Here is a 56,738-nt window from a genome sequence, read left to right on the forward strand (position 1 = left end):
ACGCGCTGGCAGAGGAACTCGGGAGGACCGGCGACGTGCAGGGTGCGCAAGGCGCCGGCGGCCTCCCGCTCCGCCTCGGTGATCCGCAGCAGGGCGTCGAGGTGCGGGGCGGCCTTGTGGGCGAGCTCGTCGCCGACGGCCGTGGGGGTGACCCCGCGGGCCCTGCGGTGGAACAGGGGTCGTCCCAGCTGCCGTTCGAGGGTGCGGATCTGTGAGGTGACGGCGGGCTGCGACAGCCCGAGGAGCGCGGCGGCCCGGGTGAACGAGCCCGCCCGGTGCACGGCGACGAAGGTGCGCAGCAGGGCCAGGTCCATGAAGGCCCCTCTCGGTGGGGGCCTTCAACTATAAATATGCCGATAGGGCCCTGTCGTTACCGTGATTGGACTCTGACGCTGAGTCAACTAGCCTGGAGCGCGTGGTTCTTCGCGCGCAGAACCCGGGGCGGTCCGAGCCACTAGGGGGGAGGCTCGGACCGCTCTCGTTCCGGCTGCTCAGGCGTCGCCGCCGGCCGCGTCGAGGGCCCGTAGCACGTCCGCGACCAGGTCGTCGGTGTCCTCGGCCCCGGCCGAGAAGCGGATGAAGCCCTCTGGGACGGGATCGCCGCCCCACCGTCCGCGCCGCTCCGCGGTGGACCGCACGCCGCCGAAACTGGTGGCGTCCTCGACCAGGTGCAGGGCCGCCATGAAGCGTTCGGCGTGCCCGCGGTCCGCCAGTGTGAAGGAGACGACGGACCCGAAGCCCCGCATCTGCCGGGCGGCCGTCTTGTGCGAGGGGTCCGCGGGCAGCCCCGGGTAGCGCACCCCGCTGACGTCCGTACGGTCGGCCAGTGCTTCGGCGACGGCCAGCGCGTTGGCCCACTGGCGCTGGGCGCGCAGCTGGATGGTGGCCAGGGAGCGGTGGGCGAGCCAGGCCTCCATCGGACCCGGGATCGCCCCGATGATCTTCCGCCAGCGCCGGACGGCGGCGGCGAGCTCGGGGTCGCGGCAGACGACGTAGCCGAGCAGGAGGTCACCGTGGCCGGTGAGGCCCTTGGTGCCGCTGGCGACGGAGAAGTCCGCGCCGAGTTCCAGGGGCCTCTGACCGAGCGGGGTGGCGAGGGTGTTGTCGACGGCGACCAGGGTGCCTCCGGCGTGGGCGGCCTCGACCAGGCGCCGGATGTCGCACACGTCGAGTCCGGGGTTCGAGGGGGTCTCGATCCACAGCAGCCGGGCCCCGCCCAGGACGGCGAGCTGTGCGTCGTCACCGGTCGCAGCGGTGCGGACGTGGATCCCATAGGCCTCCAGCTGTTCGCGGACCAGGGGAAGGGCCTGGTAGCCATCGTCGGGCAGGACGACGGTGTCGCCGGTGCGGGACTGGGAGAGGAGGACGGCGGAGACCGCGGCCATGCCGGAGGCGAAGACGACGGTCTCCACGCCGTCCCGGCCGGGCGCTTCGAGTTCCCCGATGGCCCGCTCCAGCAGGCTCCAGGTGGGGTTGGTGTCGCGGCCGTAGGTGTACGGGCCCGCCACGTCGCCGGGGAGGTGGAAGTGGGCGGCGAAGACGGGTCCGGGCAGGGGTGGTTCGTTCTTGACGGGTTCGGGCAGTCCGGCGCGCACGGCCAGGGTGCCGTCGCCGATGCCGTCCGCCCGCGAGGTCCCGGCCGCAGGGCCGGCCCCGCCCGCTGCGGGTTCCGCCGCGGTTGCTGCTGCCTCGTCGGGATGGTCGTTCACGCGATGTGCTCCTTCACTGCCTCGAACTGCCGGGCCGGGTGGCGCGGTGGCCGGGGACCGCTCAGTCCTTGTCGGGCAGGACCATGTTCACGGCCCAGGAGACGACGGAGATGATCAGGCCGCCGAGCAGGGCGGTCCAGAAGCCGTCCACGTGGAAGCTGAGGTCGAGCTGCTTGGCCAGCCACGAGGTCAGCATGAGCATCAGGGCGTTCACGACCAGGGTGAACAGCCCGAGGGTGAGGACGAACAGCGGCAGCGAGAGGAGCTTCACCACCGGCTTGACGATCAGGTTCACCAGGCCGAAGACCAAGGCGACCAGGATCAGTGTGAGGGTCCTGCGGCCCAGTGAGCTGTGGTCGTCCAGCGTGATGCCGGCGAGCAGCCAGATGGCGACGGCCAGGGCTGCCGCGTTCGCGAGCGTCTTGACTACGAAATTCGTCATGTGTCTGATCGTGGCAGAGAAGATCCCGGTGGGACATCGGCAGTTCTGCGGATGCCGGGGAACGCGAGAGAGCAAGGGGCACAACGACGATGAAGGCCTTCCGGCTGGACGAGCTTGAGGCGGAGCGGCTCGCGAACGACGGCGCCTATCTGCAGTTCCTGCGCGAACGGAACATGTCGGTCGGGCTGTACGCGCTCGACGCCGGCCAGAGCGACCCGCAGCAGCCGCACCGGCAGGACGAGGTGTACTTCGTGGTGAGCGGCCGGGCCTCGATCACGGTCGGGGACGAGACGACGACGGTGGCGCGCGGCAGCGTCGTCTACGTCCCCGCCGGGGTGGTGCACAAGTTCCACCACATCACCGAAGACCTGCGGGTCCTCGTGGTGTTCTCGCCGCCGGAGGCGTAGCGGAGGACCGCGTCCCAGGGTCGGATCCACCGATTCCCCTAGGGGGCGGATCAGGGGAGTCCGGGGGCTCTCGGGCCCCCGGACGCTTGTACCGGCTCCTAGCATCGAGAGCAGGAAGTCACGGCTCAGGAAGAGGTTGAGGACATGGACGGGATCCGAGAGACGTTTGCAGGCATGCCCTGGTGGGTCAAGTGGGTCGCGATCCCGCTCCTGGTGCTCTTCGTCTTCGGCGGAGTCATCACCAGCATCCTCGGTGCACTGATCTCGTTCGTCTTCAAGCTGCTGCTCTTCGTCGCGCTCGTCGGCGGTCTGGTCTTCGTCGTCAAGAAGTTCACCGGCAGCGGTTCGAAGTCCTCCTCCCGCGACTGGTAGGCGTCAATCCCGGTGGTAGCCCGGGCGGGGGAACGTGGGGCGGCATACCGCCCAAGTCGTGGGAATCTGCAGATAGAGTGGCAATCTGTGCCGTCCCCTGGGCGCCGGACGCCGGTCGCACCGCCCTGACATGCGGTTTTCTCCAGTGTCGACCGAGTGCCACCCCCAGGAGCCGCGGCTTGTGCGGGGGCGGCCCCCGCCGGGCGGGCCCTCCCCAGGCCCGCCGCCACGCCTGGGGGTGAGCTTTGTCTTCGGTTCACAATGCCGGTGTGCCGACGCTGATCGGTTCGGTGCAGCGCGCGTTGAGGCTGCTCGAGGCAGCGGGCTCCCACAGCGAGGGGGCCCCGGCGAAACAACTGGCGCGCGAGGCCGGCCTGCCGCTCCCCACCGCGTACCACCTGCTGCGCACCCTCACTCACGAGGGATATCTGCGGCGCGAGGGCGGAGTGTTCCTGCTTGGCGCCGCCGCCGGGCGGCTGGCGGGTGGCGGGCTGCAGCAGAAACGTCGCAGCATGATCCTCGACTCCCTCGCGCACTTCCGCGACGCGGTCGGGGCCCCCGTGTACTTCGCGGTGTTCCGCGCGGGTGAGATCGAGCTCGTCGGCGTCTCGGACACTCCGGCCAACCCCGCGGTGGAGGAGTGGGCCGATTTTCGCGCGACCGGCCACGCACACGCCATCGGGCAGTGTCTGCTGGCCCAGCTCGACGAGAAGACCCGCAGGGACTTCTACGACCGGCACCCGGTCGAGGCGGTCACCCAGTACACCGTCCGGGACCAACGTGCCCTGGAAACCCGTATCGCCGCACTGGGACGCATGGAGCCGGTTACGGAGCGTCAGGAGTACGCCCTGGGCACGGTCTGTGCAGCCATCCCCATTACTGTGGGCGATACCGCCGCAACCATGGCTATTTCCCTCCCTTTGTACCAGGAGGAACGATTGCTTTGTGTAGTGGATCGGCTACGGAGTGAAGTAGGCGCGCTGCTGAGCACCCTCTCGTTCTCTATCAGTATCTGAAAACTCACTCCTTGTGATCCGCAAGCGCTTCCACCACCCTTGTCAAGAGGGCCCTGGGGGATCATTCCTGGCCACTTCCACTACAGCGGGGTAGTCCATGCGCGAGTCGGTACAGGCAGAGGTCATGATGAGCTTCCTCGTTTCCGAGGAGCTCTCGTTCCGGATCCCGGTGGAACTCCGGTACGACACCCGTGACCCCTACGCAGTGCGGCTGACCTTCCACCTTCCCGGAGACGCGCCCGTGACCTGGGCGTTCGGCCGCGAACTCCTTCTCGACGGCATCAACAAGCCGTGTGGCGACGGTGATGTGCACATCGCGCCCACCGACCCCGACGAGCTGTCCGACGTCCACATCAGGCTCCAGGTCGGCTCCGACCGGGCGCTGTTCCGTGCCGGCGCGGCGCCTCTCGTCGCTTTCCTCGACCGCACCGACCGGCTTGTTCCGCTCGGTCAGGAGCGCAATCTCGGCGACTTCGACGAGAACCTCGACGAGGCTCTGGACCGGATCCTGGCCGAGGCGCGGCAGAACGAGCAGAACGCGGGCTGAGCGGATCGGCGGAGCCGAGTCGCCCCGGGCCCCCGAGCCACCCGGGTCGCTCAGCGCTTGCGCCGCCGCCCCCGGCCTCCGCGGACCGGCCCCGAGGCCTCCGCCGCGGCCGGGGAGCCCGGCCGGTCGGCCGAAACCACCAGCGCGGCAAGCGCCGTGGTCACCGGCACCGAGGCCACCAGGCCGATCGACCCGACGAGGGTCCGTACGATCTCCTCCGCCACCAGCTCGCTGTTGGCCACCGAACCCATGCTGCTGTTCGCGATCGAGAACAGCAGCAGCAAGGGAAGCGCAGCGCCCGCGTAGGCCAGGACCAGGGTGTTGACCACCGAGGCGATGTGGTCACGGCCGATGCGGATGGCCGCGCGGTACAGGGCGCGGGGTCCCATCGTCGAGTCGGCCTGATGGAGCTCCCAGACCGCCGACGTCTGCGTGACCGTCACGTCGTCGAGTACGCCGAGCGATCCGATGATCACGCCTGCAAGCAGCAGACCGCTCATGTCGATGTCCGGGTAGAGCCCGTGGATCAGACCGGTGTTGTCATCGGTGTTGCCGCTGAGGAAGGCCCAGTCGACGAACACCGTTCCGAGCAGGCCGATCAGCAGCAGCGAGACGAGCGTGCCCAGGACGGCGACCGATGTACGGGCGCTCAGGCCGTGGCACATGTAGAGCGCGATGAGCATGATGGCGCTCGCGCCGACGACCGCGACGACCAGAGGGTTCGAGCCCTGCAGGATCGCCGGGAGGATGAAGAGGGTCAGCACGCCGAAACTGACGACCAGCGCGATCAGCGCGAACAGGCCGCGCATCCGGCCGACGACGACCACCGCCACCGCGAAGATGCCGGCCAGCACCGCCAGGGGCAGCTTGCGGTTCACGTCGACCACGGAGTACTGCAGGTCCCGCGGCGCGTCCGGTGCGTACGCGACGACCACCTCCTGGCCGTTCTCCAACTGCCGCGGCGCGCCCGGCTGGACGATCTCGAAGAAGGTGCGGCCCTTGTCGGATCCGGTGGCGACCTCGATCGTGGCCTTCTTGCACTCGCCGGTCTGCGCGGCCCGAGCCTCGCGGCCCTCGGGGGCGGTGGGGTTGCTCGTGGGCGGTACCTGCGAGGCGTTCACCGATTTGCAGTCGACCTGTTCGAGCGCGACCACCCGGCCCTGCTGGGTCTGCCGGTCGAAGCCCACTCCCGAGCGCTCGTGGGCGGGGGCGCCACCCGGCCAGAGCACCACCAGGCCGACGAAGACGGCGGCGGCGAAGGGGATCAGTACCGCTGCGATGACCTTGCGCAGGTGCTTCGAGACGGGCGCCGCCGGCCCGTGGCCGTGGGAGTGGCCGTGGGAATGCCCCTGGGGAGGGACCTGGGCGGGACCGTGGTCATGCCTGTGGCCCGTGTGTGCGTGGTCGGAGTGGTCCGTGGGCTGGGTGGGCGTGTTGGGGGGCTGCGGCATGGACGTCACCGGCCGATCATCGCAAGAGTTGAGGGGGCCCACTGTTCAGCACGCCACAGATGACGCTAGCGTGGGGGCACCTTTGCACAACGCGGGAGCTCGGAGCACCGGGCTGAGAGGGCGCTGATCACCGTACGCAGCATATGTGCGTACGGGAAGAGGCTGCGTCGACCGCCGAACCTGTTACCGGGTAATGCCGGCGTAGGGAGATCAGGTCTCATGACCATTCAGGACGCACGCACGCCTGCCGTCAGCCAGGACGCCGACGGCCAGACCGAGCGCCAGCCGGGCTGGCACAAGGGCTATGTGGCGGGCTCCCGCCCCGACATCCGGGTGCCGGTCCGCCAGGTCCACCTCACCAACGGCAAGGACGTGACGCTCTACGACACGTCCGGGCCGTACACCGACCCGCAGATCGAGACCGACGTGCGGCGCGGACTGGCGCCGCTGCGCGAGAACTGGATCATCGGCCGCGGCGACACCGAGGAGTACGCCGGCCGCCCCGTGCGTCCCGAGGACGACGGCATCAAGCACACCTCGCCGCGTGGTGGCCTCAAGAACCTCGACGCGGTCTTCCCGGGCCGCCCGCGCCAGCCCCGTCGTGGCCGCGACGGCGCAGCCGTCACGCAGCTCGCGTACGCCCGCCGCGGTGAGATCACTCCCGAGATGGAGTACGTCGCGATCCGCGAGAACGTCGCGCCCGAGGTCGTGCGCGAGGAGATCGCCGCAGGTCGCGCCGTGCTTCCTGCGAACGTGAACCACCCGGAGATCGAGCCGATGATCATCGGCAAGCGGTTCCTGGTGAAGGTCAACGCCAACATCGGCAACTCCGCCGTCACCTCCTCCATCGAGGAGGAGGTCGACAAGATGACCTGGGCGACCAAGTGGGGCGCCGACACGGTCATGGACCTCTCGACGGGCCGCAACATCCACACCACCCGCGAGTGGGTGCTGCGCAACTCGCCCGTGCCGATCGGCACCGTGCCGCTCTACCAGGCGCTGGAGAAGGTCGACGGCCGCGCCGAGGACCTGACCTGGGAGATCTACAAGGACACGGTCATCGAGCAGGCCGAGCAGGGCGTGGACTACATGACGGTCCACGCCGGCGTGCTGCTCCCGTACGTGCCCCTGACCGCCCGGCGCAAGACCGGCATCGTCTCGCGCGGCGGCTCGATCATGGCCGCCTGGTGCCTGGCGCACCACAAGGAGAACTTCCTCTACACGAACTTCGAGGAACTCTGCGAGATCCTCGCGACGTACGACGTCACGTACTCGCTGGGTGACGGTCTGCGTCCCGGCTCGATCGCGGACGCCAACGACGCCGCGCAGTTCGCCGAGCTGAAGACCCTGGGTGAGCTGAACACGATCGCCAAGCGCCACAACGTCCAGACCATGATCGAGGGCCCGGGGCACGTCCCGATGCACAAGATCAAGGAGAACATCGACCTCCAGCAGGAGATCTGCGAGGAGGCGCCGTTCTACACGCTCGGCCCGCTGACCACGGACGTCGCTCCCGCGTACGACCACATCACCTCGGGCATCGGCGCCGCGATGATCGCCTGGTGGGGCACCGCGATGCTCTGCTACGTCACGCCGAAGGAGCACCTGGGCCTGCCCAACCGCGACGACGTGAAGACCGGTGTCATCACCTACAAGATCGCCGCGCACGCGGCGGACCTGGCCAAGGGCCACCCGGGCGCCCAGGAGTGGGACGACGCCCTGTCGGACGCGCGGTTCGAGTTCCGCTGGGAGGACCAGTTCAACCTGGCCCTCGACCCGGACACGGCCCGCGAGTTCCACGACGAGACGCTCCCGGCCGAACCGGCCAAGACCGCGCACTTCTGCTCCATGTGCGGTCCGAAGTTCTGCTCGATGAAGATCTCCCAGGACATCCGCCGTGAGCACGGCGGTGACCTGAAGGCCGATGAGATCGAGGCGGGCATGGCGGCGAAGTCGGCCGAGTTCGCGGCGAGCGGCAACCGGGTGTACCTGCCCTTGGCGGACTGACCCGACCGCTGAGGCGGCCGCCGCTCCGGGGGGAGGGAGGGGACTCCCAGGAGCGGCGGCCCGCGCGGAGCGCTTGCGCTGGAGCACACTCCAGCTCCTACAGTGCGGGCGCATGACCATGAGATATCGCAGTCTGGGCCGGACCGGCATAGAGGTCAGTGCGCACTGCCTCGGCACGATGATGTTCGGAGCGGTGGGGAACCCGGGCCACCAGGAGTGCGCACGGATCATCCACGCCGCGCTCGACCAGGGGATCAACTTCGTCGACACGGCGGACATGTACTCCGCCGGGGAGTCCGAGGAGATCGTCGGCAAGGCGCTCAAGGGCCGGCGCGACGATGTCGTGCTCGCCACCAAGGTCCACTTCCAGATGGGGAAGGGACGCAACCGCAGCGGCAACTCGCGGCGGTGGATCGTGCGGGCGGTGGAGGACAGCCTGCGGCGCCTGGGCACCGAATGGATCGACCTCTACCAGGTACACCGGCCTGACCACTCGACGGACGTCGAGGAGACCCTCTCGGTCCTCGGCGACCTGGTGCGGGCCGGCAAGATCCGCGCCTTCGGCTGCTCCACCTTCCCCGCCGAGGAGATCGTCGAGGCCCAGCACGTCGCAGAGCGGCGGGCCCTCCCGCGGTTCAGGACCGAGCAGCCCCCGTACTCGATCCTCGCCCGGGGGATCGAGGCCTCCGTGCTGCCCGTCGCCCGGCGGCACGGGATGGGCGTGCTGACCTGGAGCCCGCTCGCATCCGGCTTCCTGAGCGGCAGGTACAGGCTCGGCGGGCCCGTCGACCTGACCTCGGGGCGGGCGGCGCTGACACCGGCGCGCTTCGACCCGGCGGTCCCGGGAAACACCGCCAAGCTGGAGGCCGTGGAACAACTCGTCGGCCTCGCCCACGAAATCGGCTGCACCCTGCCCGAACTGGCGGTCGCCTTCCCGCTCGCGCACCCCGCGGTCACCTCGGTGATCATCGGCCCCCGGACCCTTGACCAGCTCAACTCACTGGTCAAGGGAGCGGGCCTGGTCCTCGACGACGCGGCGCTCGACCGGATCGACGAGATCGTTCCGCCGGGGACCAACCTCTACCACCCGGATGGCGTGTGGCGCCCGCCGGCACTGACCGACACCGCGCAGCGGCGCCGGGCGCCGGGGGACCGTGCCGCAGGGGACGACGTGGGGCTCTAGGTGTGTTGTCCCGGTCAGCCCCGCACCTTCGTCCGGCGCGATGTTTCACGTGAAACAGGGACGGACGGCGCGCTGCGGGCCTCGGCGAAGCCGCGATTGGTCTCCGTCTGACGGCGGATGGCGTCGGGCAGGTCGGGCAGCGCCAGCAGCCGGTCACAGGCGCGCAGCGAGGCCTCCATGTCACCGACCCAGTAGGCGGTGATGGAGTGCTCGAACAGCAGCCCCCACTGGTAGACCCAGGGTTGGATGAACAGCAGGTCCGGCGGTGCGGGCCGGTCCAGCACGGCCGTGGTGATCGCGTGCGCAGCGTGATGGCGACCCAGCATCCTCAGCCTGGAGGCCAGCTCGTAGCAGGCCTCCAGGCGGGTGGGCCGTGACTCCCAGGCGCGTGAGAGGGCGTCCATGGCGGTCGGCCAGTCACCCGCCTCTGCGTTCAGAACACCGACCTGGAGCAGGGCGTAGTAGACCTCCTCGGCCCAGCCGCCCATGGCCGCGCACTGCTCGTAGAGCCTGATCGCCTCCGCGGTATCGCCCATGTCGCGCATGGTCTGGGCGAGGTAGAAGACCGTCCGGGTGTTGGCGGGGTCCTGCTTGAGCGCGGCGCCGAGCAGACGGGCATCGCGTTCGAATTTGTCGTGCCGGGAGCCTCCGTCGGCGTGGTCCTCGATGAACAGCGCGTCGAGGTTCTGCTGGAAACCGGGCCGCTGGTCGTACTCGCCGGGCTGGTCGCAGGTCAGGTACTCGTGCGTGACGCCCTCGTACCGCCAGGGGAGATCTCCACGCACCAGACGCTTGATGCGGTACTCCGTCGCGCCCTCGTGGCGCAGCATGTACGACTGCGCCGTGAGCGGGGGCAGCGGCCCGCCGCGGCGCAGGACGAGGTCGGCGTCGAGGAGGAGCAGATAGTCGGCCTTGCCGCGGGCGTGCGCGATGTTGAGGCTGCGGTTGTGGCCGAAGTCGACCCAGGGTTCCTCGTGGAGCTCTCCGGGGATCCCGTCCAGGGTGCTTCGGATGAGTTCCTGGGTGCCGTCGGTGGAACCGGTGTCGGAGATGACCCAGGTGTCGATGAGGTCCCGTACCGAGGTGAGGCAGCGCTCGATGACGGCGGATTCGTTCTTCACGATCATGCAGAGGCAAATGGTCGGCTTCACGGCCGCTGACCCTAGGGACGGCGCCGTCCGCGGCGCGGACGGCACGCCGGGTGCGGCCCCGGGTGGCCCTCGTGGGCACCGCCAAGTGGCTGCGTCTGCTGGTCCGATCCGCTGAAAGGCGGGCGAGCCGAGGCCGCACCGGGGGGCACGCATCTTCAGGATGGCCCGCGGAGTCCGGTCGTTCGTCCGGACTTCGGGTGATCATTCGATCCGGTGTACGCGAGGAGCGGTACATGAGTTCTGAGGACAGGGTCCGATCCATCCTGGGGCCCCTGCCCCGACGGGCCGGCTGGCTGGCCGGAGGCACCTTCGCCTCCGTGGCGCTGGTACTGGCGGGCATCGCCGCCCCGGCCGCGGCCGGGGCTCCGCAGCCCACGGGGTCCGTGGCGGCCGGCGGTGGCGACCACTGCGGTCCGCGCGCCAAGAAGGCGATGGACCCCGCGGCGATGGGACAGCCTTCGGGCGGTGGCGACAAGTGCAATGTCGGTCCGACGGGGCCGCGTGGGCCCAAGGGACCGACCGGGCCCAGGGGTGCGACCGGCTCCACCGGACCGACGGGCCCCACGGGTCCCACGGGTCCTGGGGGCGGGAGCGGTCTGACGGGTGCGACCGGTGCCACCGGGCCGACCGGCGCCACGGGTGCCCCGGGCGCCAGTGGGCAGTGCTTCGACGTGGACGCGGTCCGCCCCGCCGCCTCTCGTGAGGTCAAGGCGGTGCTCTCCGACGGCATCACCTACGCGGGCATCCGCGACTTCGCGGCGAACGTGCCCACCCCCTGGCGCTGGTACGACCTGACGGACACCGGGGATACCTACCCGGATGACGCCTGTGCCGTGTCGGTCACGGCCCAGGGGGTCAACGTCCACGTCGAGGTCCTGACCACCGGTGGCGACATCTACGAGACGCCGTGCACCATCGTCCCGGGCACTCCCGACGCCCTCAACTGCACGGAGGTCTGGACGCCGGCGAACCCTCAGCCCGCTCAAGGAGCCAACGGCCTGGCCCGGTTCGCACACGGGTCGCCGACCACGGAGGACCTGAACCTCCGCCCCCAGGAAAACAAGTAGCTCCGGTACGCGGCGCCGTCACGGCGTGCCGGCCTCCGGGCCGCCGAAATCCGGGCCGGTGAAGTCCGGCGGTGTGTAACCGGGGCGGGGTCCCTGTGAAGTGGACCCCGGACTGGTGAAGTCGGGCCGGGTGTATCCCAGGTTGGGGATACGCCCGGCCTTCGGCGTACCGGGGGCCGGATACACCGGCCCCGTACTCGGATCGGCCAGCGCGTCCCGCAGGAACGGCAGGATGCCCCGCTCCAGCAGGGCGAGCCGCCAGGCCTCGCGGGCCCGCGCGACCTCGTCGGACATCGCCTCGTCGTCGTCCTGCGCCACCACCTCGGTCGCGCTGTTGCGGACCGCCGTCACCAGCAGGCCGATCACCGCGAAGACCAGGGACACCACGGTCAGGGCCCCGAACAGCCAACCGGCCGTCAGCATCGTTTCGGCGAAGGCCGGTTCGGGCTCGACGGCCTTCAGGACGTACCCCACCAGCAGGAAGATCAGCATCGCGGTGCCGGCCAGGACCGGCGCGAGCACCGCGATCACGGCGCCTGCGCCCGCGCCGTCCTCGCCCTCGGCCTGCCCCCCGGTCCCGTCCCCGGCCGATCCCGGCACGGCCAGGGCCTCCCCGCGCCGCTCCCCGCGGAGTTTGACGTAGTGGTCGTACTCGGCCGCGGCGGCGGCCGTCAGCAGCGCGGTGGCCCCGATGGCCATCGTGCGCAGTTGTTCGGCGTTCAGACGCTCGCCGAGGGCGGCGAGCTCGGGCCGTTCGTGCGCGGTGCGCAGCGCCTCGTCGAGGAGCCGATCGAACTCCGGTCGGTCTTCGGTCAGCAGGTGCGGAGCGCTGTTCATGTGCATCCCCCGATGCTCCGTGGGGACCGGTTGGCCCGCGTAGACCCGGGCGCCGGCACAAAACGGAGGAGAGCCTGCTATGGATAGGGCGATGGTAGAGCGCCCATGCCACGGGGTGACAGGGGCTTTCCCGAAATTACCCCCGTTCTGATAACCCTCAGTCGTTCAACGGGAGTTGCACGACCAGCAGTTTGCCCGCCATCGTGACCCCGCCGTCCATCGCGATGGCGAGCCCGTCCGCGTACACGTGCGGGCCGTTCACGGCCTCCGGGCCGTGCGATTCGTCGCCGTCCTCGGTGCCCACCTCGCCCAGCAGGTAGGGGATGGGACTGTGCCCGTGCACGACGCGGCCGCCGCCGTAGGTGTCGAGGAGTTCGCGTACGGCCTGGGGGCCGGTCTCCTCGTCACGGAAGGCGAACCGCTTCGTGAACTTGCGGAACAGGTCCCACGTGATGTCGGCGTCGTTGCGGTTGAGCAACTCGTGGATGGTGTCGTTGACGTCCTCGATGGAGTCGCCGTAATCGAGGTACGCGGTGGTGTCGGAGTGCAGCAGCAGGTGCCCGTCCACCAGCACGGCCGCGTCCAGCCGCGACATCCACTGCAGGTGGACGTCCTCCAGGCGCTCCATGTCGGTGCGCTGGCCGCCGTTGAGCAGCCAGGCTGCCTGGAAGGTGGCGGTGCCGGCGCCCGAGGCGACGGGGGTGTCGCCGAACCGCTTGGCGCCGATGAGGAGCAGCTCGTGGTTGCCCATGAGGGCCTTGCAGTAGCCGCCGGCGGCCGCTGCCTCGGCGGACAGCCGCATCACGAGGTCGATCACGCCGATGCCGTCGGGACCGCGGTCGGTGAAGTCGCCGAGGAACCAGATGCGGGCGTTGCCGGCCGACCAGCGGTGGTCGGCGTCGATGAGGCCCTGGGCCTGGAGTTCGGTGACGAGCTCGTCCAGGTAGCCGTGGACGTCGCCGACGACGTACAGCGGTCCCGGGCCCGTGGCTGGGGCTTCCTGGGGGACGTACTGGACCTGGACGGTGTCACCGGGTCCACCGCGGCTGATGACCGGGAGGTCGCGGTGGGTGGGGGTGTAGCCGTCGTCGAGGCCGTCCTCGTCGGCCGGTCCGCCCGCGGCGGGTGCCTGGCCCACGGGCGGCTGCGCGGGAACGGACGTGCCCTCCCCGTAGTACGCCGGGTACCCGCCGTACACCGGGGCCTCGTCGGGTTGCCCACCGGGCACGCCGTACGGGGCGGGCTCGGTGACCGGGACCCGGAAGTCCCGCAGCGTCTCCGTCCGCATCACGGGTCCCTGACCGGCCCCCTGAGTCATCGACCCCTCCACCACCGTCGCGCTGCCGTACACCTGCGGACCCTCCTGGCCTCCTGAACGGAGGGTCCGTGATGTCGTGCGCCCATCATAGGAATGCGGCTCGCGCTCTGTGACGCACCAGGGGTGGTGAATCCGGGGCGGAACCAATAGTTCCTGCCGCTTTCGCCTGAAATGGGTGTTGCTGAAATCCTCGGCGGAGCTGTCGGCGCCGCCGTATCCGGGGTGTGACGGTCAGTCCTTGGCCGGTGAGCGGGGCGGACTGATCGTCGTACGGGTCTGCCTGCGCTGCGAGGACGTACGGATGATCAGCTCGGTCGGGACCACCTGTTCGACCGGTCGGCCGGTGTCGACTCCCTCGATGGCGTCGATGAGCAACTGCACGACGGCGGTGCCGATGCGGCGCGGTTTGAGGGACAGGGTGGTGATGGGCGGTTCGGTGTTGGCGTACACGGTGGACTCGCTGCAGCACACGAGCAGCAGGTCCTCGGGGACCCGCAGGCCGTAGCGCCGGGCGGCGGCGAGCAGGTCGGTCCCGTTGGGGTCGAAGAGCCCGTACACGGCGTCGGGGCGGTCGGGCCGGGCGAGCAGCCGGTCCGCGGCCACGGCGCCCGCGCACGGGTCGTGGGCGGGGTACGACTCGTAGACGGGGTCCTGGCCGACGCGCTGGCACCAGTTGAGGTAGGCGGTGGTGGAGAGCCGGGTGTAGGTGTCGGTGGTGGTGCCGGTCAGCAGCCCGATCCGGCGGGCGCCGGCGGCGGCGAGGTGGTCCAGCAGGTTGAGTACGGCGGCCTCGTGGTCGTTGTCGACCCAGGCGGTGACCGGGAGGGAGCCCGCCGGACGGCCGTCGGAGACGACGGGGAGGCCCTGGCGGACCAGTTCGCTGACGACGGGATCGTGGTCGGAGGGGTCGATGACGACGGTGCCGTCGAGGGCCACGTTGGACCACACGTCGTGTCGGGAGGTGGCGGGGAGGATGACGAGGGCGTAGCCGCGGGCGAGCGCGGCCGAGGTGGCGGCCCTGGCCATCTCGGCGAAGTACGCGAATTCGGTGAAGGTGAAAGGTTCATCCCCGTACGTCGTCACGGTCAGGCCGATGAGGCCCGACTTGCCGGTACGGAGGGTGCGGGCCGCGGCTGAGGGGCGGTAGCCCAGCCGGTCGGCGACTTCGCGAACGTGGCGGCGCGTGGCGTCCGGCAGCCGCCCCTTGCCATTGAGCGCGTCGGAGACGGTCGTGATCGAGACGCCCGCCGCGGCGGCCACGTCCCTGATGCCTGCCCGGCCCTGTCGGCCGGCGGCCCGCCGGGTGGTCTCGGTCCGGCTCACCTGATGCTTCCCTGCTGCTGTCATGGCGAGCCGATAGTAGGGCTCGGCGGGGTGGGTGGTCCGGGTGCATATGCACGCGTTGACAGGCACGATTCTGCACGGTTCGCCACCCCCAATGACCTTGGAAATGAAGGAAATTGGCACCGCAGAGTGAGTAGGCCGTTTGTCGTCGGGTCCGGGCATGCCAAACCGGTGCGGTCTGGGGGCGGTTTCAACTCACCTGTACGAGGGATGCGCGCCACGGCGCGGGCCACCGGCGTGCGCATATATGCGTGCGCTCCCCCGCAATCCCGGCGCTGCCATTTTCGGGAGGGCGGAATCCTCATAAGGTGAGCAGTATTGAGTCGACGGCGACGTCGTACGGGACGGTCGAGGAGGACCTGCGGTGAGCGAGAAGAGCCCGAAGCTGCGCGCCGAGCTGGACGGCATTCCCACCTACAAGCCGGGGAAGCCCGCCGCCGCGGGCGGGCCCGTCGCGTACAAGCTGTCCTCGAACGAGAACCCCTACCCGCCCCTGTCCGGGGTGCTGGAGTCGGCCGTCGCGGCGGCCGGCCAGTTCAACCGTTACCCGGACATGGCCTGCACGGGCCTGGTGAACGAGCTCGCCGAGCGGTTCGGCGTGCCGGTCGAGCACATCGCCACAGGCACGGGCTCCGTGGGTGTGGCCCAGTCGCTGATCCAGTCGACGGCCGGTCCGGGCGACGAGGTCATCTACGCATGGCGTTCCTTCGAGGCCTACCCGATCATCACGCAGATCTCGGGTGCGAAGTCCGTGCAGGTCCCGCTGACCGACGGGGACGTGCACGACCTCGACGCGATGTTCGACGCGATCACCGAGCGGACCCGGCTGATCTTCGTCTGCAACCCCAACAACCCCACCGGCACCGCGGTGCGCCGCGCCGAGCTGGAGCGGTTCCTGGACCGCGTGCCCTCGGACATCCTGGTGGTGCTGGACGAGGCGTACCGCGAGTTCGTCCGCGACGTCGAGGTGCCGGACGGCATCGAGCTCTACCGCAGCCGCCCGAACGTCTGCGTGCTGCGTACGTTCTCCAAGGCGTACGGACTGGCCGGCCTGCGCGTGGGCTTCGCGGTGGCGCACGAGCCGGTGGCGGCGGCGCTGCGCAAGACGGCGGTGCCCTTCGGCGTCAGCCAGCTCGCCCAGGACGCGGCGGTCGCCTCGCTGCGGGCCGAGGACGAGCTGATGGGCCGGGTCGGGGCGCTGGTGGGTGAGCGTGCACGGGTCTACGAGGCGCTGCTCGGGCAGGGCTGGACCGTGGTGCCGCAGACGCAGGCGAACTTCGTGTGGATGAGGCTGGGGGAGCGGACGGTCGAGTTCGCGGCGGCCTGCGAGAAGGCCGGTGTGGTGGTCCGGCCCTTCGCGGGTGAGGGCCTGCGGGTCACGATCGGCGAGCCCGAGGCGAACGACCTCTTCCTGCACACGGCGGAGGCCTTCTTCAAGGAGATGTAGCCCCGGGGGCTGCACGGGTCCTCGGGAGCTACGCGAGTTCCACGCGGATCGGGTCACCGTCGCGGACGGTGGACAACAGGCGGGGGTCGCCGTCGAACGAGCCGAGCACGTTGCACGGGCTCGCCAGGCGGCTCTCGCCTCCGCGCGAGATGGGCGTGGGGCCGTAGGGCAGCGCGAGCGCGTCGCCCTCGGTCCAGAACGCGACGGTGCCGGGGTCGACGACCTGACGGGCGTCGTGTTCCAGCGCCGCGCAGACGCCGGTGTCGAAGTACACCTCTTCGCCCCAGGTGTGGGCGGAGGCGGAGATCGGGAGGGCCTCGGCCAGCGCTTTGCTGGTCGGGGTCTCGTCAAGGGTTGCCGTGAGCTGGCCCGCGGGCCAGGAGATCCGAATCCTCATGAACGACATTCAACAATCTGTTGAATGTATTGACTAGGGGGACCCCGGCTGAAAGGCGTCGGGAGCGGTACGACATAATGCTTGTGAATGTGAACGCGTTCACAAGCGTGTCCTGCTTTGTCAGCTATTGGGTAGGGCATGCCAGGCAAACTGCGGCAGTGACCACGGCGCACCGAAGGAGACGACGACGTGGACGTAGCTTTGGCGCCAGAGACGTTGGCGCGCTGGCAGTTCGGCATCACCACCGTCTACCACTTCCTGTTCGTCCCGCTGACGATCTCGCTCGCCGCACTCACGGCAGGTCTTCAGACCGCCTGGGTGCGTTCGGGGAAAGAGAAGTACCTCAGGGCCACCAAGTTCTGGGGCAAGCTTTTCTTGATCAATATCGCGATGGGTGTCGTCACGGGCATCGTGCAGGAGTTCCAGTTCGGCATGAACTGGTCCGACTACTCGCGTTTCGTCGGTGACGTCTTCGGGGCCCCGCTGGCCTTCGAGGCGCTGATCGCCTTCTTCTTCGAGTCGACCTTCATCGGCCTGTGGATCTTCGGCTGGGACAAGCTGCCGAAGAAGATCCACCTGGCCTGCATCTGGATGGTCTCGATCGGCACCATCCTCTCCGCGTACTTCATCCTCGCGGCGAATTCCTGGATGCAGCACCCGGTCGGCTACCGGATCAACGGGGAGCGGGGCCGCGCCGAGCTCACCGACTTCTGGCTGGTGCTCACCCAGAACACGGCCCTGACCCAGTTCTTCCACACCATCACGGCGGCCTTCCTGGTCGGCGGCGCCTTCATGGTCGGCATCTCGGCCTTCCACCTGGCACGCAAGAAGCACATCCCCGTGATGCGGACGTCGCTGCGGCTCGGCCTGGTCACCCTGATCATCGCCGGCATGGGCACCGCCATCAGCGGTGACCTGCTCGGCAAGGTCATGTTCAAGCAGCAGCCGATGAAGATGGCCGCCGCCGAGGCGCTCTGGGACGGCGAGGCTCCCGCGCCCTTCTCGGTCTTCGCCTACGGAGACGTCGAAAAGGGCCACAACAAGGTCGCGATAGAGATCCCGGGTCTGTTGTCCTTCCTGGCCAACGACGACTTCACCTCTTTCGTCCCCGGCATCAACGACGTCAACAAGGCGGAACAGGAGAAGTTCGGGCCCGGCGACTACCGGCCCAACATCCCCGTCGCCTACTGGGGCTTCCGCTGGATGATCGGCTTCGGCATGGCCTCGCTCGGCGTCGGAGTGCTGGGGCTCTGGCTCACCCGCAAGAAGTTCATGCTGCCTCCGGGCCTGCGGACCGGCGAGGACGAGGTCCCGCACCTCGTCCTCTTCAAGAAGGCGCTCAGTCCCCGGTTCGCCACGTGGTACTGGATCGTCGCCCTGTGGACCATGGGCTTCCCGCTGATCGCCAACTCCTGGGGCTGGATCTTCACGGAGATGGGCCGCCAGCCCTGGGTGGTCTACGGCGTCCTGCGCACCCGTGACGCGGTCTCGCCCCACGTCTCCCAGGGCGAGGTGCTCACCTCGATGATCGGCTTCACTCTCCTGTACGCCGTGCTCGCGGTGATCGAGGTCAGGCTGCTGGTGAAGTACGTGAAGCTCGGGCCGCCCGAGCTCACCGAGGCCGACCTGAACCCGCCCACCAAGATCGGCGGGGACGACAAGAACCCCGACCGGCCGATGGCCTTCTCGTACTGAGGCTGAGGGGACCACACCATGCAACTCCATGACGTCTGGTTCGTGCTCATCGCCGTCCTGTGGACCGGCTACTTCTTCCTGGAGGGCTTCGACTTCGGGGTCGGAGTCCTGACCAAGCTGCTCGCCCGCGACCGCAAGGAGCGACGGGTCCTGATCAACACGATCGGACCCGTGTGGGACGGCAACGAGGTCTGGCTGCTCACCGCCGGCGGTGCCACCTTCGCCGCCTTCCCGGAGTGGTACGCCACCCTCTTCTCGGGGTTCTACCTGCCGCTGCTGCTCATCCTGATCTGCCTGATCATCCGCGGCGTCGCCTTCGAGTACCGGCACAAGCGGGACGAGGACAGGTGGCAGACCAACTGGGAACACGCCATCTTCTGGACCTCGCTGATCCCCGCGTTCCTCTGGGGCGTGGCCTTCGCCAACATCGTGCGCGGCGTGAAGATCGACGAGCGCATGAACTACGTCGGCGGCCTTTTCGACCTGCTCAACGTCTACTCGCTGCTCGGCGGCCTCGTCACCCTCACCCTCTTCACCTTCCACGGGGCGGTGTTCACCGCCCTCAAGACGGTCGGGGACATCCGGGAGCGCTCGCGCACACTGGCGACCCGGCTGGGCCTGCTCACCGCCGTGCTGGCCCTCGCCTTCCTGGGCTGGACCCAGGTCTCGCACGGCGACGGCAAGAGCCTGGTCGCCATGGCCGTCGCGGTCGTGGCTCTGGTGGGAGCCCTGGCCTGCAACCTCGCGGGCCGCGAGGGCTGGTCGTTCGCCCTCTCCGGGATCACCATCGCGGCCGCGGTCGCGATGCTCTTCCTGACGCTCTTCCCGAACGTGATGCCGTCCTCGCTGAACGACGCGTGGAACCTCACGGTCACCAACGCCTCATCCAGCCCGTACACGCTGAAGATCATGACCTGGTGCGCGGGAGTGGCCACGCCGCTCGTCCTGCTCTACCAGGGCTGGACCTACTGGGTGTTCCGCAAGCGGATCGGTACGCAGCACATCGCTGACGCGCACTGATCCCGACCCTGCTGCCCGACCCTGCTCTGGGGGATGTTTCACGTGAAACCGATCGACCCGCGCCTGCTCCGGTACGCCCGCTCCACCCGCCTCTTCCTGGCGGCCGTGGTGGGCCTGGGGTTTGCCGGGGCGGGGCTGGTCGTAGGTCAGGCGATGCTGATCGCCGAGATCGTGGTCGGCGCCTTCGAGCAGGGGCTGGACGGACAGGCGCTGCGCACGCCGCTGCTGTTGCTGGCGGCAGTGGCGCTGGGGCGCGGCCTGCTCGCCTGGCTCACGGAGCTGGCCGCCCACCGGGCGAGTGCGGCGGTCAAGTCGCAGCTCAGGGGGCGGCTGCTGGACCGCGCGGCGGATCTGGGGCCCGGCTGGCTGAGCGGTCGGCAGACCGGATCGCTGGTGGCGCTGGCCACCCGGGGCGTGGACGCCCTGGACGACTACTTCTCCCGCTACCTGCCCCAGCTGGGACTCGCGGTGGTGGTCCCGGGGGCGGTCCTCGCGCGGATCGTCACCGAGGACTGGGTCTCAGCGGCCATCATCGTGGTCACGCTGCCGCTCATTCCGCTGTTCATGGTGCTGATCGGCATGGCCACCCAGTCCCGCATGGACCGCCAGTGGCGGCTGCTGTCCCGGCTGTCGGGCCACTTCCTGGACGTGGTGGCCGGGCTGCCGACGCTGAAGGTCTTCGGCAGAGCCAAGGCCCAGGCCGAGTCGATCCGCAAGATCACCGACGAGTACCGGCAGGCGACCGTACGGACCCTGCGCATCGCGTTCCTATCCTCCTTCGCGCTGGAGCTGCTGGCGACACTGTCCGTGGCGCTGGTCGCCGTGACCATCGGCATGCGGTTGGTCCACGGGGAACTCGACCTGTACACCGGGCTGGTCATCCTGATCCTGGCCCCCGAGGCCTATCTGCCGCTGCGCCAGGTCGGGGCGCAGTACCACGCGGCCGCCGAGGGGCTGGCGGCCGCGGAGGAGATCTTCGAGGTGCTCCAGACCCCGGTCGCCACCTCCGGCGGCGGAGCCCCGGTGCCGGCCGCCGGGCTGCGGATCGAGCTCGACGGCGTCGCCGTCCGCTACGAGGGCCGGGGAGAGGACTCGCCGGGACCGGTCTCGCTGACGGTGGGACCCGGGGAGTGCGTGGCCCTCACCGGACCGAGCGGCGCGGGCAAGTCCACGCTGCTCCAGGTGCTGCTGGGCTTCGTGTCACCGACTGCGGGCCAGGTGCGGATCGGGGGTGTGGACCTCGCCTCGCTGTCGCTGGAACAGTGGCGGGAGCGGATCGCATGGGTACCGCAGCGCCCGCACCTGTTCGCCGGGACGATCGCGCAGAACGTACGGCTGGCACGGCCGGACGCGTCCGCGGACGCGGTGGCCGGGGCCCTGAAGGACGCCGGGGCATGGGAGTTCGTCTCCACACTGCCCCGCGGGGTCGACACCGAGCTCGGAGAAGGCGGGGTCGGGCTGTCCGCCGGCCAGCGTCAGCGACTCGCCCTCGCACGGGCGTTCCTCGCGGACCGGCCCGTGCTGTTGCTGGACGAGCCGACCGCGGCACTCGACGGGGAGACCGAGGCGGCCGTGGTGGACGCCGTACGACGCCTCGCGGTCGGCCGGACCGTGCTGCTGGTCGTCCACCGGCCGGCGCTGCTGGCCGTGGCCGACCGCGTGGTGCCGGTGGGAGCCGCGGGGCTCCGGGCCCTCCCCTCCCCCGCGCGCGCAGCCAGGGGCGCCGGCTCCGACGGCCTCGGCGGGGAGCGCAACGGGCTGTCGGCTCCCGGCGAACGGATCCTCGGCAGCGCTCCCGAACGGACCGCCAAGGCCGTCGGCGGCGACTCGGGCGGGGACGATCCGCTCCGGCGGGTGCGCGCCGTGGCCAGGCCCTGGCAGGGGCGGTTCAGGCTCGGCCTGCTGCTCGGGGCGCTGGCCGTCGGGTGCAGCGTCGGGTTGATGGCCGTCTCCGGATGGCTCATCTCGCGGGCCTCGGAACAACCGCCGGTGCTCTACCTGATGGTGGCCGTCACGGCGACCCGGACCTTCGGGATCGGACGCGCCGTCTTCCGGTACGCGGAGCGGCTCGTTTCGCACGACGCCGTGCTGCGGATGCTCGCCGAACTGCGGGTCTCGGTGTTCCGCCGACTGGAGCGCATCGCACCCGCCGGGCTGCGGCAGCAGCGGCGCGGAGACCTGCTGGCCCGTGTGGTGGCCGACGCCGACTCCCTCCAGGACTACTGGCTGCGCTGGCTGCTGCCGGTCGGCACCGCCGTGCTCGTCGGCACCGGCTCGGTCGCCTTCACCGCCTGGCTGCTGCCGGGGGCGGGAGCAGCGCTCGCCTTCGGGCTGTTCGCCGCGGGGGTCGGGGTGCCGCTCGTCAGCGGAGCCTGCGCCCGGCGTGCGGAGCGGCAGCTTGCGCCGGCCCGCGGAGAACTCGCGACCCGGGTGGCCGACCTGCTGACCGGGACCGCCGAGCTGACCGTCGCCGGCGCGCTGACCGGGCGCAAGGACGCCGCGAAGGACGGTGACCGGACGCTGACCGCCATCGCCGCCCGCACAGCCGCCGCCGGCGGACTCGGGGCCGGACTGACCGCCCTGGCGTGCGGGCTGACCGTGGTGGCCTGCGCAGCCCTGGCCGCCGGAGCCGTGCACGACGGACGGCTGTCCGGCGTGGCCATGGCCGTGGCCGTGCTGACTCCGCTCGCCGCCTTCGAAGCGGTCAACGGCCTTCCGCAGGCCGTCCAGTACCGGCAGCGGGTGCGCCGCAGCGCCGAGCGGATCCACGAGGTCATCGACGCTCCCGTCCCGGTCGCCGAGCCGGAACGCCCGGCCGGGATGCCGACCTCCCCCTTCCCGCTGCGGCTCACGGGGCTGGCAGCCCGCCATCCCGGGCAGGAACGGGACGCTCTGCACGGGCTGGACCTGACCCTGGAGGCCGGCCGGCGGCTCGCCGTCGTCGGTCCCTCGGGTGCGGGCAAAACCTCGCTGGCCCAGGTCCTGCTGCGGTTCCTGGACCTCCACCAGGGCACGTACACGCTGGGCGGGACCGACGCGCGCAGCCTCGACAGCGACGGGGTCCGCCGGATCGTGGGCCTGTGTGCCCAGGACGCGCACCTCTTCGACAGCTCGGTACGGGAGAACCTGCGGCTGGCCCGGCCCGGGGCGAGCGAGGAGCAGCTGCGGCAGGCCCTGGCGGCGGCCCGGCTGCTGGAGTGGGCCGACGGCCTCCCGGACGGCCTGGACACCCTGGTCGGCGAGCACGGCGAGCGGATCTCCGGCGGCCAGCGCCAGCGGCTTGCCCTGGCCAGGGCACTGCTCGCCGACTTCCCCGTGCTCGTGCTCGACGAACCGGCCGAACACCTGGACCTGGCCACCGCGGACGCCCTGACGGCGGATCTGCTGGCGGCGACCGAGGGCCGGACCACCGTGCTGATCACGCACCGGCTGGCGGGCCTGGAGGCGGTCGACGAGGTGCTCGTACTGGAGCGCGGAGCGGTCGTGCAGCGGGGCGCCTACGCGGAGCTGGCGGCCGTGGAGGGACCGCTGCGGAAGCTGCTGGAGCGCGAACGGGCATCCGACGGGGTCCTGGCCGACTTTCCCCGGTAAAAGGGACTAACTACGCTCAAGGGCATGTCAGTGCAGGAGTCACAGGAACCGCCGGAGTCACCGCCCGGAACACCGGACACGCTGGTGGCGGCCACCCAGGCCACCCGGAGTCTGCAGGGCCTCTCCACCGAGCTCACTGCGCGGGTGCCGCAACTGCTGGAGGCCATGCGTTCGGTCGGGACCGGCCTGGAACTGCACTCCACCCTCGACCGCATCTGCGAGACCGCGGCCGAACTCGCGGACGCCCGGTACGCGGCGATCGGCGTCGTCGACGTCGAGGGCCGCGGGCTGTCGGACTTCGTCACCTTCGGCATCGACGCCGAGACGGCCCGGAAGATCGGACACCGGCCGGACGGGAAGCGGGGCCTGCTCGGCGCGCTGATCGCGCATTCCGGCACGGTGCAGCTCGCCGACCTGACGAAGGACCCGCGCTCGGCCGGGTTCCCGCCGCACCACCCGCCCATGAAGACCTTCCTCGGCGTCCCGATCCGGGTGCAGGGGGAGATCTTCGGCAATCTGTACCTCGCCGAGAAGAACGACGGCGGCCGGTTCAACGACTACGACGTCCACATGGTCCGGGTCCTGGCCACCGAGGCGGGCATCGCGATCGGCAACGCCCGGCTGTACGAGGCCGCCACCCAGCGGGAGCGGTGGATCGACGGCTCGGTCGCCGTCACGACCGCCCTGCTGTCGGGTGGCGACGCGGACGACGCCCTCGCGGTGGTGGCCGAGCAGGCCCGCCGTCTGGCGGACTCCGCCGCCGGGATCGTGCTGCTGCCCGCGGAGGAGGGCGGCATGGAGATCGTCGCCGTCTCCGCCGACAACCCGGCCACCTCGCTCGGCCTGGTGATCCCGGCCGAGAGCCCGGTGGTGGCGAAGCTGCTCCGGGGCGAGCCGGTCTTCGCGGATGACGCCGCCTCCGACCCTCGCATGATCAGCCCGCTGACCAGCCAGTACGGACCCTGCATGATGCTGCCGCTGCACAGCGGGGGCCGGGTGCTGGGTGCGCTGGTCACCCCGCGGGGCCGGGGCGAGCGGCCGTTCAGCGAGTCCGAGCGGACCCTGGCCACCCAGTTCGCCTCCCAGGCCGCGCTCGCACTGATGATGGCCGAGGCACAGCGCGACCGGGAGCGGCTCGCGGTGTTCGAGGACCGCGACCGGATCGCCAGGGACCTGCACGACCTCGTCATCCAGCGGCTGTTCGCCACCGGAATGATGTTGGAGGGCGCCCAGCGGCGGTCCATGGTCCCGGAGGTCGTCGACGGGGTGGGCAAGGCCGTGGACGAGCTGGACGTGACCATCCAGGAGATCCGCACCGCGATCTTCGCGCTCCAGCAGGGGCCTGCCGAGGCCCCGTCGGGGCTGCGCACCCGGGTCCTGCGGGAGATCAACATGGCCGCGGTGCCATTGGGCTTCAAACCCTCGCACCGGTTCCTCGGCCCGGTCGACACGATGGTCGGCGAACTGGTGGGCAAGAACCTGATCGCTGCGCTGCGCGAAGCCCTGTCGAACGCCTTCCGGCACGCGGAGGCGTCCCGGATCGAGGTGGTGGTGGACTGCACCGCCACGCTGGCCGACGGGCGGCCCGGGGTACGGCTGGAGGTCGCCGACGACGGGGTGGGCATCCCGGAGGGCGGCCGGCGCAGCGGGCTGCGGAATCTGCGCCGCCGGGCCGAATCGCTGGGCGGATCGAGCTCGTACGGCCCCGGTATCGGCGAGGAGAGCACGGGGACCACCCTGGTGTGGGAGGCCCCGCTCTGACGCTCTGGCCGGCCCAGGCTCAAGCCCAGGCCCAGGCTCAAGCCCAGGCCCGGGCTCAAGCCCAGGCCCAGGCCGCCGGTTCTATCTCTGGTGGGCGGCGCGTTCCGCGATGATGCGCTCGATGACGACCGCGACGCCGTCCTCGTTGTTGGCGACCGTACGGCCGGAAGCCGCCGCGAGGACGTCCGGGTGGGCGTTGCCCATCGCGTACGAGGTGCCCGCCCAGCGAAGCATCTCCACGTCGTTCGGCATGTCACCGAAGGCGACGACCTCGGCGGGCGAGATCCCGCGCTCGGCGCAGCACAGCTCGAGGGTGCTGGCCTTGGAGACGCCCAGTCCGCTGATCTCCAGCAGGGCGGTCGGGCTGGAGCGGGTGATCGACGCGTAGGCGCCGGCGGCCGAGCGGGCGAGTGCCAGGAACTCGTCCGGGGCGAGCTCGGCGTGGTGCGCGAGCAGCTTCAGGACGGGAGCGGAGGTGTCGTCCGCCTCCTTCTCCAGCAGCTTCTCCGCAGTGGCCACCTTGGCGCCCGGGTCCTGGAAGAAGGGCGGGTACAGCGGCTCGTAGTTGATGCCCGTGGTCAGCTCGACCGCGAAGGAGGTGCCCGGAACGCTGGAGCGCAGCGTCTCCACGACCGTCAGCGCCGTCGCCCGCGGCAGCGCACGCACCTGTACGAACTCCCGGCCCGCGTGGAGGTCGACCACCGCGGCTCCGTTCGCGCAGATCGCCAGACCGTGGCCGTGGACGTGGTCGCTGACCACGTCCATCCAGCGGGCCGGGCGGCCGGTGACGAAGAAGACCTCGATCCCGGCCTTCTCGGCGGCGGCGAGGGCGGCGACCGTGCGGAGCGAGACGGATTTGTCGTCGCGCAGCAGGGTGCCGTCGAGGTCGGTGGCGATGAGCCGGGGGGTGGGGGTAGGCCCGTCCGGGCGCTGGGGAGCCGAGGTCACGCCTCCATCTTCGCCGATGGCCCTGCGGCAGCGGACCAGCGCGGGCAGGACCCTTGCACGGGATGGCGATGTTTCTCCCCCAGCCACCGTGGAGACGCGTCCTCCGGTGACACGGGGACTGCTCATGTTTCACGTGAAACATGAGCAGGGCCGTAGTCTCGAACCCATGAGTCTGCGTCTGAGCACTGTGATCCTCCCGGTACGCCCGTGGCACGGGGGCGGCCGCGACCAGTGGGTGCGAGCCGAGCGGCTCGGGTTCCACACGGCCTACACCTATGACCACCTGACCTGGCGGTCCTTCCGTGACCTGCCGTGGTTTGGCGCGATCCCGACCCTGACCGCGGCGGCCGCAGCCACCGAGACGCTGCGCCTGGGCACGCTCGTCACCTCTCCGAACTTCCGGCACCCGGTGACACTGGCCAAGGAGCTCATGTCGCTGGACGACATCTCCGGCGGCCGCCTCACCCTCGGTATCGGCGCCGGCGGCAACGGTTTCGACGCCACTGCGCTCGGCCAGGACCCCTGGACCCCGCGGGAGCGCGCGGACCGCTTCGCAGAGTTCGTGCCGCTGCTGGACCGGCTGCTCACCGAGGCCGCGACCAGTGAACGCGGCACCTTCTACTCCGCCGACGAGGCCCGCAACATCCCCGGCTGCGTGCAGCGGCCCCGCCTGCCGTTCGCGGTCGCCGCGACCGGCCCGCGGGGTCTCAAGCTGGCCGCCGCCCACGGACAGGCCTGGGTGACCACCGGCGATCCGAAGCTCTTCGAGGAGGGCACCCCCGAGCAGTCGCTGGCGGCCATCGCCGGCCAGCTGGCACGGCTCGACAAGGCGTTCGCCGAGATCGGGCGGGCGCCCGAGTCGGTGGAGAAGATCCTGCTGACCGGCTTCACCCCGGAGCGCACCACGATGCTGGACTCCGTGGACGCGTTCGTCGACTTCGCCGGGCGCCACCAGGAGCTCGGTTTCACGGAGATCGTGATCCACGCGCCGATCCCGGACTCCGAGTTCGCGGCCGACGAGAAGGTCTTCGAGAAGATCGCCACCGAGGGCCTGGCCCAGCTGGCCGGCTGATGCCCGCGATGCCCCGGCGCCTGGTGGCGACGGGGCATCGGCGGCAGAACGGCACAACCTCGGGAGTTCAGTGCTCCAGGGGCCTCAGGAGGACCGCTTCAGGCTGTCCAGGGACGACTGGGCACGCTCCAGCAGATCCCCGGGTACCCCGTCGCTCACCGCCAGGAGCTCGTCCACCAGGGCCGAGAGACGGGCGATTCCCGCCTCGCCGCGACCGATCTCCTGCTCGGTCCAGGCCGCGTACTGCACACACTGGAGCCGGTCCCCCAGATGGTCCGGACCCAGCTCCGCATAGAGGGCGGCGGCCCGCTCCGTCAGCTCGATCTCCTCCAGCCGCAGTGCCGCTGTGTCCGGCTCGTCCTGCGCCCCGGTGCGGCGGGAGTCCCGGGCGCCCTCCTCGTCACCGCCCTCCTCGTCACCGCGGTCCGCGTCCTCGTCCTCGGCGTCCTCCGCCTCCTCGTGCGAGGTGACCCGCCAGTCGAGCACCTGCGCCAGCTGGAGCCAGGTCTGGGCGAGCTCGGCCCGAAGCTCCGCGGCCTGCTCCCCGGGGGCCTGCGCCTGTTCGGCCGACGCGGTCTCCAGGACGGCGACCGCCTGGTCCATCAGGTCCCGCGCCCGCGCCCACGCCGCCGCGCCGGTGTCCCCCCGCGGCGCCATCCAGGCCAGCGAGCGCAGGATCCGCACCTCCGCGACCGGGGCACCCCCCGCCGCCCGGTACAGCTCCAGCGACCGCTCGTACGCGGCGACCGCCTCCGGGACCAGGCGCGCGGCGGAGAGCTGCTCCGCGGCAGCCTGCGCGAAGACGGCCTGCGGTCGCGGGTCCTCCCACCCCTTGGCCACCTCCGCCGCCAGCAGGTACTGCTCCGCAGCCGCCCGGGGATCGTTCAGCTGGCGCAGCAGGTCCCCGAGGAACTCCCGTACGGACACGGTCTGGCCCTCGCCGTGCTCCAGCAGGTCGGGCAGCGTCGACTGCAAGACCTCCACCGCGTCGGCGTGCCGGTTCTCCCGCGCGTACGCCCGCGCCAGCACCAGCCGGGCCTGCGCCCCTCCGTCGGAGGTCAGACCCGCCTGGTCGAACCAGTGCGCCGCGGTGAGGGCGTGCTCGGCCGCTTCCGCCGCGGCGTCGGCCCGGCGCAGCAGGATGTCCGCCAGGGTGAGCCGTACGACGCCCTGCGTCTCGGCGTCGACCACCTCCGCGGAGTGTTCCAGCGCGGAACGCGCGTCCGCCTCCGCCTCCGCGGGCCGGCCCAGCGACATCAGCACACCGGCGCGCAGCACCAGCGCGTCCACCGCCTGCCAGGGCAGACCCGCCGACACCGAGCGCCCCGCGGACGAGGCCAGCAGCGGCAGGGCGCGCTCGGGGTCGCCCTGAGACAGGGCGATGCGGCCGAGCATCTCCTCGGCCTCCGCCGCCAGGCCGGGCAGCGACTCCCGGTGGGCGGCGGCGAACGCCACGAGCTCGGCCGCCAGCTCACCGTGCCCGTGGTCCTCTCCGGGGCCGTGTTCGTGATCGTGCTCCGCACCTGCCTCCAGGGGGCGCAGGTACGACTCCACGCGGATCGCCGTCAGCTCCGCCAGCGCGATCCGGCGCGGGCGCAGCGGCTCGTCCGGGGCCAGTGCCTCGGCAGCGTCCACGGCGACCGCCAGCAGCTCCCGGATCCGCCGGGGCTCGGCCCCGGACTGCGCGGCCGCGCTCGCCAGCCGCAGCTGGGCCAGCGCGGCGCGATCGTCCTGCCCGAGCTCCCGGTAGCGGTCCCGGACCGCCTCCAGCAGCGCCGCCGCGTCGTCCGCCCCGGCGCGGGCGGCCGCCAGGGCCCGGTGGTCAGCCACATCGGCCATGACCAGCGGGTCCGCTGCGCTCTCCGGGCACGTGTCCGCGCGTACGCCGACCTCGTCCCACAGTGCGTCGGCCGCGGGATGCCGCTGTTCCCGGGCCTGCCGGGCCCGCTCCACCAGCTCGTCGAAGCCGGCCGCCGGCGGTACGGGCGCGGCCGCGGCGGGGCTCGCGGGTGCGGCGGTCCGCGGCTGCGGCAGCGCCGTGCTGCGCACCCCCAGGGGCAGTACGTCGACCAGTGGCTCACGCCCGATCCGGGCGAGGAAGCGGTCGGAGACCCGGCTGGTGCCGTTGCGGGCGTCGAACCGCCGGGCGATGTCGAGCGAGCCCGCGCGCAGCACCTCGTACAGCTCGGAGACCGAGTGCGGGACACCCTCGTAGGGGACGGCCGGGCTCTGGCCGTGCCCCAGCTCGATCAGCCGGCGCAGCAGGACGAGGACGCCGCCGTGGAACGCCATCTGGTCGTCGACGTTGACGAGGGGGCCGACGTGGGCGGCATGCTCGGCGAGGATCTCCAGGCCGCGTGACTCGTTGCCGCTCAGGGCGCAGAACTCGATGTGCTTGCCGACCGACGGCAGCAGGCTCTCGTTGCCGCGGGCCATGCGGTAGCCGCGCACGTGGTGCGAGCGGGCCTCGTCGAGGCGGCCGACGCGCAGCAGCGGCAGCAGCGAAGCGGCGAGCACCCGGTGGGGCTCCTCGGCGCAGGTCCGGTTGCCCGCCAGCACGGGCTGCCAGACGTCCAGGGCCTGGAGGTCGTCCCCGCGCAGCACGGCGTACGCACCCTGGCCGTTGAGTTCGCAGGCGTGGCAGTCGCTCATGTCGTCGCGGTCGGCGGCCAGCCAGGCCCGGAACGCCCGCTCGGCCCGGTCGTCGTCGCCGATCGCGTCGGCGAGCCACAGCTCTGCCTCGCGTACCGGGCGCTCGCTGTAGCCGGCGATCCGGTAGCGGCGCTCCATCTCGTCCAGCCAGCCCGTGGCGGACTCCAGAGGGACCTCCGGGGAGTCGCCGATGGCCGTGGCCACCCATTTGAACTGCCAGAACAGCGAGTGGGCCTCCCACCGGGAGAAGGCCCCGGGGTCCTTGTCGTACTCCTGGAGCAGCCGGGCGAACGGCACCAGCATCTTGGAGGACTCGGCGCTCCAGAGGTAGGCGTTGATCAGATTGTCGAGGGCCCGGCGGAACAGAGCCCCGTCACCGATGGCCTCCGCCGCGCCCGCGAGCACCTCGGCGTGCGCATTGCGCGCGGTCCCGTTCGGGGAGCTGCTGTTCTCCGCCAGGCCCTGCTCGATCTCCTCGCGCGTCAGTGTGGTCACTTCCGTCCCTCCGGGGAGTCGGTGGAGTGGGTCGCCCATTCCAGGAGCCCGAGGAAGGCCCGGTTGAGCAGGGTGGAGTCGGCGGGGCGCAGCGGCCGCTGGGACATCAGCAGCGCCTGCCCGTAGAGCGATTCGACGGCCGTACCGGTCAGGGCCTCGTCGGGCAGGGCCGCGATCCGACGGATCAGCGGGTTGTTGTGGTTGAGGACCAGGCGGGCGCGGGGTGCGGAGCCGCGCAGAGCGCCGAGGATTCCGCTCCACAGGGAGTCGGCGCTGCTCAGGGCCGCCGTGCGGTCGCGCTCCTGGCGGGCCTGGCGGTCGTCGAGGTAGAGGGCGGGGACGGAGACGGGCTGGAAGGCGCGCAGCACGACGTCGCAGCCCTGCGGCTCCAGGCGGGTGCGGGCCGTGGACAGGAAGGGGGCGAGGGCCAGTTCGGCGCCGGTCGGGACCGGGTCGAGCCGCTCGGTGACGGCCCCGGCGTCCAGCTCCATGACCTTGAGGTCCGGCCGGACGGTCGGCAGCAGGGCGAGGAGGTCGGCGTCGTAGGTGTAGCCGGCGTTGATGACGCCGAGGCCGTGGGCCGCCGCGATCGGGGCGATCTGGCGGAACTCCTCGACGGTGCGCGTGAAGTGGATCTCGGTGTGGGCGGCCGTGAACTCCTGGAGGCTCATAGAGCCGTCGCTGGTCTCGAAGGGCAGCCAGGGCAGCATCAGGCCGAGCAGCTCGGCGTCGTGCCGGGCCAGGGACTTCACGCCGAGGTGGTGGACGCTCAGGAAGGCTGCCAGGCGCTCGGGTTCGCTCGCGGCGAGTTCGGCGAGCCAGGCCCGGACCCGGGCGCCGAGGGCTTCCCGTACCGCGGACAGGGTCTCGTCGTCGTACAGGTTCTCCCGGGAGGCGGTGGGGCGCAGCGTGTCGGTGTCGATGACCGCGCGGACGAAGAACGCCCAGTCGGGCAGCAGGTTGTCGGCGTGGTCCGTGAGCAGCATCCCCTTGAGGTGGACGCGGTGTCCGGCCCGGTGGGCGGGGCTGGTCGGCTCGGGCAGGACGTACGCCACTCCGCGCACGCCGGCGACGGGCAGGTCGAGGTCGATGCTGTCGAGCGGGGTGAAACCGAAGAGCTGCGCACAGTGGCCGGCGAGTGCGACGCGGCGCGCGGCGGGGGTGGGGTGGGGGCGGTCCCACACGGCGGGCCGGTCGGTGACGGGCCGCGGCTCGCCGCCCTCGCCGTCGTCGAAGGTGATGTCGTAGGGGAGCAGGGCGCCGTAGTCGCGGGCCAGCTGCTCGACCTTGGCCGGGACGGTCCACTCCTCGGCCCCCGGCCGGGCCTCCAGGATGACGGTGGTGCCGGGCTCCCGCCGAGCCTCGTCGGGCAGTTCGCGGACCGTGTACGAGCCGTCGTCCGTGGCCAGCCACTCGACGGGCGCGGCCCGGGGGTCGCGCGCGGAACGGGTGATGACGCGGATCTGCCGGGCGACGACGAAGCAGGCGAGCAGGCCGATGCCGAACTGGCCCAGGAACTCCTGGCGGGTGGTCTCCAGACCGTGGTCGCCGCCGCGCTTGGAGCTGCGGCCGATGGTGGCGAGGAGCGAGTGGGCCTCGGCGGCGGTCAGGCCGATGCCGCTGTCCTCGATGGTCACCCGGTTCGCGGACGCCGACAGGCGGATGCGGATCTCGGCTCCGGGGTCGAGTGCATGGCGGGCGGTGACGGCGTCCACCGCGTTCTGCAGCAGCTCGCGGACGTAGACGCGCGGGCTGGAGTAGAGGTGGTGGGAGAGCAGGTCGACCAGGCCGCGCAGATCGACCTGGAAGCTGTTGGCCGAGGAATCGGAGTGGGAGAAGGAAGCCGATGTGGACGTCACGGGGCGTCACCTCGCGTATTTCGCATGGATGGTTCGGCGATCGCGAGGTACCCCCCTCACGGATCGGAATGAGGAACAGAGTAGGGGGATGATCTGACAATCTCTCGGTGAATTGCGGCGCCGCCGGGCGGTACGGGAACGGGCCGGACGGCGGCGAAGGGCGTTACGAGAAGCGCAGGAACTGCGGCGGCACGGCATCCACCAGCCACACGCCGTTGGCGCTGATCCGGAAGACGTGCCCCGCCGCGCGCATCGCCCCCGCGTCCACCGCCAGGACGACGGGCCGGCCGCGGCGCGCGCCCACCCGGGTCGCGGTCTCCCGGTCGGGGGACAGGTGCACGTGGTGGCGGGCCATGGGACGCAGACCCTCGGCGCGGATCGCGTCGAGGGCGGCGCCGACGGTGCCGTGGTACAGGTACGCGGGCGGCTCGGCCTCCGGCAGGTCCAGGTCCACGGGGACGGTGTGGCCCTGGTTGGCGCGGATGCGGGTGCCGTCGACGGCGAACCGCTGCTTGTCGTTGGCGGCGACGACGTGGTCGAGCTCGGCGCGGCTGACGGGGAATCCGTGGGCGGCGGCCGCATGGAGAAGATCGTCGATCTCCACCCAGCCCTGGGGATCGAGCACCAGTCCGATGCGTTCCGGCTGATGCCGCAGGTGTTTCGAGACGTATTTGGACACCTTCACGGTGCGTCTGTCGTCCATGGCACCAGCTTGCCGGGTCGGACGGGGGTCGAGCAGCGATTTATCGGCGCTCTGCCGGTCTCGGACACCCTCTATCGCGTTTCCAAGATACGGAATACATTTTCCGCTGAACTACTGCCCAGGGGGAGAACCCATGACGATCCACGCTTCTCTGCCGCGCCGCGCGGTCGCCGAACTCATCGGCACCGCCGGCCTCCTCGTGGTGGTGATCGGTTCCGGTATCCAGGCCTCCGACCTCAGCCGGGACACCGGTGTCGCCCTCGTCGCAAACTCGCTCGCCTCGGCCATCGGCCTCGGGCTGATCATCACGCTCTTCGGGCCGCTGTCCGGAGCCCACCTCAACCCGGTCGTCACCCTCACCTCCTGGTGGGCCCGCCGGCGCGGCGGCGAGGGGATCGGCGGCAGGGAAGCCCTGGTCTACAGCGCCGCCCAGACCGCCGGGGCCATCAGCGGCGCCGTCCTCGCCGAGGTGATGTTCGGCCGGACCCCCGGCACCTTCTCCACCCAGATCCGCGGCGGCGGCCACCTGCTCGTCGGCGAGGTCGTCGCCACCGCGGGACTCGTCCTGCTCATCCAGGGCCTGGAGCGCATCGGGCGCCCGAGGCTGATCCCGGCCGCGGTCGCGGCGTACATCGCCTCCGCGATCTGGTTCACCTCGTCCGGCTCGTTCGCCAACCCGGCGGGGACCGTCGGGCGCGCCTTCAGCGACTCCTTCGCCGGCATCGCCCCGCAGTCGCTGCCCGGGTTCATCGCGGCCCAGGCGGTCGGTGGTGTCCTGGGCCTGGCCCTCGCCGCCCTCCTCTACGGGGGCACCGGGCGCCAACCGAAGGACGCGCCGGCGACCGTGGGTCCGGCCGTACCCGTCCGCGCCCCCGGGACCGCCGCCCCCGCGAACCCCGGCTACGAGACCGTCGGTTGAGTCGTCCACAGGCTCGTCCACAGGAATGGACGACTTGTCCACAGCCGGTTGGGTGGGATTTGACGGTAAACGAGTGATCCGCCCTGTGGACTACGGTCCGGCTGTCCCCGGGCCGCCACCGGCGGCTGCCACTGGCCCGCCACCCGCGGCTGCGGCGGGCCGTTACCCGCCGGCCCGGCGCGCCAGTTCGTTCATCGTCCGGGCCTGGAGCTCCCGCTCCGTGGCGGCCCGGACGAACTCCCCGACGTGCTCGGAGCCGACCAGCTCCTGCACCGCCCGTACCGTCTCCGCCGGCAGCGGCACCGACGCGGGCCCGGAGGGCTGCGCCGCCCCGGCCGCCCCGAGATGGCGCTGCAGGTGCCGGGTCGCGAACAGCCGCATCGCCCGCGCCAGCTCGGCGTCCACCGTCTGCTGGGCCAGGGGGCGCAGTCTGCGCACCATCGTCGCCGCCTCCGCCGCGTCCGCGTCCGTCGGCGGGACCTCCCCGAGGTAACGGGCGAAGACGTGCTCGGTGGTGAACTCCAGGAACCGCGAGGCGATGTGCTCCACCTGCCCGCGCAGCTCCCGCAGATGGCCGGTGATGGCGGACAGCGGCACCCCGGCCGCGTACAGCTCGGCGGCCACCGCCAGCTCCTGCGGGGAGGGCACGAGGAACTCGTCCGGGCGGCCCGGGATCGCCTCCAGCACGCCCAGCTCGCACGCCTCGCCCACCGCGTCGTCGTCGGGCCGGCCGCCGAACCGCTCGTTCAGCTCGGCGCGGCTGATCCGGGCGGCTTCCTCGTCGGTCCAGGGTCCGTGGACCTCGGCGACGAGCCCCAGCACACCGCCGAGCCCGCGTCCGGCGTCCCATGCCTCCAGCAGCTCCTTGATGGAGGCCAGGGTGTAGCCGCGGTCCAGCAGATCGGCGATCTGGCGCAACCGTGCCAGATGCGTGTCCCGGTAGACGTTGGAGCGCCCGCGCCGCTCCGGCTTCGGCAGCAGCCCACGGTCCTGGTACGCCCTGATGGTGCGTACGGTCGCCCCGCTGTGGTGCGCGAGATCCTCGATCCGGTACTCGGCCACCGCCTGTTCTGACAATCCCGGCTCCCTACGACATGGCGGCTCGGCCGACCCCGGACGCCGCGGGCCGGGCGGCAGGCGAAGCCGCAAGGTACTCGACCGCCCTGTGCGGCGAGCCCTCCTGCGAGGGATGGTACGACCGCCGGAAGAAGCGGGATATGGCCGTGCCGGGCTCTGTCCCCGCCGGCACCGGCCCCGCCCCGTTCACAGCCGGGGTTCCAGCTTCGCGAGCCGCCGCAGCGTGCCCGGCGCGAACCGGGACAGCCACAGGGCGCCCTTGGACTCGGGTGTCACGGGCACCACGGCCTCGTTGTGCACCACGGCCCGCAGGATCGCCTCGGCGACCTTCTCCGGCGGGAAGTTGCGCAGCCCGTACAGCCGCGAGGAGCGCTCCTGGCGGCGCTTCTCCTCCGCCGCGTCCACCCCGGCGAAGCGTGAGGTGGCGGTGATGTTGGTGTTGACGATGCCGGGGCAGATCGCCGACACCCCGATCGACTGCGAGGCGAGCTCGGCGCGCAGACACTCGCTCAGCATCAGCACCGCGGCCTTCGACGTGCTGTAGGCGGGCAGCGTCCTGGAGGGCAGGTAGGCGGCGGCGGAGGCGGTGTTGACGATGTGCCCGCCCTGACCGCGCTCGGCCATCTGCCGGCCGAAGATCCGGCAGCCGTGGATGACCCCCCACAGGTTCACGTCGAGGACCTTCCTCCAGTCCTCCGAGGTGGTCTCCAGGAAGGGCCCCGACAGGCCGATCCCGGCGTTGTTGACCAGGACGTCCACGACCCCGTACTCGGCGGACGTCTTCGCCGCGAGCTTCTCCATCGCCTGCTCGTCGCTGACGTCGACGCACTCGCCCCAGGCTTCGGGGGCCCCGACGAGCCTTGCCAGCTCGGCCGTACGGGCGGCGCCCTCGGCGTCCCGGTCCACGCACACGACCCGGGCCCCGGCCTCGGCGAATGCGAAGGCGGTGGCCCGGCCGATGCCGCTGGCGGCGCCGGTGACCAGCACCAGCTGGCCCGCGAAGCGGTCGGCGTACCGGCCCGGCGCCTTCTGCTGGGGCACCCGGGTGGCGGGTTCCTCCCGGGCGATGACGAACTCGGTGATCCATGCGGCCAGCTGGTCGGGCCGGGTCCGCGGCACCCAGTGCTTGGCCGGCAGGGTGCGCCGCACCAGGTCGGGGGCCCACAGCTCCAGCTCGTCGTAGAGCCGCTCGGAGAGGAAGGCGTCCCCGGTCGGGGTGATCAGCTGGACCGGCACGTGCGCGTAGGCGTCCGGGCGCGGCCGACGCAGCCGCGGCCGTACGTTGTCGCGGTAGAGCCAGGCCCCGTGCGCGGCGTCCGAGGGCAGCGAGGCCGTCGGGTAGGAGCCGGCCGGGACCTTCTCCACCCGCTCCAGTATTCCCGGCCATCGCTTGCCGAGCGGGCCGCGCCAGGCGAGTTCCGGCAGTACGGGGGTGTGCAGCATGTACACGTACCAGGATTTGGCGCCCTGGCCCAGAAGCTGCGCGGCCCGGCGCGGGGTGGGCCGGGCCATCCGCTTCTTGATCCAGTGCCCGAAGTGGTCCAGGGAGGGGCCGGACATCGAGGTGAAGGAGGCGATCCGGCCCTCGGTGCGGGCGACGGTCGCGAACTCCCACCCCTGTACGGAGCCCCAGTCGTGGCCGACCAGGTGCACCGGCCGGTCCGGGCTGACCGCGTCCGCCACCGCCAGGAAGTCGTCGGTCAGCTTCTCCAGGGTGAATCCGCCGCGCAGCGGCGCCGGCGCGGAGGAGCGCCCGTGGCCGCGGACGTCGTAGAGCACCACGTGGAAGCGGGACGCCAGCCGCTGCGCCACCTCCGACCAGACCTCCTTGCTGTCCGGGTACCCGTGTACGAGCACCACGGTCGGCCGGTCCGTGTCCCCGAGCTCGACGACGCACAGTTCGATGCCGCCGGTGCGCACCCGGCGCTCGCGCGCCCCGACGAGGCCCGTCGCCCCGGCGCCGTCCTCGCCGCCGTTCCGGGTGCCGTCCTTGGTGCCGTCCGCTCCGCCCATGCCGCTCATGCTGCCTTCTCCTCGGCCCAGCGCCGCACGTGCGGCAGATCGTCGTCCAGCCAGAACGCGCTCTCCGCGGGATCCCGTGAGTCGGTGACGACCAGGATCTCCTCGAACTTCGCGCCGGTGCCCCGGAATCCCAGGTGCGGCTCCACCGCCCACAAGCCGGGCTGCGGCGGGTGGTCGGAGAAGCGGTACGGGCTCCACAGCGGGGACCAGCCCTCGCGGTGGCCGTGCAGGGCGTCGGAGGCCAGCCCCTTGAGGGACTGCGTCCCGAACCCGAAGGCGGTCGGGGACCAGCGCCGTTCCCTGACCCGGTCGATCTTGTGGGCGATCACGCCGAAGGGGTAGGCGCGGTGCCGGTTGGCGTACCCCTGGCGGATCATCAGCCGCTCGACGTTCTCGTAGATCTCGCGCAGCGGACGGCGCTCGCGGACCTGCTCCAGGATCAGCTCCCGGTGCACCCGGAGATCGGACATCAGCCGGTCCTGCACCGGGTTGAGCCCGAGGCTGCCCGAGTACCCGATGTCGGCCGCGTACCCCTTGTGGACGGGCGCCATGTCGAGGATGAACGGCATCCCCGGCTCCAGCTTCCGGTTCGTCGGGAAGAACTGCAGGGGGATCTTGAAGTTGGCGAAGGCGGTCCGGTCCCCGAACCACGCGAACGGCAGGTGGAACCAGTCCCGCACCCCGCGCTCGCGCAGCCACTCGCGCTGCATCCGCGCGGCCTCGCGCTCGGTCACCCCCGGCCGCAGCTGTGCGGCGACGGTCTCGGCGCACTCGTACGAGAGGCGTTGCACTTCCCTGAACCCGCGCAGTTCCGCCGAGAGTTGCGCGGTGCGTTGCCTGGTGTCCGCAGCCATCACAGCCGTCCGTCCGTAGAGCCGTACGCGCTACGCGCCCGTAAGTTGACACTGATGAATGTGACAATGACCGGAGATCACGTCAAGGCCCGTGCACGGACCTGTGGACAAACTTGTCCGGTCCGCATCAGCCTTTCGTCAGGGTGTGTAGTCCTGAAGGCGGAGACCGGATGACGCTCCAGGTCTGACGATCCGCGCGAGCCGCGCCACTAACGTCGAAGCCGTGACTGTCATCGCGACCGAAAGCCTGAGCAAGCGGTACCCCCGAGTGACCGCAATCGACCGGCTCTCCCTGGACATCGGACCGGGAGTGACCGGCCTCGTGGGTGCCAACGGAGCCGGCAAGTCCACGCTGATCAAGATCCTGCTTGGACTGTCCCCCGCCACCGAGGGCCGTGCCGCCGTACTCGGACTCGACGTCGCCACCCACGGCAGCGCCATCCGTGAACGCGTCGGCTACATGCCCGAGCACGACTGCCTGCCGCCCGACGTCTCGGCCACCGAGTTCGTCGTGCACATGGCGCGCATGTCCGGGCTCCCGCCGACCGCAGCGCGCGAGCGGACCGCCGACACCCTGCGCCACGTGGGCCTGTACGAGGAGCGCTACCGCCCCATCGGCGGCTACTCCACGGGCATGAAGCAGCGGGTCAAACTGGCCCAGGCGCTCGTCCATGATCCCCAGCTGGTCCTCCTCGACGAGCCCACCAACGGCCTCGACCCCGTCGGCCGCGACGAGATGCTCGGCCTGATCCGCCGCGTCTACACCGACTTCGGCATCTCCGTCCTGGTCACCTCCCACCTGCTCGGTGAACTGGAGCGGACCTGCGACCACGTCGTGGTCGTCGACGGCGGCAAGCTGCTGCGCTCCAGCTCCACGAGCGACTTCACCCAGATCACCACGACCCTCGCGGTCGAGGTCACCGACACGGACCTCCACCCGGACGGCACCGCGGCCCTGCGCAAGGCGCTCGCCGAGGCGGGCCTCACCCTGCATGCGGGCGAGGAGCAGGGCCTGCCCGGAGCCGGCCACATCCTGCTCATGGAAGCCACCGGCGAGGAGACCTACGACATCGTGCGCGACACCGTCGCCGACCTCGGCCTCGGCCTGGTCCGCATGGAGCAGCGCCGCCACCACATCGCGGAGGTCTTCCGCGACAGCGACCAGCAGCAGCTCGTCCGGAAGGGAGCCGGTTCCGATGGCGCCTGAGACCTCGACCCAGATCCACAACATCGGCTACCGGTCCTACGAGGGGGCCCGGCTCGGCCGCGCCTACGCCCGCAAGTCGCTGTTCTCGCAGTCCCTGCGGGGGGCCTACGGACTCGGCCGGTCCGCCAAGTCCAAGGTCCTCCCGATGATCCTCTTCGCCGTGATGTGCGTACCCGCGTTGATCATCGTCGCGGTCGCCATCGCGGTGCCCGGCTCCACCGGCCTGCCGATCAAGTACACGACGTACGCCCTGACCACCCAGGTGATCATCGGCCTCTTCCTCGCCTCGCAGGCACCGCAGTCGGTCTCCCGGGACCTGCGGTTCAAGACGGTGCCGCTCTACTTCTCGCGGCCCATCGAGCGCGTCGACTACGTCCTCGCCAAATTCGCGGCGATGGCCTCGGCGCTGTTCGTCCTCACCGCCACGCCGCTGCTGATCATGTGGATCGGCTCGCTGCTGGCCAAATTCGACTTCGCGGACCAGACCAAGGGGTTCGCCCAGGGACTGGTCTCCGTGCTGCTGCTCTCGGTGCTGTTCGCCGGCCTCGGCCTGATCATGGCCGCGCTCACCCCGCGCCGCGGCTTCGGGGTCGCCGCCATCATCGCCCTGCTCCTGATCCCTTACGGCGCCGTGACCGCCGTCCAGGGCATCACGTACAACGCCGGTTCGACCGGTGCCATCGAGTGGATGGGCCTGTTCTCCCCGATCACCCTGATCGACGGCGTACAGACGGCCTTCCTCGGCGCCACCTCCGCCTTCCCCGGCGGAGACGGCCCCTCGGCCGGTGTCGGCTTCGTCTACCTGCTCGTCGTCCTCGCCCTCATCGCCGGCTCCTACGCCGCCCTGATGGCCCGCTACCGGAAGGCCGGGCTGTGACCACCATCGACATCGACCACACCTCCCGCTGGTTCGGGAACGTCGTCGCCGTCAACGACGTGACCATGCACATCGGCCCCGGCGTCACCGGGCTGCTGGGCCCCAACGGCGCCGGGAAGTCCACGCTCATCAACATGATGGGCGGCTTCCTCGCCCCCTCCACGGGCACGGTCACCCTCGACGGCGCGCCGATCTGGCAGAACGAGCAGGTCTACAAGCAGATCGGTGTCGTGCCCGAGCGCGAGGCCATGTACGACTTCCTGACCGGCCGGGAGTTCGTCGTCGCCAACGCCGAACTCCACGGACTCGACGACGCGGCCGCGCAGCGGGCGCTCGCCACCGTCGAGATGGAGTACGCCCAGGACCGCAAGATCTCCACGTACTCCAAGGGCATGCGCCAGCGCGTGAAGATGGCCTCGGCCCTCGTCCACGACCCGTCGGTGCTGCTGCTCGACGAGCCGTTCAACGGCATGGACCCGCGCCAGCGTATGCAGCTCATGGACCTGCTGCGGCGGATGGGCGACGACGGCCGCACCGTGCTCTTCTCCTCCCACATCCTGGAGGAGGTCGAACAGCTCGCCTCCCACATCGAGGTGGTCGTCGCCGGCCGGCACGCCGCCTCCGGCGACTTCCGCAAGATCCGCCGCCTGATGACGGACCGCCCGCACCGGTACGTGGTCCGCTCCTCCGACGACCGGGCCCTCGCGGCGGCCCTCATCGCCGACCCCTCCACCGCGGGGATCGAGGTCGACCTCAAGGAGGGCGCCCTGCGCATCCAGGCCGTCGACTTCGGCCGCTTCACCGAGCTGCTGCCGCGGGTCGCGCGTGCGCACGGCATCCGGCTGCTGACGGTCTCGCCCTCCGACGAGTCCCTCGAGTCGGTCTTCTCCTACCTCGTCGCGGCCTGAAGGAGCTGGCACCCATGTACAACCCCACCGTCGCCCGGCTCACCTACCGCGCGCTGCTCGGCCGCCGCCGTGCGCTGATCCTCTGCGGACTGCCCGTCCTGCTGCTCGTCATCTCCCTCGCCGTCCGCGCCTTCACCGGCCTGGACGACAAGGTCGCAGCCGACCTGCTGGGCGGCTTCGCCCTCGCCACCATGGTCCCGCTGATCGGCGTCATCGCCGGCACCGGCGCCATCGGCCCGGAGATCGACGACGGCTCGATCGTCTACCTGCTCTCCAAGCCGGTGAAGCGCCCGACGATCATCATGACCAAGCTGATCGTCGCGATCGGCGTCACGATGGCGTTCTCCGCGGTCCCGACCCTGATCGCCGGGTTCATCCTCAACGGCAACGGCCAGCAGATCGCGGTCGCGTACACCGTCGCGGCCCTCGTCGCCTCGATCGCCTACAGCGCCCTCTTCCTGCTGCTGGGCACCATCAGCCGGCACGCGGTCGTCTTCGGCCTGGTCTACGCCCTGATCTGGGAGTCGCTCTTCGGCAGCCTGGTCTCCGGCGCGAAGACCCTCAGCGTCCAGCAGTGGGCGCTGGCCCTGGCCGAGAAGGTCGCCGGGGAAGGCTACGTCGACGCCACCGTCGGCCTGCCCACCGCGGTGACCCTGCTCGCGGTGGTCACCGTGGGCGCCACCGTCTACGCCGGCCAGAAGCTGCGCCGCCTCACCCTGGCGGGCGAGGAGTGAGCCCCCTCTGACGTGACCACCGGCGGCGGTGCCCCGCCCGGCCCACAGGCCGGGCGGGGCACCGCCGTACGGGGCAAAATCAGTGCATGGTCGAGCACCCCGAGCCCGAGCCGTCCCGGCCCATATGGTCCTGGATCCGCTCCGCGCCGGGTACGCACACATGGCTTCTGATGATCGCCGTCACCAGCGTCATCGTCGTGATCGCGCCCGACCATCTCGAACACGTCCTGCTCCACCGGCACAGCAGCAACATCCACGAGCTCACCCGGCACCCCGTGCGGGCCCTGCTCTCCAGTGCCTTCTGGATCGAGAACCCGGCCTCGCTCGCCCTGTACGCCGTCCTCTTCGAGCTCTTCCACGCCCCCGTCGAACGCTGGCTCGGCACGCTGCGCTGGCTCGTCATCGTCGCGACCGCCCACATCACGGCCACCCTGGTCAGCCAGAAGGTGGTCCTGATGGCCATTCAGGACCATCGGGCCCCGCAGAGCATGGTCCATGTCGTCGACGTCGGTGTCAGCTACGGCCTCGCGGCCTCGATCGGAGTCCTGACCTACCGGCTCCCCAACCCGCTGCGCTGGTTCTACCTCGCCGGTGTCGTCGCCTTCTACGGGCTTCCCCTCCTCACGGGAGGCACCTTCACCGACCTCGGGCACGCCATCTCGCTCGCCGTCGGTCTGCTCGCCTGGCCGCTCACCCGCCACCCGCACCCCAGGCATGTTTCACGTGAAACATGAGCACAGCGCCCACGGCGTCCGATGCACGGAAATTGACTGGTACGGGGCGTGCGCCCCGGGCAGAGTGAGTCGTGCGGGGAGCAACAAAAAGGTCCGGAGCAGCCACTTCGAGCGCGCCGTACGGCGCGGGCTGTTCCGGACCTTCCCTCGTTCTCGCGATGCTCCCCTCGGCGGGGAGGACCGTCAGGCGGCGCCCAGCAGGCGCTCCAGCACCACCGCGATGCCGTCCTCCTCGTTGGAGGTCGTCACCTCGTCGGCCACCGCCTTCAGCTCCGCATGGGCATTGGCCATCGCCACTCCCTGCGCCGCCCAGCCGAACATCGGAATGTCATTCGGCATGTCGCCGAAGGCGATCGTCTCCGCGGCCTTCACGCCCAGCCGGCGCGCGGCCAGCGAGAGGCCGGTGGCCTTCGTCAGCCCGAGCGGCAGGATCTCCACTATCCCCGGCCCGGCCATCACGATGTCCACCAGGGAGCCCACGGTCTGGCGGGCCACCTGGACCAGCGCGTCGTCGCCGAGCTCCGGGTGCTGGATGTACAGCTTGTTCAGCGGAGCAGTCCAGACCTCCGCCGTGTCCTCCAGGTAGAGCGCCGGCAGGCCCTCCTGCACCTGGTAGCCGGGACCGAACAGCACGTCGCCGTCCACCCCGTCCCGGCTCGCCGCGAGTGCCAGCGGACCCACCTCGGCTTCGAGCTTCGACAGCGCCAGACCGGCCAGCTGCCGGTCCAGCGTCACCGAGGTCAGCAGCCGGTGCGCGCCCGCGTCGTAGACCTGCGCGCCCTGCCCGCACACCGCGATCCCCTTGTAGCCGAGGTCGTCCAGCACGCCCCGGGTCCAGGGCACGGCCCGGCCGGTGACGATGATGTGCGCCGCGCCCGCCGCGGTGGCCGCGGCGAGCGCTTCACGGGTGCGTTCCGAGACCGTGTCGTCGCCACGCAGCAGCGTGCCGTCGAGGTCGGTCGCGACGAGCTTGTACGAGAACGGGGCCGGACTCACTTGGTGATCGGCTCCAGGACCTCACGGCCGCCCAGGTACGGGCGGAGCGCCGCGGGCACCCGCACGGAACCGTCGGCCTGCTGGTGGTTCTCCAGGATCGCGACGATGGTGCGCGGCACGGCGCACAGCGTGCCGTTCAGCGTCGAGAGCGGCGCGGTCTTCTTGCCGTCGCGGTAGCGGATCGACAGTCGGCGGGCCTGGAAGCCGTCGCAGTTCGAGGCCGAGGTCAGCTCGCGGTACTTGCCCTGCGTCGGGATCCACGCCTCGCAGTCGAACTTGCGGGAGGCGGAGGCGCCCAGGTCACCCGTGGCGACGTCGATCACCTGGAAGGGCAGCTCCAGGCTGGTCAGCCACTGCTTCTCCCACTCCAGGAGGCGCTGGTGCTCGGCCTCGGCCTCCTCCGGTGCGACGTACGAGAACATCTCGACCTTGTCGAACTGGTGCACCCGGAAGATGCCGCGGGTGTCCTTGCCGTACGTACCGGCCTCGCGGCGGAAGCACGGCGAGAAGCCGGCGTACCGCAGCGGCAGCTTGTCGGCGTCGATGATCTCGTCCATGTGGTACGCGGCGAGCGGGACCTCGGAGGTGCCGACCAGGTAGTAGTCGTCCTTCTCCAGGTGGTACACGTTCTCGGCGGCCTGGCCGAGGAAGCCGGTGCCCTCCATGGCGCGCGGGCGGACCAGCGCCGGGGTCAGCATCGGGATGAAGCCGGCCTCGGTGGCCTGCGCGATCGCCGCGTTGACCAGGGCGAGCTCCAGCAGGGCGCCGACACCGGTCAGGTAGTAGAAGCGCGAGCCCGACACCTTGGCGCCGCGCTCGACGTCGATGGCGCCCAGCAGCTCGCCGAGCTCCAGGTGGTCCTTGGGTTCGAAGCCCTCGGCGCCGAAGTCACGGATCGTGCCGTGCGTCTCCAGGACGGTGAAGTCCTCCTCGCCGCCGACCGGGACGTCCTCGTGGACGATGTTGCCGAGCTGGAGGAGCAGTCGCTTGGCGGCCTCGTCGGCCTCGTTCTGCTCGGCCTCGGCGGCCTTGACGTCCGACTTGAGCTGCTCGGCCTTCTTCAGCAGCTCCGCCCGCTCCTCCGGAGAGGCCTTGGGGATGAGCTTGCCGAGCGACTTCTGCTCATTGCGCAGGTCGTCGAAGCGCATGCCGGAGGACCTGCGGCGCTCGTCGGCGGAGAGCAGTGCGTCGACGAGTTCGACGTCCTCTCCACGAGCGCGCTGCGAGGCGCGGACACGGTCAGGGTCTTCACGGAGCAGCCGGAGGTCAATCACCCCTCCAGGCTACCGGGCTGGGCTTCGCGGGATCACACCGATATCACGCTGCGTGTCGCTATGTCCTAATTGCGGAGAATGGAAAACTATGGCCGGCTGGCTGGAAGTGACCCTTCCCCGGCGGTCAATAAAAGCGCCCCATTCCCCGGAAAGGGGCACAACCGGGGTAACCGACCGCCCTCTGAGCAGGACGGGAACCCCGGCCTTGTCCACAGGAATTGTCCACCGGGGGGACTTGTCCACAGGCTGTGCGCCGGATCTGTGGACACGGAATTCGATCAATCCCCACCTCTGGCCCGCCTGGGGGAATCGGGGTTCAAACCACCCTCACACACTCATTCGGGTGGGAATGGCTCGCTCCAAAGAGTTGATCCGCGATGCAGAGGTGACGCCGTTCACCTTCCGCTCCCCAGCGCGAAACCTGGGTGGCCCGACCGATTTGTCGACCTTGGGGCGCCGTGATGTCGACTAGTCCACAGGTCGCCATCTCGGCCTGTGGATAACTCTGTGGACAACTGGGGACGGGCTACGCCCGGCCGTCGAGGCAGCGCGTCAGCCAGTCGGCAGCAGCCGTGAAATCGACGTCCGAGGTTCCGGGGCGTGGGGCGCGCACGTCACCCTGAGCGATGCCTGCGCGCGGGTAGGAGCCGAGGAAGCGGACCTGGGGGCAGGTCCGCTTGAGCCCCATCAGCGCCTCGCTGACCCTGCGGTCGGAGATGTGGCCCTCGGCGTCGACGGCGAAGCAGTAGTTGCCGATGCCCTGACCCGTCGGCCGGGACTGGATGAGCATCAGGTTCACCCCGCGGACGGCGAACTCCTGGAGGAGCTCCAGCAGCGCACCGGGGTGGTCGTCGCCGAGCCACAGCACGACGGAGGTCTTGTCCGCGCCGGTCGGCGCGGCCGGCCGGGCGGGCCGGCCGACGAGCACGAACCGGGTCTCGGCGTTCTCCGCGTCGTGGATCTCGGTGACGAGCGGGACGAGCCCGTACGTGGCGGCCGCGAACTCGCCCGCGAAGGCCGCGTCGAAGCGGCCCTCCTGGACCAGCCGGGCACCGTCGGCGTTGGAGGCGGCCGACTCCCACACCGCGTCGGGAAGGTGCGCCCGCAGCCAGTTGCGCACCTGGGGCTGGGCGACCGGGTGCCCCGTGACCGTCTTGACGTCCGACAGCTTGGTCCCGGGCCGCACGAGCAACGCGAACGCGATGGGCAGCAGCACCTCGCGGTAGATCATCAGCGGTTCCCCGGACGCCAGCTCGTCCAGGGTGGCGGTGACCCCGCCCTCCACCGAGTTCTCGATCGGCACCAGGGCGGCCGCGGCCTCCCCGTTGCGCACGGCGTCCAGGGCGGCCGGGACCGACACCATCGGGACGAGCTCCCGGGTCGCGGCTTCCGGCAGTGTGCGGAGGGCGGCTTCCGTGAAGGTGCCCTCGGGACCGAGATAGGTGAAGCGCGTGGCCGACATGTGATCAGCCTAATGCCGGGTCCCCGACCCCCGGGGCGCTGTTCATCCTTCGAGCAGCCGTTGCCCCACGTACTCGCCGTCGCGGGGGCCGGGCGGTACCGCGTAGAGCCCGCTGGACTCGTGCCGGATGAACGCGGACAGGGCGTCCCCGCGGTCGAGCTTGCGCTGGACGGGGACGAAACCGCGCAGCGGATCGGCCTGCCAGCAGATGAAGAGGAGTCCCGCGTCGGGGGTGCCGTCGGAGGCGATCCCGTCGTGGAAGGAGAAGGGACGCCGGAGCATGGCGGCCCCGCCGTTCTGTTCGGGGGCGGAGATCCGGGCGTGCGCGTTGGACGCGATGACCGGTTTGCCGTCGGGGCCGATCTTGTCGAGGGCCATCTCGGTGGTCTCGGTGCCGCCGGTCAGGGGCGCGCCGGTCGCCTTCGTACGGCCTATGACCTGCTCCTGCTGGGCCAGGGACTGCTTGTCCCAGTCGTCGAGGAGCATCCGGATGCGCCGGACGACGGCGTACGAGCCCCCGCCCATCCAGGCGTGTTCAGCGGGACCGGGACCGGTGGCGGGGACGAAGATCCGCCGGTCGAAATCGGGCTCCGCGGGCTTCGGGTTGCCGGTGCCGTCGATCTGGCCCATGAGGTTGCGGGCGGTCATGGGGGCGGCGGTGGCGCCGGGGGACCGGTTGAAGCCGTTCATCTGCCAGCGCACGCGGGCGGCCTCCCCGGCGTCCTTCTGGAGGGCGCGCAGCGCATGGAAGGCGACGAGCCCGTCGTCGGCGCCGATCTGGACCCACAGGTCGCCGTCGCTGCGCTGGGCGTCGAGCCGGTCGGCCGAGAAGACGGGCAGCGGGTCGAGGGCGGTGGGGCGGCGGGCGGCGAGGCCGGTGCGCTCGAAGAAGGAGTGGCCGAACCCGAACGTGATGGTGAGGGAGGACGGCCCGGCATCGAGGGCGATGCCGGAGTCCGCTGCCGGGGCGGCCTTGCCCGCCATCAGCAGGCGGGCGGTGTCGGACCAGCGCCGCATCAGAGCGGCGGCCTCCTTGCGGCCGGCCCCGGGGGCCAGGTCGAAGGCGAGGACGTGGCCCTTGGCCTGGAGGGGGGTGGTGATGCCCGCCTGGTGGTCGCCGTGGAAGGCGACCTGGGTGGCGCCGAGGGAGGCCAGGCTCCCGGCGGCTCCTGACGCGCCGGCCGGGGAGTCGGCGAGCGCGGAGTGCGCGAGGGCGCCGCCGGTGGCGCCGAGCGCGAGGCCGGCGGCGCCTGCGGCGCCGACGGTGCCCAGCAGTCGGCGCCGGGAGATCTCGATGTCGGGGTTGCTCTCGGTCACGCTGGTCAGCCGATCTTCACGTTCTTCTGCACGGTCGTCTGGTCGATGTCGGAGGTACGGACGGTCACGTCGATCCGCCATTCCCCGGCCAGCGGCAGCTGGACGCCGGATGCGCTCCAGTGTCCGGGGGCGGCGTGCTCCGGGACGACCGGCAGGGGGCCGATGTCCTTGGCGGGCAGGGTGAAGGCGACCTTGACCTCGGGGATGTCGAGCGGTTGGCCGTCGGGGTCGTCGACCCAGACGTGGAGCGCATTGGCGCCGACCCGGCCGGGATCGACCTCGACGCGGACCGATCCCTTGCCGTTCTGGCCGCCGGTGTCGAACGGCAGCGTGATCTTGATGGCTCGGTTGGGGACGGCGGTGGCAGCGGTGTCGCGCCCGCTCGCCTCTTCGGCTGTCCGGCCGGGTTCGGTGCTGGTGAGGACGGTGGTCACCGCGAGCAGGGCGATGGCGACCCCGGCCTCGGCGAGGACGGAGCGACGCAGGCCCGCCCGCGCCGGATCGGCGTCGCGGACCTGCTTTTCGCGGGCGCTCTCGCGGGCGGCACGCTGCCGGGCGAGCTGGGCCGCGCGCTTGGGGTCCTGCGGGACCGTCACGGCGGCGGGCCGTGTTTCACGTGAAACATCGCGTCGGCGCGGGACCTTGGCCGCCTTCCCTGCGGGGACCTCGGTGAGCCGTGCGGTCCACGAGCGGGAGACGTAGGCGATGCCGACCAGGACGGCGACGAGTCCGACCTTCAGCAGCAGCAGCTGTCCATAGCTGGTGCCGGTGAGGGCGGACCAGCTCCCGACCTGGCGCCAGGACTGGTAGACACCGGTGACGGCGAGGACCACGACGCTGACGAACGCGACCCGGGAGAACCGCTGGACGGCTTCGCGCTCGATCCCCGGAACCTTGTGGAGGGCGACGAGCAGGGCGGTGAGCCCGCCGAGCCAGGCGGCGACGGCCAGCAGGTGCAGGATGTCGGCGGGCATGGCGATACCGGGCTGGATGCCGGTCGAGGCGTGCTCGGACAGGGCCCAGGTGGCTGCGATGCCGGCGGCCACCACGGCTCCGCCGATCCCGAGGCCGAAGAGCAGGTCGTCGGTCTCCTTCTCGGCCCCCCCGTCCTTCTCCCTGCGCTTGCCCGGTCCCTTCGCTGCGTCCTCGGCGGTACGTCGGGCGTACGCACCGAACAGCACCGCGAGGAACAGCGCGGCGGCGCCGAGGAGGAGCAGCCGGGAGACGAGGGAGGCGCCGGTCTTGGTCTCCAGGACGGCCCTGAGACCGTCGAGGTCCAGCGCGTCGGCGAACTTGCCGGACCCGGTGTACGGGGTGCGGAGCACCAGCATCACGAGGGTGGCGGCGGTGAGTGTCACCCAGGCCCGCACGACGAGTTTCTGCAGCGGGCGCTGCGTCGCGCCGCGCCGCCAGCACAGGAGGATGAAGGCGGCGCCGCCGACGAGGACGGTGAAACCGGCGTAGGCGGCGTAGCGGGCGATGCCGTACGCGATGCCCACCGGTCCGCCGCCCACCTGCGCGGTGGGCAGGGCGACGCTGGTCGCCGAGGGGGCGCCGATGGAGAAGGTGAAGGCGCCGGAGACGGGGTGGCTGTCGGCGGAGACGGCCTGCCAGGCGACCGTGTAGGTGCCGTCCGGCAGCCCGGAGTGCAACGCCGTGCCGTAGCGGATGGTGGTCCCGCTGCACATGTCGCGCAGTTCGCCGGTGTCCACCCGCCTGCCCTGGGGGTCCATGACGCGGATGGAGTCGTCGCCCATGGCGACCTGCTCCGAGAAGGAGAGGGTGACCTGGGCGGGGGCCGTGGCGACCACCGCCCCGTCCTGGGGGTCGCTCGCGGTGAGTGCGGCATGTGCCGTGGCCGGGCCGGCTGCGGTGAACAGGGCTGCCAGCAGGGCTGCGAGGACCAGCGCGAACCGCGGCAGGAATGCCGGGGCCCGGACGCGGGCCGGGGAGGGGGCGATGGCCGTCATGGCGTGTCAGTACCTCGGTCCGTCAGTGGGCGCTGGTGGTCTGGGCGTTGTACGTCCGTTCCTTGACGTCCAGCTCGACCTTGACCGGGTCGGCCTTCTCGAAGCGCAGCTCCACGGTGACCTTGTCCCCGACCTTCGGCGTGTTCTTCAGGCCCATGAACATGACGTGGCTGCCGCCGCGCTCCAGCCTGAGTTCGCCGTTGGCCGGCACGTCCATGGCCGCGACCTGCTGCATCTTCTGGTCTTTGGTCTCGTGGATCTGCAGGTCGTCGGAGAGCGGGCTGGTGACGGCCGTGAGCTTGTCGGCCGTCTTGGAGTCGTTCTTGATGACCATGAACGCGCCGGCCATCTTGTCGTTCACGGGCTCGGGCATGTAGGCGCCGGTGACCGCCATCTTCGGCTTGTCCGCGCCGGACTTGCCTGCGGAGCCGGAGCCGGAGTCCGAGGAGCAGCCGGATATGGCGAGGGCTGCCGTCAGGGAGAGTGCGGCGGCGAGGGTACGGGTGGTGCGGGCGTTCACGGGTTCTCCCCCTTGATGATCTTCGGCAGGTCCTTGGTGTAGTTGTCGACGGTCGTGCCCTCGCCGTAGAGGAGGTACCCCTCGTCGGACTTGGGCGAGAACGCGATGACCTGGGCGCCGTGCATGGACACGATGCTGCCGTCGGCCTCCTTCTTCGGAGGGTCGATGCCGATGCCGAGCTTGCGCGCGGCGGCCTGGATGGTGGCGAAGTCCCCGGTCAGCCCGGTGAAGGACGGGTCCTGGGCCCTGAGCCACGCGCCGAGGGAGTCGGGGGTGTCCCGTTCGGGGTCGGTGGTGACGAAGACGACCTGGAGCTGGTCCTGGTCGGCCTTGGGCAGTGCCTTCTTGGCGACGGCGATGTTGCTCATCGTCAGGGGGCACACGTCGGGGCAGTTGGTGTAGCCGAAGTAGATGAGCGTCGGCTTGCCCTTGGTCTGCTCGCGCAGGTTCCACGGCTTGCCGGTGGTGTCCGTCAGGACCAGCTCGGGCTTGTCGAAGGGGCGGTCGAGGACGGTGGCGGCCCCGGCCTTGGACTGGCCGGTGATCTGGGTGACCGTGTTGGTCTTCGCGGGCTCGCCGCCGCAGGCGGTGAGCGTGAGCGCGGCCGCGGCCACGAGGGCGGCGACCGTCACACGTGTGGTGCGCATGAAGAGATGTCCCTGGGATCGGGTGTGCGTGCGTGCGGGCGGGCCGGCCGCGGGAAGGGCCGGCCGTCGCACGGAGAACGAGGGAGTGCGGCCCGGGGCCGCGGGGGATCAGGAGGCGCGGCGGCGCGAGGCGACACCGAAGGCGACGCCACCGAGACCGATGACGATGCCCGCGACGCCGAGGGCGCGCGCGGTCGTGTCGGAGGTCTTGCCCGTGGCCTCGTCGTGGCCCTTGTCGGCCGGGGCGGCGGCGCCCTTGTCATCGTGGTGGTCGTCCGTGGCGGCGGCCTTGGCCGCGGTCAGCTTCAGGACGGGAGCCGGGTTCTGCGGCTCCGCCGCGCCTTCCTTGGCCTCCTCGATCCAGCGGACGACCTCGTTGTTGTCGTACGTCTGGATCGCCTTGAAGACCATCTGGTCGGCGTTGTCGGGCAGCTTGCCGACGGCGACCGGGAACTGCTGGAACTTGCCGGGCTCGATCTTGCCGCCGCTCCAGGTCACCTTGGTGACGGCCTCGTTGACCTGCTTGCCGTGCACGGTGAGCGGCTTGTCGAGCTTGCTCTTCTCGACCGTCACGGTCCAGCCGGGGATGTCCTGCGGCATGACCGACGTCAGCGGCTGGTCGATCGGGAAGTTGACTTCCAGCTGGGTCGTCGAGGCGTTGTCGCGCTCGTTCGGAACCTTGAAGTTGATCGTCGCGTAGCCGCCCTTGACGGCATCCCCGGGCTGCACGCTGACGTGCGCGAACGCGGTGCCCGACAGGACGAGGACGGTGCCGGCGGCAAGGGCGGCGGCGAAGGAGACGCGAGAGGTCTTCATGATGGTGACAACTCCACGGAGGCAGGGTGACGGTGGTTCCGCGCAGCGGGTGCGCGCGGAGTTCGCGGCACCGTGCTTCCGCCGGGTGCTCCGGGGAGGGTGCCGCGTCAGGCTGCGAGGGCGAGCGCCGTACGGGGCGGCCCGCGCCTGATCACCGTGTGCTGGAGCGTCTCCCGGCCGGTGTAAGCGGCGGGTTCACCGGCTGTCCGGGCGGGCTGCGGGGTACCGGTGCGGGTTCCCGCGAGCCCGGTGCCGAGGGCGCGTACGAAGGCCAGTGCGGCGAGCAGCGGACGCACCGGCCCGGCTTCGGCGGAGGTGCGGGAGAGCTCCACGAGCCGGAACAGGGCGGCGTCGCCGCGTCCCAGCAGCCAGCCCGCGGCCAGCGCGGCCAGCAGGTGGCCGACGAGCATGCCGGTGCTGAACAGGCCGGTGGCGGGCGCCGCGGCGGCCTGCGCCAGGTGGGCGTGGCCCGCGTGGGCCTGGCCCGCGGCCTGGGCGGCCATGGCGGCCGGGTCCAGTCCGGCGGTCTCCAGGATCTTCCGGGCGTCGGCCGGGCTGAGCGGGACGGAGTTGCCTCCGCAGACCAGCCGGGCGGCGACCGCCGCGAGGGAGGCGTCGGTCGCGGCGGGTGCCTGGGCGGCGGCAGTGCTCTGCTGGCCGAGGCCGAACACCGCGTGCAGTCCGAGCTGGCCGAAGGCGAGCCCGGCGGCGATGCCGGGCAGCGACCGCCGACGGCCCGCGAGGGGCGCGGCGACCGCGAACACGGCGAGGAAGGCGATGACGAGGGCCCACCAGGGCACGGTGGCGCAGGACGCCAGTGCGTGCCCGGCCGCGGACAGCACGACGCAGACCGCGGTGAACACCGCGGCCCGGATCAGCCGGAGGCCGGCTCCGGCGGGCGTCGCGTGGGGGACAGTCATGGCCGGGCCATCATCGCACTGCCCTCACACCGCCCATACGGCAGGTCCGGAAGGTCGTGAGTGCCCCTGTACGAGGTCCCGGCTGAGCGGCGGCGGCCCGGGGCGCCGTCGCGCGTGCCGCCGTCGCATACACGCCCTCTTCGACGTGTCGCCATCGGCCGAATGAGGGCTGTGGCGGCCGCCAGGGGCTTACGCGCCGTCCCCGGCGGCAATACGTAACCGTATGAGCATCTGGTGGTCTCTCCACTTGAGGCGCGAAGCCGCGAGCGTGCCGCTCGCCAGGCGATTGCTGCTGGGGACGATGGAGACCGCGGGGGTGGACCCGGACATCTCCTTCGATCTGTCGGTGGCACTGAGCGAGGCGTGCGCGAACGCGGTGGAGCACGGCGGTCCGGCGGCCGAGGCCGGTGCCGGTGCGGAATCCGGTCCGGAGGCGTGCGCGGCCTACCGCGTCACGGCGTACCTGGACGGGGACTGCTGTCGCATCGAGGTGACCGATTCGGGTCCGGGCTTCCCCGCGTCGACGGTTGCGGGGCACAGACCCCCGCCGGCCGGCCCCTCCGAGCCGTCGGAGAGCGAGCACGGCCGGGGACTGTGGCTGATCGCCGAGCTCGCGGACCACGTCAGGCTCCGCAACCGGCCGGGGCGGGGCGCGGTGGTCAGCTTCGACAAGATCCTGAAATGGCGTGAGGGAGCGTTGCTGAAGGTGTCGTAGCCGACGGCGGCCTCCGCATACGCCGGCAGCGGCCCCGGCATCCGCCGGCGGCGGGACCCGGATACGCCAACGGCGCACCCGCATACGCCGGCGGCGGACCCCGGACACACCGATGGACGGGACCCGCGTACGGGATCCCGCCCACCGGAAGGCAGCGGCCCGGGGGCCGGGCCGCATCAGCCCTTGAGGCGCGCCATCCAGGCCTCGACGTCGGCCGAGGCGCGGGGCAGCCCGGCCGACAGGTTCCGGTTGCCGTCCTCGGTGACCAGGATGTCGTCCTCGATCCGGACGCCGATGCCCCGGTACTCCTCGGGCACGGTCAGGTCGTCGGCCTGGAAGTACAGACCGGGCTCGACGGTGAGGCACATGCCCGGCTCCAGGGTGCCGTCGACGTACGCCTCGGTGCGCGCGGCGGCGCAGTCGTGGACGTCCATGCCGAGCATGTGGCCGGTGCCGTGCAGGGTCCAGCGGCGCTGGAGGCCGAGCTCCAGGACGCGCTCGACCGGGCCCTCCAGCAGGCCCCACTCGACGAGCTTCTCGGCGAGGACGTGCTGCGAGGCGTCGTGGAAGTCGCGGAACTTCGCACCGGGCTTCACGGCGGCGATGCCGGCTTCCTGGGACGCGTACACGGCGTCGTAGATCTTGCGCTGGATGTCGGTGTACGTGCCGCTGATCGGCAGCGTGCGCGTGACGTCGGCGGTGTAGAGGGAGTGGGTCTCCACACCGGCGTCGAGCAGCAGCAGGTCACCGGAGCGGACGTCGCCGTCGTTGCGGACCCAGTGCAGGGTGCAGGCGTGCGGGCCGGCCGCGCAGATGGAGCCGTAGCCGACGTCGTTGCCCTCGACGCGGGCGCGCAGGAAGAAGGTGCCCTCGATGTAGCGCTCGGACGTGGCCTCGGCCTTGTCCAGGACCTTCACGACGTCCTCGAAGCCGCGGACGGTGGAGTCGACGGCCTTCTGGAGCTCGCCGATCTCGAAGTCGTCCTTCACGGCGCGGGCCTCGGAGAGGTAGACGCGCAGCTCCTCGTCGCGCTCCTTCGTGACCTTGTCGGTCAGTGCGGCCTCGATGACGGAGTCGTGGCCGCGCACGTTGCGGACGGGGCCCTCGGCCTCGGTCAGCTCGTCGGCGAGCTTGCGGACGTCCCTCGCGGGGATGCCCAGCAGCTGCTCGGCCTCGGCCAGCGAGTGGCGCCGGCCGACCCACAGCTCGCCCTGGCCCGACAGCCAGAACTCGCCGTTCTCGCGGTCGGAGCGGGGCAGCAGGTAGATGGTGGCGGTGTGGCCGGTCTCGCCCGAGGGCTCCAGGACCAGGACGCCGTTCTCGGTCTGGTCGCCGGTCAGGTACGCGTACTCGGTCGAGGCGCGGAAGGGGTACTCGGTGTCGTTCGAGCGGGTCTTGAGGCGGCCGGCGGGCACGACCAGGCGCTCGCCGGGGAAGCGCGCGGACAGCGCGGCGCGGCGGGCGGCGGTGTGCGCGGCCTGGGCGATCGGCTCCAGTCCGTGCAGCTCGGTGTCGGCCCAGCCCGTGCGCATGTTCTCGGCGAGTTCGTCGCTGACGCCCGGGTACAGCCCGTTCTTGCGCTGCTTGTGCTTCTTCTGGGGCTGCTCTTCTTCCGGGGTCTCCGGGGTGAGCTCGTCAGCCACGTCTTCTCCTCAGCTACGACAGGACCGGGTATGGACCGCATCCATCGTATGTGCGAGGGGAAGACGCCCGGCGGCGGGTGTGACTAATCAGTCAAAACGGGCAGCGAGCAGCACGATGTCCTCCACCCCGTCCTCGGTGGCGGCCATGGCGGCGGAAGCGGTCGTGGCTCCGGCGGGGCCGGCCGGTGCGGCGGGTGCGAGCGCCGGGTCGTCGGCGGGCAGGACCGTCCGCAGGATGTGGTCGCAGACGGCCGCCGGGTCGTCCCGGACGGCTCGGGGCACGCCCGCGGCGGCGGCGTGCAGCCGCGCGTACGCCCGGTCCATGGGGTCGCCGGTGCGCCGCAGCAGCCCGTCGGTGTACAGCAGCACCGTTTCTCCAGGTGCAGGTTCGATCTCCACGCTCGGCGCCTCCCAGCACGACAGCATCCCGAGCGGCGCGGAGAGCGTGGTCTCCACGTACTCGGTGCGGTGGTCGCCGATGAGCAGCGGCGGGGCGTGCCCCGCCCCGGCCAGGATGATCTTGCGCTGGCCGGGCTCGGCGTACGCGAACAGAGCCGTCGCGCAGCGCGCGGGCTCGGTCAGGCGCAGCAGCAGCTCCAGGTCGGACAGGACCGCGACGGGGTCCTCGCCCTCCATGACGGCGTATGCGCGCAGCGAGGCCCGCAGCCGTCCCATCGCGGCGACGGCGCTCGGCCCCGCCCCGGTGACGGAGCCGACGGCCAGACCGAGGGCGCCCTCGGGCAGCGGCAGCGCGTCGTACCAGTCGCCGCCCCCGAGCGGTCCGGTGTGGTGGCGGGCGGCGAGGCGGACGCCGGGGATCCGGGGGAGCCGGCTGGGCAGCAGTTCCTCGGCGACCGTGGCCAGCCGGCTGCGGGAGCGTTCCACCTCCAGCATCCGGGCCAGGTGTTCGGCGGCGTGCCGGACGTAGAGCCCGGCGAGATCGCGCTGGCGGTCGCTCGGCTCGGCCTGCTCGTCGTAGAGCCAGACGGCTGCGCCGAGCCGGCCGGTGGCCTCGGCGGTCAGCGGCAGTGCGTAGCTCGCGGCGTAGCCGAGCCGGGCTGCGACCTCGCGGTGACGGGGGTCGACGGGGATGCCGTACGGGCCCGGCTCTGTGCCGGCGCCGGGTTCGGGGAGCACATCGGATCCTCCCCGGGCGTCGGGGAGCCCGTCGAGGATGCGGCCGTAGGAGGTCGCGGTGCGCGGGACGGTCTCGATGTGCCCGAGGTCCGCGCGGCCGAGGCCGAGGCCGACCGTGGTCGTCGGGCCGAGCCCGTCGGAGGGTTCCAGGACGATCAGGCCCCGCCGGGCGCCGACGAGGGCCGCCCCGGCGCGCAGGAACTCGTGGAGCGAGGCATCGAGGTCACGGGCGCGGGCCAGGCGCTCGGTGAGCTCGTGGAGGGTGGTCAGGTCGGAGACCATCCCCGCCAGCCGGTCCTGGATCAGGGTGCTCGGTCCGGGCACCGCTGCAGGGTGTGGCGTGGGGGCGGTTCGGGCGGGCGTGGGCGCCGCAGTCTGCGGGACCGCGGTAACTGCTGGATCCATTCCAGCCACTTTCGGCAGATGCGGGGCGCTCATGGCGTCCGCCTTTCCACCTGGTGCGATTCGCCATATAGCATCGCAAACCCCCAGATCGTGCTGCGCCGCCATCAAGGAATCCACATCTACACGCACACGAGGATCGATGTCCAGCATTGCCCAGGTGGGAATCCTGGTGTCCGTGGGACGGCAACTCACTGTCCAGCCAAGGCTAGAACTTGGCTGGAAAAAGCCGAACGCGGACGGTTTTTGCGATCGACTGGTCGGGCGCTGGAGTGGCTCCGGGTACCTAATCGGTGGTGCCCGGGGAGAGTTGGCGCAACCCGGCGGTCGCCGGGAACCGCCCGGCACGGGCCGTCGTCCTTAGCGGCGGCAGCCGGTCTCGGCACCGGCGCGGGTCGCGTTCCGCCCCGCCGGACGTTTCATGGACCCGTAAGAAAACTGCACGAACCGTGTGAACCTGCTTCTGGCGGACAGTGACGCGAAACGTGTACGTGTGGTGAGACACCGGTTACATGGTGTGAAGTGGCCCTCGGCGTTCAACGGAAAGGAACGAGCGCTCATGCGCGAGATCCTCGGAAGGCGTCTCCAGCGGCTCCGCAACCGCCTGAAGTCCCTGCGGCCGGCCCCCGGCCGGAGCGGTGACCAGGCCCTCCTCGACGCGGCGCTCTCCTGCGCCACCGCCTGGCAGTGGCCGGTGCTGCCCGGCGTCGGCCGTTCCGGCGCCGACAGCAACCGGTGCGCCTGTCCCGACCCCGACTGCGTCGTGCCCGGCGCACATCCCTTCGACCCCGGGCTGCTCGCGGCCACCACCGACCCCCGGATGGTGGCCTGGTGGTGGACCAACCGGCCCACCGCTCCCGTACTCCTGGCCACCGGCGGGTCCGCGCCGTGCGCCGTGAGCCTGCCGGCCAACGCGGCCGCGCGGGCCGTCGTCCGGCTGGACGCGCAGGGCATGCGGCTCGGCCCGATCGTCGCCTCGCCCACCCGCTGGGCGCTGCTGGTCGCGCCGTACTCGCTGGAGCGGCTCGGCGAACTCCTCTACGCCAAGGATCACGTGCCCTCCGCGCTGCGCTTCCACGGCGAGGGCGGCTACCTG

At 71.3% G+C, this 56,738-nt stretch carries 48 protein-coding genes and 1 riboswitch (2 of these 49 only partly in view); of the genes, 21 read left to right on the forward strand and 27 right to left on the reverse strand.

The features are described from left to right. From ACIPK4_RS08780 to ACIPK4_RS08790, 3 genes are all read right to left on the reverse strand, one after another. Positions 1-314, reverse strand: the 5' portion of a protein-coding gene (locus ACIPK4_RS08780) for a LysR family transcriptional regulator (protein WP_402310329.1). The gene continues 592 nt to the left of window position 1, outside the view; the window shows 314 of its 906 coding nt (coding positions 1-314); it begins with the start codon at positions 312-314; its stop codon lies off the left edge, out of view. 177 nt (positions 315-491) lie between these two features. Further along, on the reverse strand, positions 492-1,616 hold the full coding sequence (locus ACIPK4_RS08785) for a cystathionine gamma-lyase (protein WP_402310627.1): 1,125 nt from the start codon (positions 1,614-1,616) through the stop codon (positions 492-494). A gap of 154 nt (positions 1,617-1,770) precedes the next feature. Beyond that, the gene (locus ACIPK4_RS08790; protein WP_402310330.1) at positions 1,771-2,151 is read right to left on the reverse strand and encodes a phage holin family protein; all 381 of its coding nucleotides are present in this window, start codon (positions 2,149-2,151) and stop codon (positions 1,771-1,773) included. Positions 2,152-2,240: 89 nt separating this feature from the next. Here ACIPK4_RS08790 and ACIPK4_RS08795 point away from each other — a divergent pair, with 89 nt between their 5' ends. From ACIPK4_RS08795 to ACIPK4_RS08810, 4 genes are all read left to right on the forward strand, one after another. Then, on the forward strand, positions 2,241-2,558 hold the full coding sequence (locus ACIPK4_RS08795) for a cupin domain-containing protein (protein WP_054227213.1): 318 nt from the start codon (positions 2,241-2,243) through the stop codon (positions 2,556-2,558). A 144-nt stretch (positions 2,559-2,702) separates the two neighbouring features. Then, complete coding sequence (locus ACIPK4_RS08800; protein WP_376192564.1) at positions 2,703-2,930, forward strand: DUF5326 family protein; 228 nt, start codon at positions 2,703-2,705, stop codon at positions 2,928-2,930. A 269-nt stretch (positions 2,931-3,199) separates the two neighbouring features. Next, complete coding sequence (locus ACIPK4_RS08805; RefSeq protein WP_402310332.1) at positions 3,200-3,946, forward strand: IclR family transcriptional regulator; 747 nt, start codon at positions 3,200-3,202, stop codon at positions 3,944-3,946. A gap of 97 nt (positions 3,947-4,043) precedes the next feature. Further along, on the forward strand, positions 4,044-4,493 hold the full coding sequence (locus ACIPK4_RS08810; protein WP_402310334.1) for an SsgA family sporulation/cell division regulator: 450 nt from the start codon (positions 4,044-4,046) through the stop codon (positions 4,491-4,493). Between the two features lie 50 nt (positions 4,494-4,543). Here ACIPK4_RS08810 and ACIPK4_RS08815 read toward each other — a convergent pair whose 3' ends face one another. Next, positions 4,544-5,944: a YibE/F family protein gene (locus ACIPK4_RS08815; protein ID WP_402310629.1), complete on the reverse strand. Its 1,401-nt coding sequence runs from the start codon at positions 5,942-5,944 to the stop codon at positions 4,544-4,546. Positions 5,945-6,025: 81 nt separating this feature from the next. Beyond that, positions 6,026-6,169, forward strand: a riboswitch (TPP riboswitch). Between ACIPK4_RS08815 and thiC the strand changes: the two genes are divergently transcribed. Together thiC and ACIPK4_RS08825 are read left to right on the forward strand one after the other, a co-directional pair. Continuing rightward, positions 6,164-7,951 carry a phosphomethylpyrimidine synthase ThiC gene (thiC, locus tag ACIPK4_RS08820; RefSeq protein WP_054227210.1) on the forward strand — a complete coding sequence of 596 codons (1,788 nt, stop codon included), beginning with the start codon at positions 6,164-6,166 and terminating at the stop codon, positions 7,949-7,951. Its footprint overlaps the riboswitch before it by 6 nt. Positions 7,952-8,069: 118 nt before the next feature. Then, the gene (locus ACIPK4_RS08825) at positions 8,070-9,134 is read left to right on the forward strand and encodes an aldo/keto reductase (RefSeq protein ID WP_402310631.1); all 1,065 of its coding nucleotides are present in this window, start codon (positions 8,070-8,072) and stop codon (positions 9,132-9,134) included. A 14-nt stretch (positions 9,135-9,148) separates the two neighbouring features. Here the strand turns inward: ACIPK4_RS08825 and ACIPK4_RS08830 are convergent, their stop codons facing one another. Continuing rightward, positions 9,149-10,261, reverse strand: coding sequence for a glycosyltransferase (locus tag ACIPK4_RS08830; RefSeq protein ID WP_402310336.1), 1,113 nt, complete (start codon positions 10,259-10,261; stop codon positions 9,149-9,151). Between the two features lie 257 nt (positions 10,262-10,518). Here ACIPK4_RS08830 and ACIPK4_RS08835 point away from each other — a divergent pair, with 257 nt between their 5' ends. Continuing rightward, positions 10,519-11,352, forward strand: coding sequence for a hypothetical protein (locus ACIPK4_RS08835; protein ID WP_402310337.1), 834 nt, complete (start codon positions 10,519-10,521; stop codon positions 11,350-11,352). A gap of 18 nt (positions 11,353-11,370) precedes the next feature. Here the strand turns inward: ACIPK4_RS08835 and ACIPK4_RS08840 are convergent, their stop codons facing one another. The 3 genes from ACIPK4_RS08840 to ACIPK4_RS08850 form a co-directional block, all read right to left on the reverse strand. Next, complete coding sequence (locus tag ACIPK4_RS08840; protein WP_402310339.1) at positions 11,371-12,195, reverse strand: hypothetical protein; 825 nt, start codon at positions 12,193-12,195, stop codon at positions 11,371-11,373. Between the two features lie 151 nt (positions 12,196-12,346). After that, positions 12,347-13,522, reverse strand: a complete 1,176-nt coding sequence (locus ACIPK4_RS08845; RefSeq protein WP_402310633.1) for a metallophosphoesterase — start codon at positions 13,520-13,522, stop codon at positions 12,347-12,349. 216 nt (positions 13,523-13,738) lie between these two features. Continuing rightward, positions 13,739-14,854 carry a LacI family DNA-binding transcriptional regulator gene (locus tag ACIPK4_RS08850; RefSeq protein WP_054227206.1) on the reverse strand — a complete coding sequence of 372 codons (1,116 nt, stop codon included), beginning with the start codon at positions 14,852-14,854 and terminating at the stop codon, positions 13,739-13,741. A 361-nt stretch (positions 14,855-15,215) separates the two neighbouring features. Here ACIPK4_RS08850 and hisC point away from each other — a divergent pair, with 361 nt between their 5' ends. After that, positions 15,216-16,298 carry a histidinol-phosphate transaminase gene (hisC, locus tag ACIPK4_RS08855; RefSeq protein ID WP_376192578.1) on the forward strand — a complete coding sequence of 361 codons (1,083 nt, stop codon included), beginning with the start codon at positions 15,216-15,218 and terminating at the stop codon, positions 16,296-16,298. 28 nt (positions 16,299-16,326) lie between these two features. On the opposite strand, the gene ACIPK4_RS08860 is transcribed toward hisC, so the two are convergent. Next, positions 16,327-16,695, reverse strand: a complete 369-nt coding sequence (locus ACIPK4_RS08860; protein ID WP_376192580.1) for a cyclophilin-like fold protein — start codon at positions 16,693-16,695, stop codon at positions 16,327-16,329. Between the two features lie 189 nt (positions 16,696-16,884). Here ACIPK4_RS08860 and ACIPK4_RS08865 point away from each other — a divergent pair, with 189 nt between their 5' ends. From ACIPK4_RS08865 to ACIPK4_RS08880, 4 genes are read left to right on the forward strand one after another with little or no spacing between them, the layout of a single operon-like run. Continuing rightward, positions 16,885-18,390, forward strand: a complete 1,506-nt coding sequence (locus ACIPK4_RS08865) for a cytochrome ubiquinol oxidase subunit I (RefSeq protein ID WP_402310342.1) — start codon at positions 16,885-16,887, stop codon at positions 18,388-18,390. Positions 18,391-18,408: 18 nt separating this feature from the next. Next, complete coding sequence (gene cydB / locus ACIPK4_RS08870) at positions 18,409-19,410, forward strand: cytochrome d ubiquinol oxidase subunit II (RefSeq protein ID WP_402310345.1); 1,002 nt, start codon at positions 18,409-18,411, stop codon at positions 19,408-19,410. Positions 19,411-19,452: 42 nt separating this feature from the next. Beyond that, complete coding sequence (cydD, locus tag ACIPK4_RS08875) at positions 19,453-23,001, forward strand: thiol reductant ABC exporter subunit CydD (RefSeq protein WP_402310348.1); 3,549 nt, start codon at positions 19,453-19,455, stop codon at positions 22,999-23,001. A gap of 24 nt (positions 23,002-23,025) precedes the next feature. Further along, the gene (locus ACIPK4_RS08880) at positions 23,026-24,762 is read left to right on the forward strand and encodes a GAF domain-containing sensor histidine kinase (protein WP_402310351.1); all 1,737 of its coding nucleotides are present in this window, start codon (positions 23,026-23,028) and stop codon (positions 24,760-24,762) included. Positions 24,763-24,843: 81 nt separating this feature from the next. Here the strand turns inward: ACIPK4_RS08880 and ACIPK4_RS08885 are convergent, their stop codons facing one another. Further along, positions 24,844-25,728: a Cof-type HAD-IIB family hydrolase gene (locus ACIPK4_RS08885; RefSeq protein WP_402310635.1), complete on the reverse strand. Its 885-nt coding sequence runs from the start codon at positions 25,726-25,728 to the stop codon at positions 24,844-24,846. Between the two features lie 148 nt (positions 25,729-25,876). On the opposite strand from ACIPK4_RS08885, the gene ACIPK4_RS08890 reads away from it, so the two are divergent. Next, positions 25,877-26,782, forward strand: coding sequence for an LLM class flavin-dependent oxidoreductase (locus ACIPK4_RS08890; RefSeq protein WP_402310354.1), 906 nt, complete (start codon positions 25,877-25,879; stop codon positions 26,780-26,782). A gap of 84 nt (positions 26,783-26,866) precedes the next feature. Here the strand turns inward: ACIPK4_RS08890 and ACIPK4_RS08895 are convergent, their stop codons facing one another. The 3 genes from ACIPK4_RS08895 to ACIPK4_RS08905 all read right to left on the reverse strand — a co-directional run bounded on the left by ACIPK4_RS08895 (position 26,867) and on the right by ACIPK4_RS08905 (position 32,491). Continuing rightward, positions 26,867-29,929 (reverse strand): tetratricopeptide repeat protein, encoded by a 3,063-nt coding sequence (locus tag ACIPK4_RS08895; protein WP_402310357.1) that lies wholly within the window; start codon positions 29,927-29,929, stop codon positions 26,867-26,869. Next, positions 29,926-31,788: an HSP90 family protein gene (locus ACIPK4_RS08900; protein ID WP_402310360.1), complete on the reverse strand. Its 1,863-nt coding sequence runs from the start codon at positions 31,786-31,788 to the stop codon at positions 29,926-29,928. Before ACIPK4_RS08900 ends, ACIPK4_RS08895 begins: the two co-directional genes overlap by 4 nt. Before the next feature lie 163 nt (positions 31,789-31,951). After that, the gene (locus ACIPK4_RS08905; RefSeq protein ID WP_402310363.1) at positions 31,952-32,491 is read right to left on the reverse strand and encodes an RNA 2'-phosphotransferase; all 540 of its coding nucleotides are present in this window, start codon (positions 32,489-32,491) and stop codon (positions 31,952-31,954) included. Between the two features lie 133 nt (positions 32,492-32,624). Between ACIPK4_RS08905 and ACIPK4_RS08910 the strand changes: the two genes are divergently transcribed. Next, the gene (locus ACIPK4_RS08910) at positions 32,625-33,410 is read left to right on the forward strand and encodes an aquaporin (RefSeq protein ID WP_402310365.1); all 786 of its coding nucleotides are present in this window, start codon (positions 32,625-32,627) and stop codon (positions 33,408-33,410) included. Positions 33,411-33,572: 162 nt separating this feature from the next. Here the strand turns inward: ACIPK4_RS08910 and ACIPK4_RS08915 are convergent, their stop codons facing one another. The 3 genes from ACIPK4_RS08915 to ACIPK4_RS08925 form a co-directional block, all read right to left on the reverse strand. Further along, positions 33,573-34,487 (reverse strand): MerR family transcriptional regulator, encoded by a 915-nt coding sequence (locus tag ACIPK4_RS08915; protein ID WP_402310366.1) that lies wholly within the window; start codon positions 34,485-34,487, stop codon positions 33,573-33,575. A 186-nt stretch (positions 34,488-34,673) separates the two neighbouring features. After that, the gene (locus tag ACIPK4_RS08920; RefSeq protein ID WP_402310638.1) at positions 34,674-36,500 is read right to left on the reverse strand and encodes an SDR family oxidoreductase; all 1,827 of its coding nucleotides are present in this window, start codon (positions 36,498-36,500) and stop codon (positions 34,674-34,676) included. 5 nt (positions 36,501-36,505) lie between these two features. Further along, the gene (locus ACIPK4_RS08925; protein ID WP_402310368.1) at positions 36,506-37,363 is read right to left on the reverse strand and encodes a M24 family metallopeptidase; all 858 of its coding nucleotides are present in this window, start codon (positions 37,361-37,363) and stop codon (positions 36,506-36,508) included. Between the two features lie 223 nt (positions 37,364-37,586). Here ACIPK4_RS08925 and ACIPK4_RS08930 point away from each other — a divergent pair, with 223 nt between their 5' ends. The 5 genes from ACIPK4_RS08930 to ACIPK4_RS08950 all read left to right on the forward strand — a co-directional run bounded on the left by ACIPK4_RS08930 (position 37,587) and on the right by ACIPK4_RS08950 (position 41,823). After that, the gene (locus tag ACIPK4_RS08930) at positions 37,587-38,570 is read left to right on the forward strand and encodes an ABC transporter ATP-binding protein (RefSeq protein ID WP_082411053.1); all 984 of its coding nucleotides are present in this window, start codon (positions 37,587-37,589) and stop codon (positions 38,568-38,570) included. Then, the gene (locus ACIPK4_RS08935) at positions 38,560-39,447 is read left to right on the forward strand and encodes an ABC transporter permease (protein WP_402310370.1); all 888 of its coding nucleotides are present in this window, start codon (positions 38,560-38,562) and stop codon (positions 39,445-39,447) included. The genes ACIPK4_RS08930 and ACIPK4_RS08935 overlap by 11 nt, the downstream gene beginning before the upstream one ends. After that, positions 39,444-40,355, forward strand: a complete 912-nt coding sequence (locus ACIPK4_RS08940) for an ABC transporter ATP-binding protein (RefSeq protein WP_229337996.1) — start codon at positions 39,444-39,446, stop codon at positions 40,353-40,355. Before ACIPK4_RS08935 ends, ACIPK4_RS08940 begins: the two co-directional genes overlap by 4 nt. 14 nt (positions 40,356-40,369) lie before the next feature. Continuing rightward, the gene (locus tag ACIPK4_RS08945; RefSeq protein ID WP_402310374.1) at positions 40,370-41,089 is read left to right on the forward strand and encodes an ABC transporter permease; all 720 of its coding nucleotides are present in this window, start codon (positions 40,370-40,372) and stop codon (positions 41,087-41,089) included. Between the two features lie 86 nt (positions 41,090-41,175). Then, a complete protein-coding gene (locus ACIPK4_RS08950) occupies positions 41,176-41,823 on the forward strand; it encodes a rhomboid-like protein (RefSeq protein WP_402310376.1) in 648 nt (215 codons plus the stop codon). A gap of 183 nt (positions 41,824-42,006) precedes the next feature. On the opposite strand, the gene ACIPK4_RS08955 is transcribed toward ACIPK4_RS08950, so the two are convergent. The 9 genes from ACIPK4_RS08955 to ACIPK4_RS08995 form a co-directional block, all read right to left on the reverse strand. Continuing rightward, positions 42,007-42,819: an HAD family hydrolase gene (locus ACIPK4_RS08955; protein ID WP_402310377.1), complete on the reverse strand. Its 813-nt coding sequence runs from the start codon at positions 42,817-42,819 to the stop codon at positions 42,007-42,009. Further along, positions 42,816-44,093 carry a serine--tRNA ligase gene (gene serS / locus ACIPK4_RS08960; RefSeq protein ID WP_054227187.1) on the reverse strand — a complete coding sequence of 426 codons (1,278 nt, stop codon included), beginning with the start codon at positions 44,091-44,093 and terminating at the stop codon, positions 42,816-42,818. Before serS ends, ACIPK4_RS08955 begins: the two co-directional genes overlap by 4 nt. 526 nt (positions 44,094-44,619) lie before the next feature. Further along, entirely contained in the window at positions 44,620-45,555 is a 936-nt protein-coding gene (gene pheA, locus ACIPK4_RS08965) for a prephenate dehydratase (RefSeq protein ID WP_402310380.1), read from the reverse strand. 42 nt (positions 45,556-45,597) lie between these two features. Further along, the gene (gene efeB, locus ACIPK4_RS08970; RefSeq protein WP_402310641.1) at positions 45,598-46,881 is read right to left on the reverse strand and encodes an iron uptake transporter deferrochelatase/peroxidase subunit; all 1,284 of its coding nucleotides are present in this window, start codon (positions 46,879-46,881) and stop codon (positions 45,598-45,600) included. Beyond that, positions 46,878-48,842, reverse strand: a complete 1,965-nt coding sequence (locus ACIPK4_RS08975) for a copper resistance protein CopC (RefSeq protein WP_402310382.1) — start codon at positions 48,840-48,842, stop codon at positions 46,878-46,880. The genes efeB and ACIPK4_RS08975 overlap by 4 nt, the downstream gene beginning before the upstream one ends. Before the next feature lie 22 nt (positions 48,843-48,864). Continuing rightward, the gene (locus ACIPK4_RS08980; protein ID WP_402310385.1) at positions 48,865-49,362 is read right to left on the reverse strand and encodes a copper chaperone PCu(A)C; all 498 of its coding nucleotides are present in this window, start codon (positions 49,360-49,362) and stop codon (positions 48,865-48,867) included. Next, complete coding sequence (locus tag ACIPK4_RS08985; protein ID WP_402310387.1) at positions 49,359-50,009, reverse strand: SCO family protein; 651 nt, start codon at positions 50,007-50,009, stop codon at positions 49,359-49,361. The genes ACIPK4_RS08980 and ACIPK4_RS08985 overlap by 4 nt, the downstream gene beginning before the upstream one ends. 108 nt (positions 50,010-50,117) lie before the next feature. Further along, complete coding sequence (locus ACIPK4_RS08990) at positions 50,118-50,825, reverse strand: YcnI family protein (protein ID WP_054227181.1); 708 nt, start codon at positions 50,823-50,825, stop codon at positions 50,118-50,120. 107 nt (positions 50,826-50,932) lie between these two features. Beyond that, the gene (locus ACIPK4_RS08995) at positions 50,933-51,745 is read right to left on the reverse strand and encodes a hypothetical protein (RefSeq protein WP_402310388.1); all 813 of its coding nucleotides are present in this window, start codon (positions 51,743-51,745) and stop codon (positions 50,933-50,935) included. Positions 51,746-51,968: 223 nt separating this feature from the next. Here ACIPK4_RS08995 and ACIPK4_RS09000 point away from each other — a divergent pair, with 223 nt between their 5' ends. Then, entirely contained in the window at positions 51,969-52,460 is a 492-nt protein-coding gene (locus ACIPK4_RS09000; protein ID WP_376192624.1) for an ATP-binding protein, read from the forward strand. 176 nt (positions 52,461-52,636) lie between these two features. On the opposite strand, the gene ACIPK4_RS09005 is transcribed toward ACIPK4_RS09000, so the two are convergent. After that, entirely contained in the window at positions 52,637-54,103 is a 1,467-nt protein-coding gene (locus tag ACIPK4_RS09005) for an aminopeptidase P family protein (RefSeq protein WP_054227178.1), read from the reverse strand. Positions 54,104-54,190: 87 nt separating this feature from the next. Then, positions 54,191-55,795, reverse strand: coding sequence for a PP2C family protein-serine/threonine phosphatase (locus tag ACIPK4_RS09010; protein WP_402310392.1), 1,605 nt, complete (start codon positions 55,793-55,795; stop codon positions 54,191-54,193). Positions 55,796-56,201: 406 nt separating this feature from the next. Between ACIPK4_RS09010 and ACIPK4_RS09015 the strand changes: the two genes are divergently transcribed. Beyond that, positions 56,202-56,738, forward strand: partial view of a bifunctional DNA primase/polymerase gene (locus ACIPK4_RS09015; RefSeq protein ID WP_054227176.1) — the 5' portion only. 162 nt of this gene lie beyond the right edge of the window; the window shows 537 of its 699 coding nt (coding positions 1-537); it begins with the start codon at positions 56,202-56,204; its stop codon lies beyond the right edge, outside the window.

The sequence above is a fragment of the Streptomyces sp. NPDC086989 genome, assembly GCF_044745505.1.
Taxonomy (GTDB): domain Bacteria; phylum Actinomycetota; class Actinomycetes; order Streptomycetales; family Streptomycetaceae; genus Streptomyces.

Bases quoted from the DNA above. Each gene is read 5' to 3' on its own strand.
- ACIPK4_RS08985 (WP_402310387.1), bottom strand. From the start codon at position 50,009: ATGCGCACCACACGTGTGACGGTCGCCGCCCTCGTGGCCGCGGCCGCG.
- ACIPK4_RS08880 (WP_402310351.1), top strand. From the start codon at position 23,026: ATGTCAGTGCAGGAGTCACAGGAACCGCCGGAGTCACCGCCCGGAACA.
- ACIPK4_RS09000 (WP_376192624.1), top strand. From the start codon at position 51,969: ATGAGCATCTGGTGGTCTCTCCACTTGAGGCGCGAAGCCGCGAGCGTG.
- ACIPK4_RS08815 (WP_402310629.1), bottom strand. From the start codon at position 5,944: ATGCCGCAGCCCCCCAACACGCCCACCCAGCCCACGGACCACTCCGAC.
- ACIPK4_RS08990 (WP_054227181.1), bottom strand. From the start codon at position 50,825: ATGAAGACCTCTCGCGTCTCCTTCGCCGCCGCCCTTGCCGCCGGCACC.
- ACIPK4_RS08790 (WP_402310330.1), bottom strand. From the start codon at position 2,151: ATGACGAATTTCGTAGTCAAGACGCTCGCGAACGCGGCAGCCCTGGCC.
- ACIPK4_RS08975 (WP_402310382.1), bottom strand. From the start codon at position 48,842: ATGACGGCCATCGCCCCCTCCCCGGCCCGCGTCCGGGCCCCGGCATTC.
- ACIPK4_RS08840 (WP_402310339.1), bottom strand. From the start codon at position 12,195: ATGCACATGAACAGCGCTCCGCACCTGCTGACCGAAGACCGACCGGAG.
- ACIPK4_RS08950 (WP_402310376.1), top strand. From the start codon at position 41,176: ATGGTCGAGCACCCCGAGCCCGAGCCGTCCCGGCCCATATGGTCCTGG.
- ACIPK4_RS08810 (WP_402310334.1), top strand. From the start codon at position 4,044: ATGCGCGAGTCGGTACAGGCAGAGGTCATGATGAGCTTCCTCGTTTCC.
- ACIPK4_RS08890 (WP_402310354.1), top strand. From the start codon at position 25,877: ATGAGTCTGCGTCTGAGCACTGTGATCCTCCCGGTACGCCCGTGGCAC.
- ACIPK4_RS08835 (WP_402310337.1), top strand. From the start codon at position 10,519: ATGAGTTCTGAGGACAGGGTCCGATCCATCCTGGGGCCCCTGCCCCGA.
- ACIPK4_RS08825 (WP_402310631.1), top strand. From the start codon at position 8,070: ATGAGATATCGCAGTCTGGGCCGGACCGGCATAGAGGTCAGTGCGCAC.
- ACIPK4_RS08935 (WP_402310370.1), top strand. From the start codon at position 38,560: ATGGCGCCTGAGACCTCGACCCAGATCCACAACATCGGCTACCGGTCC.
- pheA (WP_402310380.1), bottom strand. From the start codon at position 45,555: ATGTCGGCCACGCGCTTCACCTATCTCGGTCCCGAGGGCACCTTCACG.
- ACIPK4_RS08945 (WP_402310374.1), top strand. From the start codon at position 40,370: ATGTACAACCCCACCGTCGCCCGGCTCACCTACCGCGCGCTGCTCGGC.
- ACIPK4_RS08925 (WP_402310368.1), bottom strand. From the start codon at position 37,363: ATGGCTGCGGACACCAGGCAACGCACCGCGCAACTCTCGGCGGAACTG.
- ACIPK4_RS08905 (WP_402310363.1), bottom strand. From the start codon at position 32,491: ATGGACGACAGACGCACCGTGAAGGTGTCCAAATACGTCTCGAAACAC.
- ACIPK4_RS09010 (WP_402310392.1), bottom strand. From the start codon at position 55,795: ATGCTGGACATCGATCCTCGTGTGCGTGTAGATGTGGATTCCTTGATG.
- ACIPK4_RS08800 (WP_376192564.1), top strand. From the start codon at position 2,703: ATGGACGGGATCCGAGAGACGTTTGCAGGCATGCCCTGGTGGGTCAAG.
- cydB (WP_402310345.1), top strand. From the start codon at position 18,409: ATGCAACTCCATGACGTCTGGTTCGTGCTCATCGCCGTCCTGTGGACC.
- ACIPK4_RS08920 (WP_402310638.1), bottom strand. From the start codon at position 36,500: ATGGGCGGAGCGGACGGCACCAAGGACGGCACCCGGAACGGCGGCGAG.
- ACIPK4_RS08850 (WP_054227206.1), bottom strand. From the start codon at position 14,854: ATGACAGCAGCAGGGAAGCATCAGGTGAGCCGGACCGAGACCACCCGG.
- thiC (WP_054227210.1), top strand. From the start codon at position 6,164: ATGACCATTCAGGACGCACGCACGCCTGCCGTCAGCCAGGACGCCGAC.
- ACIPK4_RS08830 (WP_402310336.1), bottom strand. From the start codon at position 10,261: ATGATCGTGAAGAACGAATCCGCCGTCATCGAGCGCTGCCTCACCTCG.
- ACIPK4_RS08910 (WP_402310365.1), top strand. From the start codon at position 32,625: ATGACGATCCACGCTTCTCTGCCGCGCCGCGCGGTCGCCGAACTCATC.
- ACIPK4_RS08995 (WP_402310388.1), bottom strand. From the start codon at position 51,745: ATGACTGTCCCCCACGCGACGCCCGCCGGAGCCGGCCTCCGGCTGATC.
- ACIPK4_RS08860 (WP_376192580.1), bottom strand. From the start codon at position 16,695: ATGAGGATTCGGATCTCCTGGCCCGCGGGCCAGCTCACGGCAACCCTT.
- ACIPK4_RS08795 (WP_054227213.1), top strand. From the start codon at position 2,241: ATGAAGGCCTTCCGGCTGGACGAGCTTGAGGCGGAGCGGCTCGCGAAC.